This is a genomic window from Corynebacterium felinum, assembly GCF_030408755.1.
In the GTDB taxonomy this organism is placed as follows: Bacteria; Actinomycetota; Actinomycetes; order Mycobacteriales; family Mycobacteriaceae; genus Corynebacterium; species Corynebacterium felinum.
In genome coordinates this window covers 1,268,232-1,325,902 of record NZ_CP047209.1, presented here as the reverse complement: position 1 = coordinate 1,325,902, position 57,671 = coordinate 1,268,232, and the positions used below count along the sequence as shown (strand labels likewise).

The window sequence follows — 57,671 nt, the reverse complement described above, 5'->3', positions numbered from 1 at the left end:
AGCACACAGTCGGGCCGCGATGGGTCCGCTGTGCTCGCCCGCAGCCCGGAAGCCAGCTTCCCGGATGAAAATAGCTTCGAATTTTTCACGGGTTCTGGCTGGTCGGATGACCCCGCGGATGCCTCAATTGTGATTGATGGTCATGTATCTGAGCTATCAGTGGCGTTCCATGCTGGGCTCAACCAGTGGGTGGCGCTTTACCTGGATGATAAGGGCATGGTGATGCGCACCGCGGATTCCTTGGAAGGCCCGTGGAGTGACAAGCGCATGTTGGTCAGCCGCGCAACGATCCCTGATATTTATGGCGGTTTTATTTTGCCGAATCAGCGGACGAATACGCTCGAATGGGTTGCGACAACGTGGAGTGCGTATAACGTGATGGTGATGCGGACCGATCTGTCCCAGGTTCCTGGCGTGACACCTCGTTCGCCACTGGCAACGCGCAACAGTGCGGTTGAAGACAACCTTGAGGTGGAGAAGGTGATCGACTTCACCCCTGGCGCGGTTGCCGCTGTGGCGGATAGCAACAACCCTGTTGCGCCTGAAGGTGTGGAGATTGTTCCTGCCCCACCAGTAGAGCGTGAAGAAGATGCGTTGGTGATGGAGAAAGACTACGAGTAACTAGTACCCACAGTGTTTCTTTGCGCGTAGCACCGGTGACATTTGGGTGTCACCGGTGCTTTTTAAGCGTGCACACCTGTGATTTTTTCCAGAATTGTTGCTACTTGTGGGGCGAGTTTCTCAGGCGTTGAGTTGTTGTCGATGATGTAGTCGGCGGCGGCGCGTCGTTGATCGTCATCGATTTGTGCGTTAATGCGGGCACGTGCGTCTGTTTCATCCAGCCCACGGTGGGTAACGAGGCGTTGAACGCGGGTTTCGCTCTCAACGTCGACGACGATGACCACGTCCATTGCGGTGTGATGTCCTTTATCCACGAGCAGTGGCATATCCCAGACCGCCCATTGGTGACCTTCACTGGCTGCTTGGGTGAATAGTTCGTGGGTGCGTTGTTCGATCGCGGGGTGGGTGATGGTGTTGAGTTTCTCCGTTGCTTCGGGGGTTGCGAAGGCGCGTTGAGCCAGTAGTGCTCGGTTGAGTGTCCCGTCGGGGTTAAGTATGTCTTCCCCGAATGTGTCGGCGAGTTGACGTAGTACTGGTTGGCCTGGTTCGACGATTTCGCGTGCGATCTTGTCGGCATCAATGATGGGAAGCCCAGCGTGGGCAAGCAGTTGTGCAACCGTTGATTTTCCTGATCCGATTCCGCCAGTGAGCCCGATTTTTTTCATGTCCTCTAGCTTAGTTCGCCAAGGCTTGTGTGGTTGTTTCACTCCGCATGCCGAATGTCTGTGAGTTTGATGTAACCAGCTTAAGTAGCGCATGGAAAAACCCTGCCAAAAGGTGGTGGTTCTTCTTTGTGTAAGAACTCACTGCACTTTTCGGCAGGGTTTTAAGTCAAGCATGGTTGGGGTGTCGGTGACTCCCCTCTTCATGCTTAGGCGGTGGTCTTAATTACCTCGGTGCTGGTGGTTGCTACACCCTCAGCAACGCCTTCGACCTCGGCGAACTTCGTGGTGTTGGTAACAAGCACTGGGGTGATCAGGTTATACCCCTTCGATTCGATGAACTTTGGTTCGAAGGTGATCAATACGTCACCGGCTTCGACACGCTGCTTGCGTGCCACGTGTACCTCGAAGCCTTCACCGCCCAACTGAACGGTGTCGATACCGACGTGAACCAACAGTTCGATGCCGTTGTCGAGACGCAAGCCTACAGCGTGACCAGACTTCTGTACCGCAATCACGGTACCAGCGGCAGGCGCAACAACTTGGGTGCCGGTTGGCTTAATGGCAACACCCTTGCCCAGCTTTGCGGTGGCAAAAATTGGGTCAGGAACCTCACTTAAAGGCACAATTTCACCGTCCAGCGGTGCAGACACGAAGCTAACAGCGCCGGGTTGAAGTGCAGTCTTGACTGTTTCTTCAGCTACTGCCACTGCATTTTCTTTCGCTGCAGTTTCAGCAGTTGGGGTTGCAGCAGCTGCAACCAGCGGGGTCTTTGCTTCCTCTTCCTGCTCGCGCGCTGCAGCAAGCTGAGCAAGAACCTCAGCTTTTTCGTCCTTGGTACGGTAGTCGAACAGAATCACCAGAGTCATGGAGGTGAAGAAGGCTACTGCAATACCGATGGCGTAGCCGTAGTAAGGGCTCATAGCTGGAATGGTGAGCAAGGAGGTGAAGACGAAAGCATGAGCCTTGACGTCGAAAATACCCATCACGATACCGCCGGCCACACAGCCTGCGAGAAGGCGAATGTAAGACTTACGGAAGCGCAGAAGCACACCGTAGAGCGAAGGCTCGGAAATACCGCCGAGCAAACCGGCCATCATGCCACCGAAGGACACCTGGCGCATAGCGGTGTTGCGTTCCATCAGGGAGGTGATGAACACACCGGTGACAACGCCGAAGCAGGCAAAGTTCCAGGCACCCATGGGGCCTTGGATGAAGTCGTAGCCCAACACTGCAATGTTCTGAATCATGATTGCGTTCAGTGGCCAGTGTAGACCCAATGGAACCAAGAATGGGTAGAGGCAAGGAATGATGATCGCAAGAATGAATGGGCTAAAACCGTTGACTGCAGTAAGCAGAGAGGTGATGCCATTACCAACGCCAATGCCGAAGGGGCCGAGAACAAAAGCGGTGGCTGGGATCATGACGAGCAGGGAGAAGAATGGAACGAAAACCATCTGAATTGAAGAAGGAATGATCTTCTTCAGACCCTTTTCAACCCAGAACAAACCAATAGCCGCGATCAGCGGTGGGAAGACCTGTCCACCGTAATCGTTGAGAACCAAAGATGCACCGAAAACCTGAACGACGTCACCCTTGTTACCAATAGCAAGGAAGTCTGGGGTGAGGAAGGCCGCAGGGATAGCTGCACCCACCCATTCATTGGCGCCCAGCTTACGAGCAGCAGTAGCACCAACCATGATTGGCAGGAAGTAGAACACCGATTTCCACATGGCGTGCATCAACTGGAATCCGGCAGGAAGCGCTGCGAACTGATCGCCAGCCTCAGGGCCTGTTGGGAACTTGGCCAAGCCAAAAGTATCGAACAGCACGAGGAGGGTGATAATCAGCGATGCACCCAACAATGCCCACAGAATTGGGCGGAAGGTATCAGAGAGGAACTCGAAGCAGTAATCCACCTTGGAGTACTTACCGCGAACACCGGAGTACTGCTTCTTGGAGGAAGCGGAATTCTCGTCCTTCTCCCCCATGCCCGGCATACGAACCAATTCTTGGTAGTAGTTGGCAACAGCGCCACCCATGACTACCTGCAAACCAGTAGTTCCCTGAGGAACCACCCCTAAAACTTCAGGGTTTGCATCCAGTGCCGCCTGATCCGCCTTGGATTGATCAAACAACTGGAACCGAAGACGCGTCGCACAGTGCGACAGCGAAGCAACATTCTCTGCGCCGCCAACCTTCTCGAGAATAAACTCGGAGGTTTGCTTGAGAGACGTAGCCTGTGCAGCCATTTCAAGCCTTTCCGTAGTTAGTAACAAAAACACAAACGGGACTAGTGGGGCTCTGGTTTTGTTCGGAACTAAAACCAGAACATTAACCACAACATTAGGCCATAATCATGGCTGTATCCAAGCGAAAGTCACAAAATTCACAACAATGCGGAAAACTTCACACTTACACCCTTTGTAAAAACCAATAAACCCTTGAAAATTCCCACAGAAACACAGAATATTGTTAACCAAAACCACATGACACATCACTTAAACATCATTCAATTCATGGTGGGAACTGCTAAAATGCAGACCTATGGTTTGGTATTCAGTCCGCATGCGCTCAAGTCAGTCCACCCAGCACATTTCCGGGGCGGAAACACTCATCCACACCACGGACGAATCCCACCAAGAACCCACCATCGCGAAACTCAATGCCACCGTCTCCTCTTATCTTCAACGCGCACTCACCCACCCCAAAGGACAAGCAGACACCATCACCATCACCGTTGAACAGTGCGCCGAAGACGAACTACTCCATCTACCCATGCTTCCCAGCATCGAATGCGCAGCCGGTACCGACGTCGTCACGCTCCTGCGCCACCACCTGCCACCACAATTTCGCGCACTTGCAGAACCCGCCGAAAGCCTCCTGCGAAACATCGCGCATATGCGCGGGGCAGCACTGCTCGGCGCGGATGGACACAGAGTTGAAGAAAGCGTCAACCTCGATCCCATGCGCGGCGTGCGAGTGAGCCGTTTCGGGCACAACGGCGACAATGCATCCTGCAAAGACGCGCACTATGAGGCGCGGCGACTGGCCACCAAAGTACTCGCCGCACCCCACGTCTTAGCTGAACTATGCATCAGCGACGACCCCAACTACCACACCGGGTACGTAGCTATCAACGGCACATACTTCCGCATTCCAGAACTTAAACAAGCAAGCCTCGGCGGCAGAGTAATACTCCTTGATACCACTAATCCAGCCCTGATACTTGACACTGTGAACTTTCTCCAACACACACCCACCCTCATCCTCGACCCCAAACACTAACCCCCACCTCTCATCCACCTCTCACCCACCCCTCGCCCCAGCACCCGCACAGCATCCCGCACCATCCCCGCGCACACCAGGAGACCTCACACGTGGACATCAATACTTTCACCCAATCCCGCTCCGACGAGTGGGCGCAACGCGGACTTAGCCGCCAGATCCGCCACTTCACTTCCGCCCAAACGCCCACCGCAAACATCGACGGGCGCACCCTCCTGCAATTCGCAACCTCCGACTACCTCGGACTCTCCACACACCCCGCGCTACTGCGCGCCGCCTGCGAACAGGGCACAGCACTCGGGGTAGGCTCCGGCGGATCACGCCTGACCACCGGAACAAGCATTCATGCCGCGCTCGAACGCGAACTCGCAACATTTTTCGGCTACCCCGACGCAGTATTTTTCGCCAGCGGGTACCAGTGCAACGTCGCAGTCATTTCTGCCCTCGCCGACCCCGATGTCACCTTCTTCTCCGATGAGCACAACCACGCCTCGCTTATCGACGGCATGCGGATGCAGCGACACGCGCGCACCGTTGTGTACCCGCACCGCAACTACGAAGTACTCGACCTCCTCCTGCGTTCCCGCACCACGCCCCACGCACTGATTATCAGCGATGGCGTCTTCTCCATGTCGGGCGCTACCGCCGACCTTGCAGCACTACGCGCCCTTGCCGATACACACGATGCCTGGCTCCTCATTGATGATGCCCACGGCACCGGCACCGTGGGGGAAACTGGGCGCGGTGTAATCGAAGCAACTCAGATAAAACCAGACATTCTCATCAGCACCGCATCCAAAGCCCTCGGAGTGGAAGGAGGAATGGCCCTGTGCAGCGCCAACGTTGCCCACTTTCTCAAAAGTCAAGCCCGTGGCTTTGTCTTTTCCACATCTCCCAGCCCACTGATTGTGGGCGCAGTACGCGAAGCACTGGCCATCATCGACCGTGAACCGGAAAGAATCGACACGCTTCGCGCCCATATTTACCAACTACATCGCGGACTCGGACTTACCCCACCAGCAATCCCCACACCAATTGTGCGCATACCCATTGGGGATGAACAACGCTGCATGACCATCTCCCAACACCTCATGGATAACGGCATTTTTGTACCCGCCATTCGCTACCCCACCGTTGCCCGTAACCAGGCGATCCTGCGCATCACGATAACCGCACACCACACTCTCGACCAGATCAATCAGCTCTGCGCCACACTCACCTTAGCCTGCGATAAGTTCTCGTTGCCTACTTCTTAAACCACCAACCCCAGTTCTTTTCCCACTTTTTAACTCCCGTCATCCCATTGGTGGAATACGCCACTGAGCATGTCCACCTCCACCCCATCCCTCACCCACCATGTGAGCCATACCTCATACTGATGACATATTGGTCACATTTCACAACCTTATTGAAAATAGTAATACTCCCCCATTTCTGGGGAAACCCACCAAACCCACGCAGATTCACTTATCTCAACATTGCAACCATGGTGCAATTCATAGCCCCAATCAGGGGCAAGAGCCATACGCAATCTGCCCCTGACCAGTCTTTTGTGCGAAGAAACCAGTTCGCACCACATCACGCACTTTGTGCCCGTTCGGAAAAGATGACCGGTTGAATGTTGTTTTCGCGCATGGGATTATGAAAATGTGCATCTCCTCGTTGAAAACCAGCTTCTCGCTCTCACCGTCATCATGTCTCTCGGCCTGCTCGTGGGCAGGATCAAGATTGGCGGATTTCGACTCGGCGTGGCAGCAGTCCTTTTCGTCGGGCTCGGCTTTGCCACACTCGAACCAGGAATCACTCTCCCACCAATCCTGTTCATTGTTGGCCTCTCACTATTCGTCTACACCATCGGCCTTGAAGCCGCCCCTGGTTTTTTCGCATCGCTCAAAACTACTGGGCTGAAACACAACGCCTTCGGTTTCGCCATGATCCTCGGGGCAACCGCTATCGCCTTCGGCCTGATCAAAGGATTTGGCATTGATGTGCCCACCGGTGCAGGCCTGTTCACCGGCGCTGTTACCAACACCCCCGCCATGGCTGCCGTAGTAGACACCCTGCCATCACTACTGAACTCGGATCAGCAGAACCTGCTGGAGCTTCCAGTTGTGGCCTATTCCCTGACATACCCCATGGGTGTGCTTGGTGTGATTCTTTCTGTGGCCATCTTGGCCAAAGTATTCAAAATCGACCACGACAAAGAAGCACAAGACGCCGGCGTTGCCGTCCAAGCCCTCGAAACCCGCCGCATCAAGGTCATTCACCCCAATCTCCCATCGGTGACCACCATGCCCCACAAGTTCGACCTCGAAATCATCGTGTCTCGTATCGAACACCGCGGGCAATTGTTCCTCCCCGAACCCGGCGACCGCGTTGATCCCGGCGACATCATCTCCGTTGTAGGTACATCCGAAGAGCTCGACCGCGCCGTTGAATTCATTGGCGAAGCACTGCCCGGCGACCCCACCCACGACGAACGCCTCGACTTCCGACGCATCTTCGTCTCCTCCACCAGCCTCGTGGGAATTCCACTGCGTAAGCTCCGTCCACGCCTTCAAGGCATGCTCGTCACCCGCGTACGCCGCGGCGATATGGACCTCGTGGCCACCCCCGATACCGTCTTGCAGCTCGGCGACCGCGTACGCGTCGTCGCAACCCAAGACCGCATCGACTCCGCCACCCGACTCTTCGGTGACTCCTACAAGCGCATCTCCGACTTCAACCTGCTGCCAATGCTCATTGGATTAACCTTGGGCATCCTCATCGGCATGATCCCCGTGCCCCTACCAGGTGGGGCTGAACTGAAGCTTGGATCTGCTGGTGGCCCATTAATCGTTGCCCTGATCCTGGGCTACATTGGGCGCTCAGGGCCAGTGGTGTGGCAGATTCCCTATGGCGCAAATCTTGCGCTGCGCCAACTCGGTATCACCCTGTTCCTCGCAGGTATCGGCACTACCGCCGGTGCAGGCTTTGGTAAAGCACTCCAAGATCCACAATCGCTGACCATCATCGCCATCGGCGCTATAGTGACCGTCACCTTCAGCATGGCTACCTTGATTATTGGCTATAAGGTATTAAAAATCCCCTTCGGCCAAACCGCCGGCATCATTTCCGGTTTGCAAACCCACCCAGCTGTGCTGTCCTATGTATCAGATCAAACCAAAAATGAGCTCCCATCCATGGGCTACACTACCGTGTACCCCATGGCCATGGTAGCCAAAATTCTGTGCGCACAAATTCTGCTATTCCTGCTGTATTTCACCTAAAAACTACAGCCTGAACATAACGCAACTGCACAGATCACAAACAACAATGTGGAGGTAGTATCCATCGTCGCTTCGGTGGATACCCCCACGTTGATGCCCCCGCCAATGGCTCACACAAGGCTTCCACCCTCACGATGCCGAAGCGTCGCCTATACCTTCGACGAACCTACATGCCAGCCAACTCGCCGATAAGATCCGCATGGCAATTATTCACTATGGGGTTCACATAACTAATACTGAGCGCCGGCACCATCCCCTCTTCCCGCTCGAATTCCATCACCCTGATCATCAACACACGATGAGCCAAAAAACCAATTTCCTCGTCCCAACACAAGCGATACGTCAAATTATTTAACTGTGGGTTGCGATAAGGATTCTTCTGCGGCGGCATCTTTTCATAACGCATCCCGTCGATTATTGTGCTTTGATAATCATCACCCAATAAGGCATGGACTTCCGCGATCACTTCGTCCATAGTCTTCCCCGGATATTCTCCGATCCAATACACGTGCTTCTGCTCATAGTTGTTCAAATGCTCATACCCCTCAAGCAAGTACGGGGGAATTTGATCATCCTCGAAGACGCGCACATATTGCGCACCCGCAGGCACTTTCAAACCAAACATACCCACTGCCAGCCCCTCTGAAACAGGCACGTTACGTGCAGTAGTAGTGGTAGTGGTGGTCGTAACAGTGGTGGTGAACGGCGTAGCGGTCACACTTTTTTCAACGCGAGCACTCTGTGCGATAGAACATCCCGCGAGCAACAGCGAAAGCGCTGTGAGCATCACAATCTTTTTCATGGTTGTATCCAATCCCTTGAAATAAACAACAATATTCACTGAAGGAATATGAGTTCATATTAACTTTCACAAGGGAAGGAACAACGGCTGTAATAATAGTTTTTCAATAAGAATATTCGAACCAAATAAATAGCACTACTATAGGATTTTCCAAGCGAAACGTGTTAAACGCGCACCAACCACCCCGCAGCACCCGAACAAGCTCACATACACCTGCGAAGCAGCAGGTTAATGCATCAGCCGAGAATCACTCCACACGAAAGCGCCTGTCACTTTCCTCCCCGCGGCAATAGCAGCGGAAAACGAGGCCTTATTACGCGGATCAATATGGCCAAAATACTCGGTTGATTCGGAATAACCAGCACCAAGAATTTTCCGAACCATTTCCCTATGCACCTCTGGGGCAAAACCCCGACCGCGGAAAGTTGAATTCAGACACAATTCTATGACCACAAACCCCTCCCCTTCCCGCTCCTGACGGTATTCGCAGGCGATAACCCCCGCCTTCTGTCCATCAATCACCACCTGAAAGCCCATACAGGAGGCTAATTCTTCCGCACTCACAGGGGCTGCAAAAGAAGCATGTTCCGGACGAGAGCGGAAAATCTCCGCATAGATTTCTGCACTATCGCACGCTAACTGCGCACTATCAGCTGATACTAGCTCCACCTTGTTCACAGCAGGCACCTGCGCCATATCCTTCAGAGTGCCCGAAACAATCAGCCGATCCACACACCAGGAGGCTTCCGGCTGGCCGGAAACAAAGATACGCATACCCAGAGGTTGAAAAGCTGCGTATTCCGCAAGTACCGGTGCACAAACAGCGAAGTGATCTGCGCCGTCGATAAGCGAATGCGCAATGATATCCACAAAAGGCTTAGCCACATCCCCACCCCTAAACCGGATACCGCACAATGCCCAATGCCCATTTTCGAGCTCCACCATACGATTAGCCCACAAAAGCGGATCATCTACCGCCACCCCCATGATCTCACGTCCCATCGCACCCCACTGCGCGTCACCAACGCGTGCAATTTCCGCATCCAACCACGGCTGCGACTTCGTACGATTCAACAGTGCATATGCTTGCGAAAAATCCATGCACCTACACTAATCCACACCCCCAAAATGCCACCAACCACAGCCACCCCCTACTTGTCCCCCATGGGAAAACTCCCCCTGATATCGGAGGCGAAAACTAAAGATGAAGGGCACAAGGAAAAAATTAAGGCGTGAACCGCAACCCCCCACACATTATGTGGGGGCGGGTTCACGCCTTAACGTGTGGCTAGGGCTTAGTTGCCAGCCAGCTTCTCGCGCAGAGCAGCGAGCTGCTCGTCGGAAGCCAGGGAGCCACCCTCAACTGCTGCCTCTTCAGCTGCGGCCGGAGCTGCCTCAGCGGATTCGGAAGAGTAGTTGGTAGCCTCGCCGGCAGCTGCAGCCTCAGCAGCAGCAACGCGGTTGCGCTCGATCTGAGCGGTGTGCAGCTGGAAGCGACGCTCGGACTCAGCGTAACGTGCCTCCCACTCCTGACGCTGAGCGTCGAAGCCTTCGAGCCATTCGTTGGTCTCAGGATCGAAGCCCTCAGGGAAGATGTAGTTGCCCTGCTCGTCGTAGGAGTCAGCCATACCGTACTTGGATGGATCGAACTCTTCGGTGTAGTCCTCGTCAGCCTGCTTCAGGGACAGGGAGATGCGGCGACGCTCAAGGTCAATGTCAATGACCTTCACCATTGCCTCTTCGCCAACGTTCACAACCTGGTCTGGAACCTCAACGTGGCGCTGAGCCAGCTCGGAGATGTGAACGAGGCCCTCGATGCCCTCTTCGACGCGAACGAACGCACCGAATGGAACCAGCTTGGTGACCTTACCTGGGACGATCTGACCAACAGCGTGAGTGCGGGCGAAGACGCGCCATGGATCTTCCTGAGTAGCCTTCAGGGACAGGGAAACGCGCTCGCGGTCCAGATCAACGTCCAGAACCTCAACGGTTACCTCGTCACCAACGGTGACAACCTCAGATGGGTGATCGATGTGCTTCCAAGACAGCTCGGAAACGTGAACCAGGCCGTCGACACCGCCGAGATCGACGAATGCGCCGAAGTTGACGATGGAGGACACGTGACCCTTGCGGACCTGGCCCTTCTGCAGCTGGTGCAGGAACTCGGAGCGAACCTCAGACTGGGTCTGCTCAAGCCATGCACGACGGGACAGAACAACGTTGTTGCGCTGCTTGTCCAGCTCGATGATCTTAGCCTCGATCTGCTGACCGATGTATGGGTCAAGCTCACGGACGCGACGCATCTCAACGAGGGACGCTGGCAGGAAGCCACGCAGACCGATGTCCAGAATCAAGCCGCCCTTGACAACCTCGATAACGGTACCGGTAACAGCCTCGTCCTTCTCCTTGAGCTCCTCGATGGCGCCCCATGCACGCTCGTACTGAGCACGCTTCTTGGACAGGATCAGGCGACCTTCCTTGTCCTCCTTGGTGAGAACAAGAGCGTCAATCTGATCGCCGACCTCGACGACCTCATCTGGGTCGACGTCGTGCTTAATGGAAAGCTCGCGAACCGGAATGACACCTTCGGTCTTGTATCCGATGTCGAGCAGAACCTCGTCGTGGTCAACCTTCACCACGGTACCCTCAACGATGTCACCATCGTTAAAGTACTTGATGGTGGCGTCGACTGCTGCGAGGAAATCCTCAGCGGTGCCAATGTCGTTAATGGCAACCTGAGGTACGTTCTTGGAGGTCATATTGTAAAAGTGCTCCGAAATACGTAGGAATCGTTGATGGACATTACACACATCTCTCAAAATTACTGCTCAGCGGTAGTTTTGATCCCACCCACTCCACCACCGCACTCTCCTACATAAATACAGTTGTGAAGCAGATATAGACATGCACCGTCGAGCGTACATCATTTCCGCAGCTAGATCAAATAGTATGGGTGATTGTGTCTACCAAAAATTTCGCGCCTGATCGCAGCCGCCCACCAGAGCAATCCCACACCACCCAACCAACAGATCCCCAACCCTGTATACGCACCGAAACACGCACCGAAAGCGCACGCAATGTTGCTACACATGCAGACTTTGCTGCTTCGCAAGCCAACAGATCCTATTGGGATGAGGATGCCGACAACTATCATAAGCAGCACCCAGACTATCTCTCATCCTTTTATTGGTGCCCTGAGATGCTTCACGAATCCTCAGCCCAACTTTTAGGTGACGTCACCAATCTGAACGTACTGGAGATCGGTGCCGGCTCTGCACCCTGTTCTACATGGTTGCAGGAGCAATATCCTACTGCCACTGTGGTGGCCTTTGACATTTCAGCAGGGATGCTGTCGAAAGCGAAACGCGCATGTGCACTGGTTCAAGCCGACGCTTTAGCCCTTCCTTTCGCCCCACACTCTTTTGATTGCGTGTTCTCTGCTTTCGGCGCTATTCCTTTTATCGAGGACCTACCGCGACTATTTGCCACGATCGCCGACGTATTGCACCCTGGGGGCCGTTTTGTGTATGCGGTGAATCACCCGATGCGTTGGGTTTTTCTGGACGATCCCGGTGAGTTGGGTTTGCAGGCTGCTGTTTCCTATTTTGAGCGTCGCTATATCGAACATGATGAGGATGGGAAGATCAGCTATGCAGAGTTTCAACACACGATGGGTGACCACATCGAAGCACTGCACAGTGCAGGTTTTCACCTTGAGCGCTTAATTGAACCAGAGTGGCCGGAAACTCTTACTCAAACGTGGGGCCAGTGGTCACCGTTGCGAGGCAAAATTTTCCCCGGCACCGCTATTTTCTGCGCCACGCTCACCTAAGGTTCCACCGTTGTAGGCACGAGCCTATCGAAGCCACCGTTCCCTTACGCTGAGTCGAAACGACTTCACATGTTCCACAACAACTGTGAGCACAGCCCCGCTGACTCTTGCCCCTTTAAGTGGAAAACGGCCACGACACACCCTAAGAAAAGGAGTGTGCCGTGATCGTTTTTCTACCTTCTTCATGCGTGCAGGATATACAGCTGAAAGATCGCTTATCCCGCGCCGGTGTTAGTGGGCTGCTTCGTCCCAGTTCTTTCCAGCTCCTGCAGAAATTTCGAGTGGGACGCGCAGGGTAATCGCGGAGTCCATTTCTTTTTCCACGATGGCTCGGACGTGCTCAAGTTCGCCGGGGGCGATTTCAACAACAAGTTCGTCATGCACCTGAAGCAAGACCCTGGACTTGACTTTTGCTTTTTTCAGTTCGCGATCAACACGCAACATGGCCACTTTAATAATGTCGGCGGCAGTGCCTTGGATAGGCGCATTGAGTGCTGCGCGTTCGGCATTCTCACGGGCAACTCGGTTAGTGGATGCCAACTCTGGCAGGTAACGGCGACGCCCGAAAAGCGTCTGCGTGTAGCCGTCTTGACGAGCTTGGTTCACAACTTCATCGAGGTAGCGTTTCACACCGCCGAAGCGTTCGAAATAGTTTTCCATAATGTGCTTTGCTTCGCCTGGTGCGATGCTCAGTTGCTGTGAGAGACCGAATGCTGACAGGCCGTAGACCAGACCATAAGACATGGCTTTGACGCGGCGGCGCAGTTCTGGGGTGACTTCATCAACGGGCACATCGAAGACTTTGGAACCGACATAGTTGTGGAGGTCCTCGCCGAGCTTATAGGCCTCGATCAACCCAGCGTCTTGGGACAGGTGCGCCATCACACGCATTTCGATCTGGGAGTAGTCGGCTGTCAGGAGTTGGTCGTAGCCTTCGCCAACGACGAATGCGGAACGAATCTTCCTGCCTGCTGGGGTGCGTACCGGGATGTTTTGGAGGTTGGGGTCGGTTGATGACAAACGCCCCGTGGAGGCGACAGTTTGGTTGAAGGTGGTGTGGATCCGACCATCAGGTTGAACTGCTTTGATCAGCCCTTCGAGGGTGGTTTTCATCTTTTGGTATTCGCGATGCGCCAAAAGGTGGTCAAGGAAGGGGTGCGGATGGTTCACCGCGAGAGCTTCGATTTCTTTAGCTGCGGTGGAATATCCTGTTTTCGTTTTCTTGGTTTTGGGCAGCCCAAGGGTGTCGAAGAGAACAACTTGCAGCTGCTTTGGTGAGGTGAGCAGCAGGGTTTCGTCGCCGGCGAGTGCGCGGGCTGCTTCTTCTTCGGCTGCTACTTGCGCTTTGAATGTTTCAAGCTGATCTTCGAGGGTGTCAACATCGATAGCGATGCCTGCGTTTTCCATTTGCGCAAGCACTGTGACGAGCGGAATTTCAAGGTCGCGGTAGAGCTCGAAGGAGTCGATTGCTTGAAGCTGGCTTGTGAGCTCTTCACTGAGTTCGCGGATCGCTGCGGCGGCGTTGACGAGTTCGTGGCTGGTGGCGGCGTCGAGAAGCGAGAGTTGCCCGGTTTCTTCGGTGCTGAGTTGTCGCTGCAGGTGTCGCTGGTAGACGTCTTTGAGTTCGTAGGTGCGCTGCCCTGGTCGTAGCAGGTAGGCGGCGATGGCGGTGTCGTGCGCGATGCCGTTGAGGGTGATGCCGCGGCCTTGGAGCATGTGGTAGGCGGCTTTGGCTTCATGCATGAATTTTGGCGCGTCGGATTCGAGGTAGTCAATCAGGGCACGTTCTTCGTCGGGCGTGAGGTCGGCGAAATAGGCTGTTGTTGCTTGGTAGTCCGCGTCGATCAGTGCGATGGCTTGCGCGTCGCCGCCCGCTGGGGTTGGGGTGCCGGTGAGGTAGATGGCGATGCCGTTGTCTAGGGTGTCGCGGCGGGCGCCAAGCCATGCGTCGAGCGAGTCGAGGCTAACTACGATTTCTGGGCGTGAGTCTGTTGCTTGCTTGACGACGCCGTTAGCATCAGCCTTGACTGCTGCGAGTACGCGTTCGCGCAGGTTGACTCCAAATTCGAGCGCATCGAATTTTTCTGCCACAGCGTTGACGTCTGCGCTTTTGAGCTCAAGTTGGTCTGGGGAGTATGGCAAGGCGAGGTCGCGCACCATTTCGGTGAGCGTGCGGTTCATGCGAACCTGTTCGATGCGTTCGCGCAGGTTCTGCCCGACGACACCTTTGATTTCTTCGGCATTATTGAGCAGGTTCTCAAGGTTGCCGTACTGCACGATCCATTTGGTGGCGGTTTTTTCGCCCACCTTGGGAACGGATGGCAGGTTATCGGAAGGGTCGCCGCGTAGCGCCGCGAAGTCTGGGTATTGGTTGGGGGCGAGGCCGTATTTTTCTTGGACGGCTTCTGGGGTGAAGCGGTGGAGAACACTCACGCCTTTCATTGGGTACAGCACGGTGGTGGTGTCGTTGACGAGTTGGAAGGAGTCTCGGTCGCCGGTGACGATGAGTGTTTCAAAGCCGAGGGGTTGTGCTGCGGTGGCGAGGGTGGCGATGATGTCGTCGGCTTCGTAGTTTTCTTTTTCGAGCGTGGTGATGCCGAGTGTTTCGAGCACTTCTTTAATGAGGGGTACTTGGCCTTTGAATTCTTCGGGTGTTGCGGCGCGTTGTGCTTTGTAGTCGGGGAACATTTCGCTGCGGAAGGTTGTTCGTCCGACGTCGAAGGCGACGGCGATGTGGGTGGGTTGCTCGTCATTGAGCAAAGTCGACAGCATGGAGAGGAAGCCGTAGACAGCGTTGGTTGCTTGCCCACCTGAGGTGGAGAAGTTTTCGGCGGGGAGGGCGAAAAAGGCACGGAAGGCCATGGAATGGCCGTCGATGAGCATGAGTCGGTTCTTTGCTTCAGTCACGGTGTCTAAGTTTAGCCGACGGCAGTGTTCTTCTTACTCACCCATAGCGAGTTCTTTCACCCTTTCCCACAAGCAATACCTAGCCTGAACTGGGTTTTTGTGCCCGATTTTTTAGTCTGACCCCCTATCAGCTATAGTTTCCTAGTGCGCCCCTGTAGCCCAATTGGCAGAGGCAACGGATTCAAAACCCGTCCAGTGTGAGTTCGAGTCTCACCAGGGGCACCATTAGATCAACCCCTTCCTACCTGTAATTCCACAGGCAGGAAGGGGTTTTGCCATTCCTGTAACGCAATCTTAAGACAGTCAAAAACATCCGTTTACTGTCGTGCATGTCGTGAAATTGCCGTAAGGAAAAGCCCACACACCATTGAAGTGCTTGGCATTGATCGCATCCACGCAGAGGTCGCGTGTTCATAGGTAGCTCTTTTCTCAGTAGTGGAAGGGGGCTTTGTAATATATAAGTGAAATATTGATTCGACATAGAGCACGTGCTACACATAAAACGGCAGGTCAGATTTGAGCACGAGCACTGAAAGTCGAATCAGTATTTTTGAATCAATCGCCACGTATTAATAGGCATATTTTCACCAGGGTCTATAGAGCCTTCCCACCTCAAAACCTCACCCCTTCCCTAGTGCCACCAAGCGATCATCTTGAATAGATCCATTCATCTAAGGAGAAAGCCTCAATGATCAGGGCTGACACGAGGTGCCCAAGAAGTGTCCACATCAGGGACGTTTATGCTGTTTCTTATTGTTCCGCGCCTGAGTGCTTAGGTGTTGCTTTTAGGGTGTCAGGATTAATTCTTGGCCAAATAGTGCGGCGAGATCTTCACGGCTGCCACGAAAAGCGTTTGCATCAATAATATGTCCTGCTGTCTGGGCGCTTGACGTAAACTGCCACAACAAGACAGGCAATCCCCCGTACCCCTCCCACCCGGCAGTGCCAGAACGTTGAAAAATTACGCTGGCATAGCCGAGGTGGTGGTCAGGATACAGGCTGCTCCATAGCGGGGCGAATCCTTCGAGATCAGGTTTTCCGCACTGGCGCCAATACCATCGTGGCAGGTAGGTGAGAAAAACACGGTAGCCGCGGCTTTCAATTTCTGCGTGAACATCGCGCCAATGCTGCACATGTGTCCCCGATCCCTGTTCGATATCGAGCGCGATTGGGATGGACCGGTCGGGGCAGACTGCTTCAAGCGCATCCGCATGATCGCGCGGCGTCGCTATTGCCAACACATAGACATAAGCGCCGGTATACATTCCGGCAGCGGTAGCGGCGTTGAGGTGGCGTCGGAAATAGGCGTCGCGGAAGCCCCCGCCTTCTGTTGCTTTAATAATTGCAAATTCGAAGCCTTCGCGTTTCAGCTTCATCAGATCAATCGACGGCTGGTGGTTACTGATATCGACTCCGTAGATTACAGCATTCATTATCTATCGCTCCTTCTTCCCCCTCCCACCCCACCTATACCCTTAAAGTGCCGTGGGCTTCAATCAATTACAGTTTCGTAATTTATTCCTGCACCAGTGCATTTTTGCTTATCGACGTCGCCCACAACCGCCCCATTCTTATGTCTTGTTTCCCTTCTTTCGCCTGCACATCATGTTTGCGGCAGCAGTGATCGTGACATGTGTGGGGTAGTCGTGGTGTCTACAGTGGGCGTGAACAGTGACACGACGGGGCACTACAACAGTGCGACTCGTGGCATGAGCGAGTAAAGTCATACGAGGTTTTTAACAAGTGAAAGTAAAGGCACATTCATGACTGAATCTTCCGCCCCCACGCGGGCAGCGAAGACCAATCCCTTAATCCACGTAGTCCACGTTATTGTTGGTGCGTTGATTGGTTTGGCAGAAATGGTTCCCGGCGTCTCCGGCGGCACCGTTGCATTAGTAACAGGCATCTACGAACGCGCAATTAAAAATGGTGACGCGCTTTTACATGCTTTACGGTGCCTTTTCGGCAACCGGGCCGAATTCAAACAAGCGATCCAGCGCATCGAATGGGTTTTCCTCATCACCATCGGTTTCGGCATGATCGCCACCGTGCTTTCACTATCCAAAGTGATGCACAGCTTTGTTGAAGATTCACCACACACCGCCCGTGCGTTATTCCTCGGCATGGTAGCTGTTTCACTCATTGTCCCCTTGAGAATGATTGATAAAGCAGACTTTGCCGCCAAGAAAATCCCCGCTATTGCACTGTTTATTCTCGCAGCGGTCAGTATCTTTATCCTTACTGGTTTCACTTCAGCAGAGAAGCAGAACCCTTCGTTGATCATCATCTTCTTCGCCGCAGCAATTGCCGTGTGTGCACTGGTTTTGCCTGGTGTCTCCGGCTCCTTCATGCTGCTGGCTATGGGCTTATACCAGCCGGTCATTGGCGCTGTGGGTGATCGCGATCTGAGTATCATTGCAGTATTTGCCCTTGGTGCTGTGTGCGGCTTGGCGTTTTTTATTAAGACTTTGAAGTTCCTCATTACTGAGCACCACACCTTAACAATGGCAACTATGGCTGGGTTCATGCTTGGGTCTTTGCGCGCGCTGTGGCCATGGCAAACCGATACCGCTCAGCTACTAGCCCCTGAAGGAAATGTTGGTTGGCTAGTGTTCATGATGGTCCTTGGCGGTGTTATCGCCGGTGGAATTATGGTGTTGGAGCGCTTTACCGAATCAGAACCCCAAACCGTTTAATCTCTTCACTTCTCACCCCCCTCTTTTTGATGTACTGTTGGTGCGCTTGTTCAGCTCACTCAATAGGAACAAGAAAAAGGGGGGGTTGTGCTTTCTTGTCCTCTGCTCACCCCACCGCATTTTTCTTCAGCATTGCTGAGAACACCCCTGATAACTTTTTCTTTGCATTTTCCACCACCTGCCAGTTCACCACAGGATGAAACCTGAAAAGTTCAACACCGAGTAATTGCATAATATTTATACAACGCTCGATGGAAACTTTCGTTATCTAGCACACGTTCACAGCCGATGGTGCACGGATCTCACACTGACCTTTGCCCCAAGGATTTTACCTTTGTCCTGCATAGAACCGAAGCGTACCGAGTGTGGCTAGGCCGCGGGAGACTGAGAAATAGGCAGGAAGAAAAGCTAGCGAAAAATTCAGGAATATGTTACGTTTATGCGCATGACTCTTCTCAAGAAATTAACCGCGCCAAGGTGCGCCGCTCTCACCCTAGTGGCGGCTGCCACCTTGATGACCGGTTGTGTCACCAACACTGAGGGAGGCCCCGCAAACACCAACGCAGCTGGGGCAAGTAACCTTCCCGTTTCCGACGGGGGCCAACCCAGCGATTGGGTAGAAATCAAACCGGAAAAAGTTGAAAAAATTGCAGCGCTCGTCCCCGCCGAAGTAGCTGCTGATGGCAAGCTCACAATTGGCACCAACCCACCTTTTGCGCCCGCTGAATTCAAAGATTCCGAAGGTAATATTATTGGCTTCGATATTGACCTTGCTCGCGCAGTCGCCTCAATCATGGGTTTGGAGCTAGAGATCAAGGAGCTTGATTTTGCCTTGATCCTGCCGCAGATTTTTGGTGGCACCGTGGAGCTTGGCGCTTCCGGCTTCACCGATAATGAGGAGCGCCGCCAAAGCTTCGACTTTGTCAACTACTTTAATGCGGGTATTCAGTGGGGTTCGATCCCTGGCACTAAAGTGAACCCTGATGATGCTTGTGGTCTAACTATTGCTGTGCAGCGCACCACTGTGTCTGATGTTGAAGACGTAACCGTGCGCTCCAAGAAGTGCGAGGAAGCTGGGAAGAAGCCTATTAATAAGCTTGCTTTCGATACGTCTGACGCGGCGGCAAATGCTGTGATTTTGGGTCGCGCGGATGCGTTTTCTGCTGACTCCCCTGTGACCGCGTGGGCTATTGCCCGAAGCGAGGGTCGCCTGACTACTGTTGGTGAGGTTTTCGATTCCGCCCACTACGGTTGGCCAGTGAAGAAGGATTCCCCTCTCGCCCCTGCCTTAGCTGCAGCGCTGCAGCACCTGGTTGAAACTGGTGATTATGCAAAGATTATGGACCAGTGGGGTTTGGGTGACGGCCGTATCACTGAGGCATTGATTAATGGGAAACCAGTGAAGTAGTGGATTGTACTGGCTCCTAGGATTTTCGGCCTTCCTTCTCCCCTTCTCCTTTTCGAAGAGCTTTCCTTAATTTTCAGGGAAAGCTCTTTCAAATTCTGAAAGATTCTAACTTTTTATGAGTACCTCCCCCACCCCGAAACCTATTGAGGCAAAGTCACTGCCACATCCTGGTCGTTGGGCTGCCGCCATTATTTTGTCAATCCTTGTTGCTTTGTTCTTGTATTCTTCAAGCCAGAACGAAGCTTTCGAATGGGCTGTTTACCGCCAGTATTTGTTGGATACCCGTATTGCTAACGCGGCGATGCACACTATTGCATTGACTGTGCTGGCGATGCTCATTGGTGTGGTTTTAGGTTCCACGATGGCGATTTTGCGCATGTCACCGAATCCTGTGCTGCGGGCTTTGGCGTGGGCATATTTGTGGATTTTCCGTGGTACTCCTGTGTATGTTCAGCTCGTTTTTTGGGGCTTGGCTGGCAACATTTTCAAGGTGCTCAATCTTGGTATCGCTGAGATCAATCTGCAAGACGCATTGAAGAACACGTTCTTCCTTGCAGTCATCGGCCTTGGTTTGAATGAAGCTGCCTACATGGCTGAGATTGTGCGTTCGGGTATTCAGGCTGTTCCGGAGGGGCAGGCCGAAGCATCGAAGGCGTTGGGCATGAGCTGGTGGATGACGATTCGTCGCACAATTTTGCCACAGGCGATGCGTATTATTATTCCGCCGACGGGCAATGAGTTTATTTCCTTGCTGAAGACGACGTCGTTGGTTGTTGCAATTCCTTATTCGCTTGAGCTGTATGGCCGTTCGATGGATATTGCGAATGCGCTGTTTAAGCCAATTCCGTTGTTGCTGGTTGCTGCTACCTGGTATTTGGTGATCACCTCAGTGTTGATGGTGGGCCAGTACTATTTGGAGAAGTATTTTGAGCGTGGTGCAACACGTGAGTTGACTGCCCGCCAGCTTGCTGCTTTGGCGGATGCTGAGGGCACGTTGCCGAAGAATATCAATATTGTTCCTGAGGCGCCGAAGCGCCCTGCTACTGATTAATGAAGGAAGATCATCATGTCGAGTGATAAGAGTAAGTTGATGATCCATGCCCAGCAGGTGTGTAAGTCTTTTTCTGGACTTGAGGTGCTCAAGGGTATTGATTTGGAGGTGCCGAAGGGTTCGGTGACCTGTTTGATTGGCCCTTCGGGTTCGGGTAAGTCGACATTGTTGCGGTGTGTGAATCACTTGGAGAAGATCACTGCTGGCCGGTTGTATGTTGATGGCGAGCTGATTGGTTACCGTGAGAAGAACGGTGTGCTGTATGAGATTTCGGAGAAGGCTGCAGCCCGGCAGCGCTCTGATATTGGTATGGTTTTCCAGAATTTTAATCTATTCCCGCACCGTACCGCCCTTGAGAATGTGATGGAGGCTCCCGTTCACGTGAAGGGGATCCCTGTAGCACAGGCTCGTGAGAAGGCGCTTGATTTGTTGGCGCAGGTGGGGTTGGCGCACAAGGCTGATGCGTACCCTTCGCAGTTGTCGGGTGGTCAGCAGCAGCGTGTGGCGATTGCCCGTGCTGTTGCGATGGAGCCGAAGTTGATGCTTTTCGACGAGCCCACCTCGGCGTTGGACCCAGAATTGGTCGGTGAGGTTCTTCGGGTAATGCGCGAATTGGCAGCCCAAGGCATGACGATGCTGGTGGTGACTCATGAAATGGGCTTTGCTCGTGAGGTCTCTGACCAGGTTGTGTTCATGGATGGCGGTGTTGTTGTGGAGTCTGGTTCACCTGATCAGGTGATTAATAATCCACAGCATGAGCGCACGCAGGCATTCTTGTCGAGCATTCTGTAGCACTTCAATTTTTTAAGGCCGTGGGGAGTGTGTCTTAACCTCCCCACGGCTTGTGTCAGTGCACTGTCGGCACTAGTTCCCCACTGTGAAGTTCTTTGCACACTATCAGTTAGAGATAGAGCGAATGCTACCAGTAAAACCGCAGGTCAATTTTTACCTTCTTCGCTGAAACTCTAAGTGTTATTTTTAATCAATTGAACCCTATTGATAGTTCGCCTTTGTCAGGGGGTTCTTAGAGCAGCGCTGCCCAATATTCGCAAGCCAGCGCGGGAATAACGGCGATTCCTCCCGATAGCCAATACCTCACTAGACCGACCTGGAGTGGTACCCCTATCCCTACCTCCATCGAGGAAAAATCACTAGTGGTACGTGGTTTTCCCCGAACAAGGGCGCAATAAACAATCGCACCTATTGAACACAGCACAGAACATACTGGGTGGTGAGGAACCCCTGGAAGAAACTGCACTGCGGCCCCGAGCATCGCAACACCTGCTAACAAAGCTATTCGCCAGGGTAAAGCACCGGGTATGTCAAGGCGGGTTGTTCGCCAAACAGCGGATGCGAGAATCGACCAGCTCAGCGTGATCAACGTTCGCCCACCTGATCCCATAAATGGCACTACTGCAAACGCTATCAAGGCAACAACCACGAAAAGTATGGGAATATATCCGCGTCTGAAAATTCTTGTGACCATCACGAGCGGTACCGAGGTGTATACATGTGGGTGAGCTTTTATCCGAGTGTTTCTCAACCAAGCCGCAGCATACATGTGGGAATTAATCTCTGAGTCAAAAATCATTGGTGTCACGCGAGTCATCGACTGTGTGATTCCACAGCCAAGAACGACTGGTAAACGGCGAGGACGAATGATTCCCACGAGTAGGCGGAACACCCCACCTATTCCGAAGCCACAGATCGCAAAAATGAGGACTTGAAGCCAACCATCCCGATTGATACGTGGAAATCGCTGCGCCGGACGCAATTCCCATTCCCAGCGATCACGATAGACAGATCGCAAGGGCATCAACCGCTCGGCCACCACGGCGAGAAGGAAGAGGGCGACTATCCCACAGATAATTCGGGCCATGCCTAGCGCCGTGAGTAGATCCGCTGTACAAGTCACAGTTGAAGCTCCCAATCAGCTACCGTGACTACATCGGGAGAATGGGTGGCTACGATAATTGTGCTTCCCGACTGTGCTTTCTGCCTGAGTTGCTGGCATAAAACCTTAACCCACTGGGAATCCACATGCCGTTCGGGTTCGTCTAAAACAATGATCGGTGAGGCAACAGCCAGCTGCATACCAAGGTGAGCGCGCTGCCTTTGTCCACTTGAAAGACGGCTTGGAAAAGTATTGGGTAGTTCATCCAACTGCCATGCTTGTGTTCGTGCGAGCAGTTCAGCTTCTGAGATCCCTGTTTTCCGAGAAAGCAAAAAGATGTGCTCACCAATAGTGAGATCGGGGAAAAACTGAGGCTCAGCAATCCTCGTCACACAGCCTGCCGCTGATGGGGTCGCTGGATCGACTAGCACGTTGTGCTCCCCGTGCACTACTCGCACGATTCCCTCCCGTGGCTCACATTCACCGGCGATCGTGCTGATCAACGTTGATTTGCCCGAACCATTCGCGCCAGTTACTGCAATGAATTCACCCGCGTGAACCTCCATGGTCACTTCCCCGATGACACTCTCATAACCGAAGCTACAGTCGATGGTGATCGAAACGTCATCATGCTCAGCCATGGCATCAGGATAGCAACTTTAAGATCCGCGGTGGTGCTCCGCAGGATGCCACCAATGGTGTCGTTGCACTCACCCACAGGTGAGTACGATGATCGTTTTTATAATGCTGCGACACCACGAATCAGCGCACTGATACCGCCAAGCGTGGCTATTACCAGCGTGAACGAGCGTGCCTTATCGCGAGGAATCTTGCCCGCAAGGCGCGTGCCTATCCAAGTGCCGACAAACATCCCCACGGTGCCCAACACCCACACAGAAACAGCGGTCTGCTGAACCGGTGCGAAACCCAACACCACCAATTTGATCGAAACTGAGATCGTCGCTGCCAACAACAAAATAGGCTGCAGCGTTGAGCTAAAGCTTCGGTGATCCCACTTCGACGCCTGCGCATAGACCGTGATCGCGGGCCCACCCGCACCAATAATCATGCTCGTAAACCCCGCAACAGCACCTGCCACCGCTGCTGGAGCCATCCTACGAATAGGCGGCAAAAACTTCTTGCCCACCACAACCAACGCGAGAGAAAACAACAGCACGCTACCCACAATGATCTGCAAAAGACCAGTACCCGTGCGGGCAATCAGATACATGCCGGGGATTGAACCAACAAGCAAAAATGGGGCAATGAACTTCAGTCGCTGAAAGTCAATATGCGCGCGCATGCTGTAGGTGGTCACAATCGAGGTGGCAAGCGCAAAAATATTCACAATCAACACACCTTCAATCGGCCCCAACATGATACTCAACACGGAGCCGACAAGCAGGCCAAATCCCATCCCTGAGACGCGCTGCAAAACCGAACCGCACAGCACCACGCCAGCGATACCCAGCGCCTGCGCGAAACCCGCAGTTAAAGCATCCACAGCATCACCTTCTTCAACTCACGCAGCGCATTCCCCGATGTACTGCGCACTTTTCGTACGCGAGCACGCACGCATGCGTCACGACGTCGACACGCTCACACAGCCGAGGAATCAGACTGCACTCGCTCACGCTCATCCAGCTTCTTATTGCGGCGCACGACAGCAAACAAACCACCCACGACCACAGCAGGAATCCCAATTACACCAAAAATAACAACAACATCAACCAAACCCATACCCACACACCTCACAAATCAACTACAACGCCAACAAACCGCGCACCAACGCAGTCACACCGCCAGCTGACGCCAAGAACAACGCCAACGCACGCGCCTTCTCACGGGGAAAGACCGCCGACACCCGAGTACCAGCCTTAATGCCCACCACCATCGCGGCAACACCACAAACCCACACCACAGGCTCAATCGCCGTTAACGTACCTGTGCCAATAAAAACTACCTTCGTAAGAATCGACACAAGACCCGAGACAATAAAAATTGGCTGCAACGTGGCCGCATAGGAACGCTGCTCCCACTTTGCCGCCTGCGCATACACCGTAATCGCAGGCCCCGCCACACCCGCAAGAGTATTCATAAACCCGCCGACGATACCGGAAGTCACCGCAGGAACATTACCCCGCACTTCGGGCATAAACTTCGCCCCCATGGTGACCAGCGCCAACGCAAACAACAACAGCGCGCCAACAATAACCTGCAACAAACCAGGACCTGTCACAGTAATCAGCCACGCACCTGGGATAGCACCCACTAACAACACAGGCGCAATCAGCTTAAAACGATGCCAATCCACCCACTGGCGCACGCTCGCAGTAGTCATTGCGGCATTCACCACGGCAAGAACATTTACCACCAAAATGCCCGTAATCGGATCCAACAACACACTCAACACAGGACCGGCCACAAGCCCTAAACCCATGCCCGACACGCGTTGGAGAAACGAGCCAGTGAAAACAATAAGAAAAACAATCAAGCCGAGGCCGATGCCCGCACTAAGCATGAAGAAAATTACTCACTTTCCAATTCATCAGGCGCATACTTGCGCTTAATAGCCTGCTCAACCACCGCAGGCAACACATCTTTGATATCCCCACCAAAGCGAATAACTTCTTTGCACAAAGTAGAAGACACATGACCATACTTCGGATCGGTCATAAGAAACATGGTGTCCACACCACTCAAATTACGATTCATCTGCGCCATGGGAACCTCATACTCGTAATCCAAAGAGGAACGAAGCCCCTTCACAATCACCGAAATCCCATGCTCCTTGGCGTAATCCACCAACAGGCCAGACCACCAATCGACACGCAGATTCGCAATCCCCGCACAGCTTTCGCGCAGCAACTCCAAACGCTCATCAACAGTAAACAAGCCAGATGTTTTATTCGGATTCCCCGTCACCAACACAGTAACTTCATCAAACTGGCGGGCAGCACGCCGAAAAATATCCACATGCCCCATGGTCACCGGATCAAAGGACCCCGGGCACACCGCACGGTGAATACTAGAACTCATCTTCATAACCTCTCACTCAAAGCACACCACAAGGACACAATCGACCACACCACCCCGCAGCGATGACTACTGCTGATCGGACACGCTATCCTCAACCAACTCGCGGTGGAAAACAGCCATATCCATCCGGGCAATACCAAACGTGCGCTTCTTGAGCTTCTGCGTTGTTGGGACAAAGCACTTCGGCCACGCCGTCTCCGGGGATTCGCGATGACGCTCAACCACCACAGCGGCGCCGTCGACAAGCGCAGGAATGAGCGCATGCACCATCTCCACCACAGCAGCATCATCCAGCTCATACGGTGGATCCGCCAACACCATATCGAAGTGCTCCTTCGGTGCTGAAGCAAGATATGTCGACGCCTTCATCTCAGCAATCTGCACATTCTTATGGCCCACAACCGACGAATTGAAGCGGATAATATCGCAGGCCTTCGGATTGGACTCCACCAGCACAACCTCAGCCGCACCACGCGACGCAGCCTCCAACCCCAACGCACCCGAGCCGGCAAAAAGATCCAGCACCACAGCATCCTGGAAACCAAAACGCACCTGCAGTGAAGAAAATAGCCCCTCACGTGCACGATCAGAAGTTGGGCGCGTCCCCTCCGGCGGAACCTTAATCTTGCGACCGCGAGCCTCGCCAGAAATAATCCGTGTCATACCCATAGAATTTCTACGCCTCCACGACAGTCAGCAGCACATCCCCACCAAGGACATCCTCAAAATTTCCCTTATGCAGCTGCGCAACCTTACCAGGGCCCGGAGCCACCACAGCAGTTTCGAGCTTCACAGCTTCCACGCTTGCCAGCTCCTGCCCGGTGGAGACAACATCACCAACCGAGACTTTAAAATGAACGATGCCTGCAAAAGGCGCACAGATTTTCATGGAACTAACCTTATCATTTATGACTTTTCCAAATAATCTTGGCTGCGATCGTCATAGCGACGAATCAATCTCTTAGCCAACTCAAGATCCTCCGCCACAATCACCTGAGCATCCTCATTGGCCCGCTCAATCAACGGCGCATGCTCCAACAAATCCAAAAACCGCACCGTACGTTCCCGCCCCGACTGATTCTTGCCCAACACATCGCCCTCGCGACGCATCTCCAAATCCAAGGCAGCCACATCAAAACCATCCGTAGTTTCAGCCAACAACGCCACCCTGGCAAAACTTGGCGTACCCTGCTGCGCTTCAGTACAGAAGAAACAAAAAGACTCATTGCCACCGCGGCCCACACGCCCACGCAACTGGTGTAACTGCGAGGCACCGAAACGCTCCGCTTCCATCACCACCATCACCGTGGCATTCGGCACATCAATACCCACCTCAATCACCGTGGTGGCCACCAACACCGACGTCGCCCCGCTGGCAAAATCTTCCATCACCGCATCTTTATCTTCCGGCGCCATCTTGCCATGCAGCATCGCCACCTTATGACCTTGGAATACAGAAGTGCGTAGAACCTCAAACATCTCCTCCACACCAGATTCCGACTCGATGCGCGGATAGACCACATACACCTGATGGCCTAAAGCAATCTGCTCCACACATACTTCCCACATGCGCTGCACCCACCGCGGAAACTCCGCCGGAACACAAAAACACTGAATAGGCTTACGCCCACCAGGAAGCTCCGTAAGCAAAGACTGCGACAAATCACCAAAATGCGTAATCGCCACGGTGCGCGGAATAGGAGTGGCTGTCATCACCAACACATGCGGAGTCTTGCCCTCTCGTCCTTTGGTCCGCAACACATCACGCTGCTCCACCCCGAAACGGTGCTGCTCATCAATCACACACAATCCAAGATCGAAAAACTCCACCGAATCCTGGATCAACGAATGCGTCCCCACCACAATATCTGCATCACCCGACACAATCTTTAACAGCGCATCACGTTTCTCTTTCACCCCCATGCTGCCAGTGAGCACAGTGACAGTCACAGACTGCAAGCCGGCGGCGTCGAGAAGCGACCGCAAACTCACCCCATGCTGATGCGCCAACACCTCAGTCGGAGCCAACAAAGCACACTGCTGATGATTATCAACAGCCTGCAACATCGCCACCAAACTCACCACAGTCTTGCCAGAACCCACCTCGCCTTGAAGCAAACGCTGCATAGGATGCGTGCGATCCAAATCCACCGTGATTTCCTTCATCACCCGACGCTGCCCACAAGTCAGCTCATAAGGCAAAGACTCAATCAACGCCTGCTGCGCACCCTGCTCACAACGCGGCAGCGCAGTAGCCACACGCGCCGTCGCCTCCGTACGACGAACCGCCATCACCAGCGACAACGCAAGCGCCTCGTCATAGACCAAACGAGTAAGATACGGCGAGAGCGGATCAATGCTGCGATTATGCAGACCACGAAGCGTCTCATCAAAACTAGGAAGATCACTCGGCGCAAAACGCCCGAGCGGATCAGCAACCTTCGGCGTAGAAGCAAGCACCTGCGCAATAGCCGCCATAATACGCCAGGTCGGCAGCGACTTTTTCGCAGGATAAATCGGAATCTGATCCATACTCGACACAAGCGCAGCAAAATCATAATCCTGCTCCGAATCCATCGACGCACCACCAGGAACAGGCGACTGCGCACCACACCCCCGGCCTGCTGCCTGCGACGAAGGCTCGTGCGGGAACAGCAAATAATCAGGGTGCTGCAGCTGCGGTTTGCCCTGAAAATACTTCAGCTTGCCCGTAAACATGCCAAACACCCCAACGCGCAGCACCTTCAGCAACCACCGCGCCCGAAAAAACGCCGCATCAATATAATGATCGCCATCAAAAATCGTGACCGTCACAATAAACGTCGAACCCGTATCACGCTGCGCAATATGAGTAATCTGCCCAATACAGGTGACAATATCGCCCTCATTCAGGCTATCCATCCGATGCGTTGAACGATGCTGCGCAAACGTCCGCGGATAATGCTGCAGCAACTCCTCCGCAGTCTCATACCCTAAGTGGCGCTTGATCGCACGCGCTTCCTTCGCCGGAAGAATCGTCGACAGCCGACGATCATCACTCCACCCAAGAAACATACGGCTCTACTCCACTCCGATTTCCGCCAGCACACCAAGACCAGTAGCAGGGTACATCACAACATCAACATGCTTGGGCAAACCAGCACGCACCCACTGGCAATCAACATCATCGGCACAACTTTCATCCACCACAATAGTGACCTGCTCGCCCCCACTCGCCAACAAACTACGACACGCAGCAACCACAGCATCTCCGACTGACTCTGCAACAGCAAGCGTTTCCGACTCAGTCACCGCCAACACATCATCCTTCCCGCATGGACCAGCCTGCGTCAGCTTCGCCTTACCCGCCGGAACCACACGAGCCGTACGCATCGCAGCCGCCACCTCAAGCATCGCATACGCATCCACAGCCAACGGCTGCTGCGGATCATGCACACTCAACGACGCCAAACCCTTCACCAAACTACCAGTAGCAAGAATCGTCATCGACTGCTCAAAAGCCTGACTGGAACGCTCCACACTCGTCAGCTGGAACTTCGTCAATATCCCATTCGGCAGGAAAATAATCTCCGCCCGACCAGTCGCCCGCGCAGTGGCCACCACTTCGCGCACAATATCACGCTCATCCGAACCCGAAAACTCCACCACATGCGCACCCGCATCCCGATACAACTGGGCCAAAAACCCCGGCGGAGTAACCGCAACAACACAACGGCCCTGAAAAACCTCAGCCTCAACGCGATCCGGCAACACCTCAAGATTGAGATTCGACACCTGGCCCAAACTAAAAGCCTTCTCAATCACCTTCCCCGCCATACGGGTATGAATATGCACCGTCGCCGCCGTCGGATGCCCCGTGCCCGCATTCAACTCAGCAACAATGAAACTATCCCCCAAATGCTGCAATTCGCTACGCACCCTAGCCAAATCCGCATGCTCAATAAAGAACATCACTTCCAAATAATCGCGGCCACTACCAGCAGCAGGCTTCTCCGCCTGCGGAAGCGAAGCCGAATGACTCACAATCTCAGCCAACTTCTCCGGCTGCCCAAACGACCGATCCACCCGAGCAACAGACACCTCCTGGCCCACAACACGCGCACCAGTGATCGAACCAAACATATCCACACTGCCAGCCACAGGAGGCGGCGTAAAATCACGCGCACGCCCCTCCACCTCAGCCACAAGCGCATCCAGCAAAATCACCAAACCACGACCGCCCGCATCCACAACACCCGCATCCCGCAAGGCCTGCAACTGTGAGGGAGTCTTCGCCAATGCCACCCTCGCGGCATCAGCAGCCTGGCTGACGACGTCGATAAGCAAGCTCGTCTCCGCCTGATCCGCCGCAATCGACGCAGCCCGCAACACAGTAATAACCGTGCCCTCAACCGGCTCCGTAATCGCCTTAACCACAAAATTGTAGCCCGCAGCAAGCGACTGGCGAATGCTTTCACCATCAATCCGACCCGACATGGCACAGTGCGCCAAACCACGCAACACCTGGCTTAACACCACACCCGAATTGCCGCGCGCGCCCCGAACAGAACCCGATGCCAACGCCGCCGCAACCGCGCTCACATCGGAAGTTTCACCCAGCTTATCCACCTCACGTAACGCCGCTGCCATGGTATACGCCATGTTCGAGCCGGTGTCGGAATCAGGTACGGGGAAAACGTTGAGCGCATTAATTTCTGTACGCCTAGCCTCAAGCTCGGCGACGACGCGACGCGCCCACCCAGTGAGATCGTGTGCATCCAAGTATTGTTTCGGCATAGAACTTATCATCTTAGCCTGCCTTATTTGCCTGCGCCCACGAAATCGGCTCCACACCATAACCACGCAGGAAAGCATTGGCCTGACTAAACGGCCTCGACCCAAAGAAACCACGACGAGCCGACAACGGCGAGGGGTGCGCGGAACATAAAACCAACGACTGCGGGTTCGCCTCGATCAACGGCGCCACTTTATGTGCATCCTTGCCCCATAAAATCGCCACAATAGGTTGGTTGCGCTGTGCCAACACGTTGATCACATGCTCTGTAATCGACTCCCAACCACACCCGCGGTGGCTGCCAGCTTGCCCTGCTCCGCCACGTACACTCAGCACTCGGTTCAACAGCATCACACCTTGATCCGCCCAGCCACGCAAATCCCCAGTTTTGGGTCGGTCACACCCAATATCTTCAGTCAGCTCAGTGAAAATATTGACTACACTACGCGCCAGCGGGCTCACCGACGGATGCAGGCTAAACGATAGCCCCATGGCATGACCTGGGGTGGGATAAGGGTCTTGGCCAACAATAAGCACCTTCGTGTGCGATACAGGCTGAGAAAAGGCGCGCCACCGATCTTCTTCTGGGGGTAGGACGAGCCCAGTTTCACGCTCGAGGAATTCACCAACCTGGTTGATGGTATCGGCAACAGGTGTCAGCGCTTCTTTCCACGTGGGGTGGATGGGAAGTTGATCGAAGTAGCTCATCAGAAACTAGTCCATCCTTCTCGATAATGAGGGTGTGCGGAATCAACGGTGACTTCACCCATGGAATTGTGGCGAACAACGGTGCCAATTTGACGAAAACCCGTCGGCGGGGGACCAAAAGTAGTGCCTACAAGCGTGTGATCCTCTCCCCCGCTGAGGACGAATTTCCACGGGTCTTCTCCCACAAGCTCAGCGGCTTCGCGCACCAGTGGGCTTGGCGCGATAGTTTCGGAGAGCACATTGACACTGACCCCCGAGCGGCGCGCAAGGGTGCCTAGATCAGCAATGAGCCCGTCAGAGTTGTCGGTCATGGCGGTCACTCCTGCGGCGCGTGCAACAAAGCCGCGCCCAGGTGGCATCTCAGTCGAGCAGTGCGCACGGATAAGCGGTGCGAATTTTTCGGGCACTCCTTCACGCCCGAAGCGCGAGATCAGCGCATATCCGGCTGCCGAATCCCCAATTCCACCGGAGGCGACCAGTATTTGGCCCGGCCGCGCGTTTTCCAGCCTGAGTGCAGGCAGTGATCCCCCGAGTTGGCCCACTGCGGTCACTGAGATCACGATATTTTCGCCATCCGTAATATCGCCGCCAACAAGCTCTGCCCCGTAGTCCAACACGCGTTCGCCAATGCCGCGTGCTAGATCGGCAACAAATTGCAGTCGGGTGTAATTCGGTGCAGACAGTGCCAAAAGCGCGGCAACGGGACGGGCTCCCATAGCTTCGACGTCGGCAAAGTTTTGGGTGATTGCTTTGCGCCCGATCTCAGCGGGATTAGACCAGTCGAGGTTGAAGTGACGACCTTCAACGAGCATATCGGTGGTAATGACGGTGCGGGAGTTGGGCGCACCGTGGTCGAGGACTGCGGCGTCGTCACCGTTGCGTGTTGAGGGGGCGTGGCGCATAATGGTGTCGATAACTGCGTGCTCCCCCACTTCGGCAAGGGTGGGGTTTTTTACTTTGTTGCGGCGGGCCATGATCTCTTTTCTCACACCCCCATTCACTACTTCGTGCCCAGAGTGTGGGACTGAGAATCTCGCGCAGCCGCATTGCACTCAACGTGGGTACGCAGGCTGTGCTGGCAGGTGTGTTGTGTGTTCGTGTCTTTTAACATTATTTCAATGGGTGTTTATGCGCAGCAAACAACGCGCGATTAGTCTCCCCCTTCTCGTGTCTGTTGTCCCCGCAACTGGGCTTGAGCAGCACAGCTGATCGCGGAGTCGCACATTGTATCGTCGATGTTCTTAAGTTGCGTGCCGTATCCCGTTGTGTGGTTTTTAAGGGTGAATGGGCGTGGGTCGTTGTCACGTCGATCTGTGTGCCTTTTCACGCTGTGTTGGGGGTGGGCGGGGTGTGGGGTGGACGGTTGTGGTGAAGGTACTAGACTTGTGCCTTATGCGTGATTCTGTGAGTGGTGAGCTGAGCTTTAACAAAACTCCCATTGTGATTGCTTTGGTGTTGGGGGTGTTGCTGGTGATCGGCACGTTGGTTGGCGCCAAGGTTGCTTATAATCGGGCGGCGTTGCAGCCGGTGTCGATGGCAACGTTGGATACCCCGGATGCTCAGTCGGTGGAGTGCAAGGAGTTTATTGCGGCGTTGCCGAATAAAGTGTTGGGGCATCCGCGTGCCGAGTTGGTTGATCCTGCCCCCGCTGGTGCTGCGGCTTGGCGTTCGTCGTCAACGCAGCAGGTCACGCTGCGATGCGGTGTGCAGTTGCCGTTGCAGTTTTCCGCGTTGAGCACGTTGCGTGACGACGCCGGAACAGCGTGGCTGACCATCAAGGACGTGACCCCTTCCTCCACGATGCAAACGTGGTATGCAGTGCATAAGGAAAAAGTGGTGGCCGTGACCACGGATGCGGAAGGTCTAGCAGGTGCGGACTCTCCAGTGACGGATTTGGGATCAGCCCTTATGGTGCTCAAGGAAACTGAGCATCAGCCGCATCCGGTGCCGTTGACAGAGTTGGTGGCGGACAAATCTGAGCGCTGCGATGCTTTGGTGAAGCATCTACCGGAGCAGATTTCTGAGTATCAGCGTTCCTTGATCTCTTTGGATAAGGGGATGGCTGCGTGGGTTGCCGAAGGGCTGGAGCCGATTGTGCTGCGCTGTGGTGTTGCTTTCCCTGAGTCTTATACCCCTGGGGTGAAGGTGACACAGGTGGATGATGTGGTGTGGTTTGAAGATACGATTGTGGGCAATGGGACCACGGCGAGTTATTGGTATGCGCTCGGTCGCGATGCAGGCGTGGTTGTGTCCATGCCTCAGGCTGTCGGTAATTCGGCTCTGGTGGTTTTGGGCGAAGTGATGAGCGCGCATACTGCCGCCAGCGACTCGCAATAACACCAGTTCACAGCGCTTAGACTGCAGAATGAGAGCCCTTGCGCTCTTCGGTTAGGACTGAAGAGAACAAGGGCTTAATGCAACTGGCTCACGGTGTGAGCTTTTAGTGTGCGAGAGCCTGCTCGATGAGCGTGTTGAGCAGTTCTTCATAGCCGATGCCACTGGCGGCGAAAACCTGAGGGTACATGGAGATAGGGGTAAAGCCTGGCATGGTGTTGACTTCGTTAAGCACGGGGCCGTGGGTGGTTACGAAGAAATCGACGCGTGCAAGACCGCTGCAGTTTAATGCTTGGAAGGCTTCTAAGGACAGCGACTGGATCAGTGCGGTTGTTTCTTCCGGCAGCGGCGCTGGGATGTGCGCGGTGACAACATCGTCGAGGTATTTGGTTTCGAAGCCGTAGAAGCCTTCGTCACCAGAATTGGTGTCGACGAGCTGGGCTGGCACGCTGGCAACCAGGCTGCCGTCAGGACGCTGCAGGACACCGCATTCCACTTCCGAACCGACAATTTCAGCTTCCACGATCACCTTGGAATCGTATTCCCGCGCCATTGCCAGTGCGGCGTCGAGCTCATCCCAGCTGGTGACGCGCGAAATGCCGATGGAGGAACCGCCACGGGCAGGTTTAACAAAGACGGGCAGGCCTAACAGGGCGCGGTCTGCATCGCTGAGCGATTCCTCACCCCGCACAATTACTTCTTTGCCCACGGGTAGCCCTTCGGCGGCGAGGAGTTTCTTGGTGTATTCCTTGTCCATGCCGCAGGCGGACGATAACACACCGGTGCCAACATACTTCACGCCGGAAAGCTCGAAGAGTCCCTGAATGGTGCCGTCTTCGCCATACAGGCCGTGTAGTACTGGGAAAATAACATCCACATGGGCATAGAGTGTGCCGTCGGCGTAGCGGAATTCGCCCTTGTGGGCAGGGTCGACGCTTAGGTGTACTTCTTTTTTAAATTCCACTTCCGGCATGACGCGATCGATGGTGCGCAGCTTGTCGACGTCGGATTCGCCGACAGTCCAGGTGCCGGAGTGGGTAATTCCGATGGGGAATACTTCGTAGCGCTCAGGATCGAGGTGTGCCATAACCGCGCCTGCGGATACGCAGGAGACGGAGTGTTCGGAGCTACGGCCACCATAGACGACGGCGATTTTAATGCGGGAATCAGTAGAAGTCACGAATAGATACTCTACCCTTTTTCCGAATCATTCCCACGAAAGCACGGCTTGTGTTTCTCAATCAGCACCATTAGCTACACGGCTTTAAACCACGGCATGATTGCACCACGGGTACCGATTGTGCTTAGTGGCGTTGTTCTTGTTCGCTTTTTTTCGAACGCCCCATCAGCGCTGAAACCATATCATCTACGGCCATGCCTTCATGGCAGACTGCATACACTGCTTGAGTAATGGGCATTTCGACACCCATTTTCGTCGCCAGTTCGAATACTGCGGCTGAAGAGCTTACACCTTCTGCCACTTGCCCATGGGTGGCTGCTTTTGCTTCTTCTAGCGTTCCACCTTGACCAAGGCGCGCACCAAAGGAGCGGTTGCGCGACAGTGGTGATGAACAGGTTGCAACTAAATCACCTAAGCCGGCAAGCCCGGCGAAGGATTGCTGTTGGGCACCCATGGCCATGCCCAGTCTTGTGGTTTCGGCAAGCCCCCTGGTGATCAAGGTGGCGAGGGTATTTTCGCCTAAGCCTCGGCCTGCCGCCATGCCGCAGGCAAGGGCGATCACGTTTTTGCAGGCGCCGGAAATTTCACAACCAATCACATCGGTATTGGTGTAGGGGCGGAAATAGGGTGCAGCTAATGCGTGTTGGACTACTTGGGCGCGCTGTTCATCTTCGCATGCAATAACGGTGGCGGCAGGTTGTTCAAGGGCCACTTCCCTGGCTAAGTTTGGCCCGGTGAGCACCGCAATGGAGGATTTCGGCAGCCCTGTCACTTCGGCGATGACTTCACTCATGCGCAAGAAGGTGCCTTTTTCCACGCCTTTAGCCAGCGACACAACTATAGCGTCCGCGGGAATCAGGGGGGTCCAGTGTTTAAGGTTGGCCCGCAAGGTTTGGCTCGGGACGGCTAAGACCACAATAGATGCCCCCGATAGTGCTTCTTGGGCATTGTCGGTGGCATATAGATTATGGGGCAGTTCGATATCGGAGAGGTAGTCGGGGTTGCGGTGGAAGGTGTTGATATGCTCAGCTACCTGTGTGCGCCGCGCCCATAGTGTGACGTTGTTTCCGGCGTCGGCAAAGACTTTCGCCACTGTGGTTCCCCAGCTTCCGGCACCCATTACCGCGATCTTGAGCACTGCCACTCCTTGTCATTTATGAATCGTTGTCTTAATCTTCAGTTCTTTCCTACAATACCGAAGTGCTAAGCGCGCCTAATTCGCCTACATTTAGTTTTGAGGAATGAATACTGCGCACTCTCTTCACTCTAGTTCGTTCACCGAAACCCGTGTGGCGGTTTCCTCCCCCTCACCGAGCAAACATACTTCTGCAGTGCTGTGTGTTTTCCTCCTTTGTCCTTTGTTGTATCTTTCCCGAGTATGAAAGCCGTGTTTTCGTGACTAACTTTCCTCCTGCCCACCAGTCGAATGTCACTGGTGCTCTTGTGGCTACTTTCGAGAAAATTCCGGCTGCTCCCGCTGAGGACTTCACCCGCCCTGTCTTTGCTGCTGGGGCGGTTCTGTGGCGGCGAAATCAGCACGGTGACGTGGAGTATGCCTGTATTCATCGCCCGCATTATGACGACTGGTCGCTGGCAAAAGGCAAGGTGGATCCCGGTGAGTCTTTGCCCGCGACTGCTGCGCGGGAGATTTTGGAAGAAACCGGCTTTCATGTGCGTTTAACCAAGCTATTGCCGAAAGTGACCTATCCGATGGGTGGGAAAACGAAAGTGGTGTATTACTGGCTTGCTGAGGTTATTGGGGGTAGCTTTATCGCTAATAGTGAGGTAGATACTATTTCCTGGCTGGGCTTTGATGCGGCTGTGGCTACTCTTTCCTACACGCTTGATCACACCACGCTGCGGGCTGCTGATGCGCAGATTCAGCGGGGCGAAACTAGCCGGATCGTCCTTGTGCGGCAGACAGGCAAGGAAAGTCAGGCGACGTTGACGAAGGCTACGCAGCTGGCGCGTATGCTTGCACCGTTTCATCCACAAAGTGTTCATTCACTTTCTGAACATGCCTGTGTGGCGACTGCTACCCCTTTGGCCCAATGGTTGGGGATTAAGGTGGCAACTTTCGGCATTGCTGTTGAGGATTTACCCCAGGCTGATTTTGCACAGCTGATCCGTTCACTTACCGATGTTCCGGGAACACATGTGGTGGTAGCGCGCGGAAAGTTGATCCGAACATTTCTGCAGCAGTTGTGCCCAGCGCTTGCCGACGCCGGGGTCATCGAAGTATTCAAAGGCAGCTGCTGGTTGTTGGGCTTTAACAACCGCCAGCTTGTTGGCATTGATTATGTGGCATCCGCTGCTGCTGTCCTTGCGGCCAAAAACACAGTCAGCCAGTAATCTACCCACACGGCTTCACCCAACTTCCAGCTATAAGAGGGCTTTCCACCTATCACCACATAGCTCTGCATTGCTTGGCTAGTGAATCTGAATCCAAGCTGTTGCCTTTAAAGTGGTTTACAGCCACCGGGAATCGAACGCGTGCACAAGCTTTGGCGTCTTCTCGTTTCCCAGCATCAATGGCGCAGCTTCTTCGCCACAGTGTTTTCCACGAGACTGGACATGCTGGCCACCCCGAAAATGCCTGAAATGAGAAGGAAAAAATCTTAAGCAAACTATCAGTTAGAGATAGAGCACCTGCTACCTAGAAAACCGCTGGTCAATTCTGACCCCTTGCGCTGAAACTCTAACCGTTGTTTATCAGGAGAGTGCACCCGCAAAAAACGACCGCTTGGGAGTGGACGAGGCGACTGGCGTTGGGCGAAGACATTCGATACACACCCCAACACGATGAACCTATAAATGCGCAAGGATTAATTCAAAAATACTGATTCGACTTTCAGCAAACGTGCGAAAAATTGACCTGCGGTTTTACAGATAGCACTTGCTCTATGTCGAATCATTATTTTACTTATCAATGTAATGCCCTCTCAACACCCCAGGAAAAGCGCTACCAATGCAGAAGTGGCAACTAAAGAGATATCTCTGGTGGCAGAAGCTCAAGTACACAGGCAGTTATGATCACAAACCATGACATATCCCGCACACTTTGTACCACGCTTCCACCCACCACACCCCATTCCCTTTTCGTAGAAGAGAAAACCTCCCTCGAGTCAACGGCTTGAGGAAGACTTCCCAGCGGCCCCCAATCAGTCGCCCGCACCTTGATTCACAGCAACACCCTGCACGCTACACAAAGAGGAAATATCGACCGCGATAGTAATCTCGAACGCTTTAGCGGGGAAGGAACTGCTTCATGTTCAGCGCCGCAGCAATTACTCCACCAATACCCGCCAGTGCCGCAATCACCATGGCAAAAATAGCTCCAAAGCCCAGTGACGAACCTTGTGCGGGTGCAACCTGGACACTTGGTGGGTTCTGTTCTGGCGTCGATACGCTTGGGACTTGCTGCATCGTTGCCGTTGAAGAATCAGGCACCACAGCATAGGAATCAAACAGCTTTTTCATATCAACCGTGCTGTGCTGATTTTTCACACACGCTTCGCGCAGATCTTCCAACACCAGATCATGGGCCAGACGACGATCAGTTTGCTCCTGTTTAATGCGAAAAGCTGCAAGTGCAGCATTCGCTACCCCTTCCTTCGCCAACAACTCCGAAGGGGAAAGCAGTGCATCTGCACGTATCTGGTCAAGCTTGCGTAGAGCAACTTCCTTCGGGCCGGACTGGCTGGCAGGCACGCTCACACCAGCATCGCGGTACTTTTTCGCCTGGTTGCGTAGCTGCTCATGGCTAGGCGCATCCTCAACCGCTGCCGCACCGCCATAAAGCACGGGGAAATAGAAAGCGGCAAGCAGCTGCTCATCACTAGCTGCCCGTACCTGTTCAGACTGTGCGGAGTCACGCATCAAACGCAGTACTTGCGTGTCATCAAAGTTGGCAATATGTGCCTTATACGCCGCGATAAAGGACTTCAAGGAAGGGGCTTTGGCAAAATCAGCAGGAGTTGCTCCCCCATTAAGATCACGCAGCTCTTTTTCGATCTGCACTAAAATCGCCCCGGCTCCCCAGCTACGCCCCATGAAAAACTCTTGCTCAGCAACTAAAGAATCCACCACTAGTGCCTTTTCCGATTCTTCCAGCGAAACGTGGCAGGCCGAATCAACAACCGGATGAACCGTAGCCGCCTGCGCAACCTGAACCCCTGCGTGCACGCACACGAGGCTCAACGCACCAGCAAGAACCGACGTGGTGACTTTTTTCATGACACTTTCGACCTTTCCCCAACACTTTCAGCACAAGAAACAAAAACAATCAGACGTTTTCCAACAGAGGTAGCTTAAAGCAATTGGTCTCCGTTGTCACCACCACACAGCCACCCATCACCCCCGATCACCCCACATAACCACGCATTTTCAGTACATACATACGTGCCCAAAAGCCACAAACACCAGAATTGTTAAACAATGTTTGATTGTGTTTGGCCGCAACATGAAGTGCCCAACGAGATCATTCTCCCTATTTCCTGCACGCTTTACTCCCTCACCATGCCCCTTTCTCGTAGGCTTCCTACACGCACAGCACAGTGAACCCCACTGTTGTTTCAGAAAACTGCATCGTTTAAACAAAGTTAGTCCAGACCAGGCTCTTCACAGGTGCACATGTCCACGACGTCGACAAGCCCCGCATAGAAAGCTGCGGGGCTTGCCAATACTTACACTCTATGTGCTTTAAAAAGTCTTCGGCTTGAAGCTGGGGCGCTGTGATTCAAAAGCTGCAATCTCTTCTTCTTTGCGCAACGTAAGGCCGATATCATCCAAGCCCTCCATCAAACGCCAGCGAGTGTAATCATCAACCTCAAACGGGTACACATTGCCTTGGCACGTCGCAATGCGTTGCTCAAGATCGACAGTAACCTCCACACCCGGGTTTTGCTCCAGCTGCTTCCACAAAAGCTCAATATTCTCCTGCGACATCAACGCAGCCAACAACCCTGCCTTACCAGAATTGCCGCGGAAAATATCCGCGAAGCGGGACGAGAACACAACCTTGAAACCGTAGTCCATCAGCGCCCACACGGCATGCTCACGCGAAGAACCAGTACCAAAATCAGGACCGGCCACCAACACCGAACAACCTTGGTACACATCACGGTTGAGCACGAAGTCAGGCTCGTTGGTGCGCCAGTTGTTAAACAGGCCATCCTCAAAACCAGTGCGAGTCACACGCTTGAGATAGACAGCTGGGATGATTTGGTCGGTATCCACGTTAGAACGAGTGAGCGGGACAGCGATGCCGGTGTGCTTAACAAATTTTTCCATGGTTTTTCTTTCGCTTTCCTACACTGCGGGCAAATCGGCGGGAGAGGCAAAACGCCCAACCACAGCGGTGGCGGCGGCAACCTCCGGGGAGACGAGGTGCGTGCGACCACCCGGCCCCTGACGACCTTCAAAGTTGCGGTTTGAGGTTGAGGCGGAGCGCTCCCCTGGTGCGAGCTGGTCGGGGTTCATGCCCAAGCACATGGAGCAGCCAGCTGAACGCCAGTCGGCACCGGCGTCGATAAAGATCTTGTCCAGCCCTTCTTCCTCCGCCATCTTCTTAACCAAAGCGGTGGAAGGCACCACCATCATGCGCACGCCCTCTTTCACCTTGCGCCCCTTGAGCACACCGGCGGCGGCGCGCAGATCCTCCATACGGGCATTCGTGCAGGAACCCAAGAAGACTGTATCCACAGGGATTTCACGGATTGGGGTGCCTGGTACCAGATCCATGTATTTCAGCGCTTTTTCGGCAGCTGCCTTGTCGTTGTCGTTGGTGAAGTCCTCTGGGTCTGGGATCACAGCGTCTAATGGCAAGCCTTGACCAGGGTTTGTACCCCAGGTAACAAATGGGCGCAGCGCAGAGCCGTCAATCTCAACAACGGTATCGAACTCTGCACCCTCGTCGGTGGGCAGGGTCTTCCAGTATTCAACAGCAGCATCCCAATCCTGCCCCTGAGGCGCAAGCTCACGACCCTTGATGTACTCAAAGGTGGTTTGATCCGGTGCGATCATGCCCGCGCGGGCACCTGCTTCGATCGACATGTTACAAATAGTCATGCGAGCTTCCATGGAGAGCTTTTCAATAGCCTCACCACGGTATTCAATCACATGACCCTGGCCGCCGCCGGTACCAATTTTCGCGATGATAGCCAAGATCAAATCTTTAGCTGTCACACCTTCTTGCAATTCGCCGCTGACGTTAATCGCCATGGTTTTAAAAGGTTTCAGCGAAAGGGTTTGAGTAGCCATCACATGCTCAACCTCAGAGGTGCCAATACCAAAGGCCATGGCACCAAATGCCCCGTGGGTGGAGGTGTGGGAATCGCCGCAGACAATGGTCATGCCGGGCTGAGTGGCACCGAGCTGGGGTCCTACTTGGTGCACAATACCTTGGTTGATATCACCCATGGAGTGGATGCGCACACCGAATTCTTCACAGTTTTTGCGCAAAGTGCCTACCTGGGTGCGAGAAATCATGTCGTTAATTTCAAGCAGGTTGCCGCTTTTAATGCCTGCGGTAGGCACGTTGTGATCTTCGGTGGCGAGGTGCAGTTCGGGGTGGCGCATCCTGCGGCCAGCCAAGCGGAGTCCGTCGAAGGCTTGCGGGCTGGTAACCTCGTGCAGGAGCTGTAAGTCGATGAAAATGAGGTCGGGCTCGTCCCCATTTCCTTTGGTTACTACGTGGTCACGCCATACTTTTTCGGCCAGTGTTAACTTCTTGCCGGAATCCACGGGGCTGGTCATGGATGAAGGTCACCTACTTACTGTCAAAGTCGCTCATTAGAATCTCACTAATTGAGATGTTAGTATCATAGCATGGGACAGAATAATTCAGAATCGGCACCAACAAGTGGCATTAAGGTCCTCGACCGGGCTGTGCTGATCATGCTCACCGTTGCAGAACACCCCCGCTCACTCGCGGAACTATGCGAGGCCACCCAACTCCCCCGCGCCACCGCACATCGACTTGCCACCGCGCTTGAAACGCATCATATTTTGACGCGAACCTCCGAGGGCAAGTGGACGATTGGCGCCGTACTCACCAGCCTTGGCGCAGGCAGTTCCACAAAACTTATCGACGCCGCCACCCCCATCATGGCTGAACTCATGGACACCACGGGGGAATCTGTGCAGCTCTACCAGCTCGCTGGTGCTACACGCGTATGCATCGCGGCACAAGAACCAGCCTCGGGTTTGCAAAATACTGTCCCCGTGGGCACCCGACTTCCACTTTCCGCCGGCAGTGCCGCCAAAATTTTTCTCGCCTACTCCTCCCCCGCGCTGCGCGATAGCATCTTGAGTGATAATCCGCAGTTTACGCAGGAAGACCTGGATCGGGCGCGCGAAAACGGGTGGGCTGAATCAGTATCGGAACGCGAAGTAGGATTGGCATCAATTACTGCCCCCATTTTCGATGCTGAGGGACTTTTTGTCGCCGCTTTATCCATTTCTGGCCCAGCTGAGCGTTTCCGCCCCTCCCCAGCAAAGTGGTCGAAAGAGCTTATCGACGCCGCACTCACGCTGTCAGCCTTGCTCTAAAAGCCTAGGCCACGGCGCTTTCGCGACTTTTCTTGCGCATGTTCACAGCACCACCACCTGCTTGACCAAGCCCGCAAATTCCGCCACAAGTGGATGCGCGGGCATTTTTCGCGCCACAAGCTCACCCATCTTCGTATACCACCACTGTTGCGCTTGTTTTCCGGCATTAAAGCGCTCCCACAGCTTGTCACCGTGTTCATCAAAATCGGCAAGAATGCTCTGAAGGTTGTGGTACTTATCAGCAAGCGCAAGAAGCACCGCCTCATCACTGGCCTGTTCAAGTCTTGCAAGATAATCATCGGCACGCTTCTGCCAAGTATCCAAAGAGCTATCTTTGGTCACCTCAAGAACAATGCGTGCAACGTTGGGGCCGAATTCTGCTTCAACATCAACCGTTCCCGGCCGGTCTTCGATGACGTCGTGAAGCAGTGCAGCGATCAGAAGATCTTCATGTACATCAAACTGGGCGAGAATATGCATCACCGCAAAAAGATGACTTATATAAGGAATTTTTGTTGCTTTTCTATAGTGCCCATCATGACCCACACTGGCTACGTTAATTGCCCGCATCAGACGCGGGGATAAAACACTCACCTTCGTATCCTTTCACGCAGTGGTTAAGGCACGCCCTCTCAACAAAAATATGAAAAATTCTGCTGAAAAGCACACCTTCTGTAAGCACCGCTGCACAAACCAGCCCCTCCATTGTGACCATGTGTACAAAAAGGGCTCACCATAAATACTTCACAAGGGTGTTGAGCCCCGGCACACAACAAACGGTGCGCACACACAGTCACCATTGAGAATACGCTGTACTGTGCTACCTGACCACACCGTCGCATCCCACCTTATCCCCCCTCAAACACAGATTATGAGCACATACTGAGGCCAATTGCGGTGTACGCATTACCCACATTTACCCCTGAACCCTCGAATAAAATTAAAAAATCGATGTAATTTTGCTTAAAAATATTTCTTCGCGCTACACCTCCTGCAAAAAATGGCTGAAAAACAGCAAATATCTTCAGTCAACATCTTTGTGAATACCTTAAAGCTTGAGGAGGAACAGTGAATACCCACACACGCCCCTGGCATAGCACCGTGGCCTTTCTCGCTGCACTAGCACTGATGCTCAGCTTGATCACAACCAGCGCCCGCGCTGACGATTCCGAACCAGAAACGTTGTGGATCAACGGCGTTCAGGCCACAACTTCCAACTATTCAAACATCTTGGGCAATGGGACTGCCAGATTCGATCCAGCCACCACAACGCTGTATTTAACAAACGCAGAGGTCACAACTCCCGTAGTTCTCACCCCCGAAGCAGGAACGGTTGAGGTCGCAGGAATCTACTCGACCTACAAAAACCTCACCGTTTACCTCACCGGGAAAAATACTGTGACCATCAATGAGAGTTCGCACGGTATTAATGCAGCGTATTTCCGCGGGCACCAATCAGGCACTATCACTTTTAGCGGTACGGGTGTCCTCGAAGTAACAACCAGCGATACCCAGCAATGGAATTCCGCGATCCATGCCCTTCCAAGCATCGTCGTTGATGGGCCAACATTAGTGCTCTCAGCAGGAAAATCAACAAAGTTCTGGAGTGCGGGCTTAAGTTCAAGCTACGCCATCACAATCAATTCTGGAACAGTGAAGTCCTACACCAAGAATGCGGCAGCAGGCAGCCGAGCGATCTACGCCCAAGAACACGAACTCACTATTAACGGCGGCACCGTCAATGCGAGCTCAACTAGCCCCACAGACAGTTACGCCCTATCGGGAATTTTCATCCATATCAACGGTGGCGATATCACCGCTACCGCTGGCACCAATAGTGTCCAAACCGGTGAACTCAGAGTTGCCAACACCATGCACACCCAGGTCAATCACAATCCCACCGCGTCGGGTGCGCAGACATGGACGGGTCAGCCCCCACTGCACGAAGCTCAACCAGCCTATAAGTACCTGCACATTTCACAACGTCCCGTTGCACCCACCCCCACACCAACGGTCACGCCGACAGTCACACCACCACTCGCCCCAACCGTCACGCCAACACCAACTGTGGTACCCACATCTAGCCCGACACCAACCCCCACGCCAGCACCAAGCACGACTCATTCGCCGAGCTCTACTCCAGTACCGACGGCAACAGTCGAACCTTCTTCTACCAGCAGCTCAACAACTCCTCCCCCACCGAAGCCGACTTTCCCCACACGGGCTCTGTCGGCCGTTCTTGCCACCCTCGGGGTTGTTGCCATCGCATTATTAGGCGCAATCGGTGCTTACCTTGCAGGACTTATCCCCACCCAACTCATCCCCTTCAGCCTGCGCGGAATGCTCAGCCGCTAAACCTCAAAAAAACCTCCTTCCCTAAGAAGGGAAGGAGGTTTTTTGAATTGTACCCCGTACGGGATTTGAACCCGTGTTACCGGCGTGAGAGGCCGACGTCCTAGGCCGCTAGACGAACGGGGCATTGCGTTCCTTGCGGTACGAATCAAAACAATATACGAACATAAAAAACTTAACAAATCCGCAGATCAGACTAGGATTGTGCCATGCGCTGGGAAAACATACTACTGACCCTCATCGGAATACTCACACTCACCCTCACAGGCTGCGCCAGTGAAGAAAAAGCTGTCACCTTCAGCAACCTCGTCGATACCCAATCCCACAGTCTTGTGCGCGAAGCCTTAAGCGACGCTGGTGTATCAGAAGAAAACATCTCCCGTTTCCTAAGCAACGTCGAAGAATTCAACACCACAGTGCCCACCGGCTCACTCGTTGCCCAGGGCTTTGTCAACTACAACGACACAGCCACTCATTACGATCTCGAAGCAATCTCTGAAGCGTGGCTGGAAAAGTACCCTGAATACCCCGGCACAAATTGCCGCATCAATTCCTTTGTCCTTGGAGCCAATAGCTTCACCATCGCCTCGAACGCCGAGGTTGACCCAAGCCTGCTCTTTATTGATTCCGATTCCCTTCGGCAATCACCGATCCTCAACGAAGAAGAACGGCATAACTTCGACGTCCTTTATGGCCGAATTCCTACCACTGCCGAAAAGGACCCCGACCAGCATGCCGCAGATATTGAGAAATACTTTGCAAGGCACAACATCGTCTTCAATAACCCCAACGTTCATTTCGTTGCAGTGTTCCTCCACGACATCCTCGACGAACCCGCGCACATGTTCATCGGACACGTCGGAATCGCCGTTGAACACGAAGGAAAAATGTTGTTCATCGAGAAGCTGGCTTTCGACAAACCCTACCAAGCCCTACTCTTCCCCGACCGTGAGCACCTGCAGCGCTATCTGATGGATGCCTACGACGATAGTGCTGGCCAAGACTATTCTCATCCGTTGATCGTGGATAACGGAAAAGTACTCCCCTGGAAAGTAAAAACGCAGTAGCATAGGTGATAAATGTGAAAGGGGTAACACAACAGTGAGCACTCATCTCAATCTCAGCCGCTGGGAAGCTGATGTCATTTTAAACGATGGTGGCATCGCCACCTTACGCCCGGCGCGCCAATCAGACCGTGAGGCGATTATTGAGTTTTATTCGCGGGTTTCGCCGAAGTCGAAGTATTTGCGTTTTTTCTCTACTCATCCGACGTTGAGTGATGATGATTTGCGCCAGTGGTTGGATATTGATTATTTCGACACTGTGACCTTGGTGTTGGTGGAGCGGGAGCGGATTGTTGCCACGGCGCGCTATCAGATTGTGGAGCAGTTTTTGCCGGCGCGTGTGGCTGATGTGTCGTTTTTGGTTCAAGATGATCATCATGGTCGTGGGGCGGGGAATATTTTATTGGAGCATTTGGCGCAGATTGGGCGGGAGTGTTTGGTTGAGCGCTTTTTTGCGGAGGTGTTGGTTGAAAATCGGAGTATGATTCAGGTTTTTATCCGCGCGGGTTATGAGGTGAAGCCTGAGTTGGAGGATGGGTTTATTGTTGTTGATTTTCCCATTGATGCCACACAGAGTTCGCGTGAGGTGATGGAGCGGCGGGAGTTGCGGGCGGAGGCGAATTCGATTCGTCGGTTGTTGGAGCCGAAGTCGGTGGCGGTTGTTGGTAGTGTTGCTGATTTGCAGCGGGTTGCGCCGGAGTTGTTGTCGGCACGTTTTGCGGGTCAGTTGCATATTGTCACTCATGAGGGGGAGGATGCTGTGCATTTGCGCAGCATTGTGGGGGATGTTGATGTGGTGATTGTGACGTATTCTTCGGAGTCGATGGAGGGGGTTTTGGCGGCGGCGGCTGAGAAGAATGCTGCTGGGGTGATTTTTATGGCGCAGGGGCCGAATCCGGCGGTGTCGGAGTCGGATGCTGTGCGTTTTGTGCACAAGGCGCGTTCGTTTGGGTTGCGGGCGCTTGGTCCTGCGGCGTTGGGGGTTATTAATACTGATCCTGCTGTGCGGTTGAATGCTTCGCCAGCGCCGATGCCGAAGGCTGGTTCGGTGGGTTTGTTTACGCAGACTGCGGGTATTGCGACGTTGGCGTTGTCGCATGCGTTGGATCGGGATTGTGGGTTGAGTTCGTTTATTTCGACTGGGTCGTTTGCGGATGTCACTGCTAATGATGTGATTCAGTTTTGGGCGGATGATCCGCGTACGAGTGTGGCGTTGTTGTCGATTGATCAGATTGGTAATCCGCGGAAGTTTTTCCGGGTGTTGCGGCGTTTGGCTTTAGCGAAGCATGCGGTGGTGTTTGTGCCGTCGCGGGCGTTGAAGTCGGCGCGGCATCATCATGTGACTGGTTTGGCGAGTGCTTCCGCGCATGCGTTGGATAGTGTGATCCGTCAGACTGGTGCGATGGTGGTGAGTCGTCGGGACACGATGTATGACATTGCGAAGTATTTGAGTATGCAGCCGGTGCCGAGGGGGAGGCGGGTGACGTTGATTTCGAATTCGGCTGGGTTGAATGAGCAGATGCGCCAGTCGGCGATTCGTTTTGGTTTGGTTCCTACCCCGATTACGGTTGCGGGCGATCCTGTTCAGGAGATTAGTGCGGCTACGCAGCGTGCTGTTGAGTCGGGGGATGCGGATGTTGTGCTGAGTGGGATTGTGGAGATTAATGCCAGGGTGTTGGAGGATTTTGCGGTAGCAATGTCTGGTATTAACACCCAGATTCCGCTTGTGGCAACAATGGTGGGCTTCAGGCGTCCTGAGTTGCCGGAGTCGGTGGAGTTTAAGGTTCCGTTTTTCCCGAATTATGCCGATGCGTTGGAGACTGTGTCGTTGGTGGTGGAGAATGCGCAGTTGCGTGCGGCAGCAAGGCCTCATCCGGATGATGAGGTTGCTTGTGGTGATAGTGCTGCGGTGCAGGCTGTGGTTGCATCTGTGTTGGATGAGTCACCGGAGGGTAGGTGGACTACGGATGAAGAGACTGCGCAGATTTTGGCTGCTTATGGCGTTTCTTTAGTGCCGTGGATTGCGGTGGATAGTTTTGAGCAGGCTGTTGAAGCTGCTGAGGAGTTTGGTTGGGATGTGGTGTTGAAGTCGGTGCATCCTGTGGTTCGGGGTCGGCCGGAGCTTAATGCTGTGATTCGTAATATTGCGGATGCGGATATGCTTAAGATTGCGTGGTCATCGTTGGAGAATCTCGCCACGATTTTTGATCTTGATTCGATGCTTCCGGTGGTGCAGCCGACGGTGTCGCCTGGGGCAAGTTTGGTTGTGCGGGCTATTGAAGACCCAGCCTTGGGGCCTATGGTCAGTGTGGGGCCTTCAGGTATTGCTTCGTCGTTGCTCAATGATGTCAGTTGGCGGGTTCCTCCGCTGCGTCGGGTGGATGCGCGCAGTATGTTGGAGGGTTTGCAGTCGGCTGAGTTGTTGCATGGGCCTACTCGTTTGGATTCTGTCGAGGATGTGTTGATGCGCATTGCGGCACTCAGTGATGATATTGCTTCCATTGTGGAGGTGGAATTGACACCTGTGATTGCCGGTAGTCGTGAGACATCTGTGGTGGGGGCACGAATTCGTATTGCGGCATTGGCTGGTGAGCGTGATCCTTTAGCGAGGTCGCTATGAAACCTTTGCTTCTTCATACGGCTGAGCTGTTGGAGTATTCCTTTGGCGAGGATCACCCCATGGGTCCTGATCGGGTGCGCGTGGCCATGGAGTTGGCGCAACATTTTGGGGTGCTGGAGCTCTTTGATATTGCTGAGCCGCCACTTGATTGTGCGGCTTATGTCGCTTCAGTGCACTGCCCTGACTATATTCAGGCGACCATTGATCAGACCCCGGATCTTGATTTTGGGATTGGTGATCATGAGCACCCGCTAACACCTGGTTTAGCCCCGATTGCCGCCAGGGTGGTGGGTGCGACTGTCGCTGCTGTTCAAGCGGTGTGGAATGGTACGCATGCCCGCGCGGTGAATTTGTCCGGCGGGTTGCACCATGCGACGTTTAATCGCCAGAGTGGTTTTTGTATGTACAACGATGCTGCGGCCGCTATCCGCTGGTTGTTGGATCAAGGCGCAACACGGGTGTGTTATCTCGATCTTGATGCTCATCATGGGGATGGGGTTGAGGCGATGTTTTGGAATGATCCGCGGGTGCTGACTATTTCGGCGCACGAATCGGGGTTGTATCTGTTTCCTTACACCGGGTTTTCGCACGATATTGGGGGTCCGGATGCGGCTGGGACTGCGGTGAATATTGCTTTCCCGCGCCATACGCGAGATGTGGAGTGGCTGCAGGCTGTGCATGGGATTGTCCCGCAAATCTTGTCCCGCTTCCGCCCTGAGATCATCATTTCGCAGCATGGTGCTGATCCGCATCGCAATGATCCGTTGGCGGATCTGGAATTAAGTATTGATGCGATGGCGCTTGCGTATCGCTCTGTTGCTGGTTGGGCGCAGAAATATGCGAAGGGTAAGTGGGTGGCAATTGGCGGTGGCGGTTACAATCGCGACTCCGTGGGGCGTGCCTGGACACAGCTGTTGTGTGCTGTGGCAGGCGTGGAACTACCGGCAGATGCGACGCTTCCTGCAGGCTGGGAGCAGCGGGTGCGCTGTGATAGTGGGCTGATGCTTGGCGACGCCGGCGCAGCGCACGCACTTGCCGATTTCTCCCCCGAGCGCAGGCTCACAGTCCAACCCTGTGCCCCGATGGTGGCAACCAGCCGCTCAATTTTCCCGTACTGGGGTTTAAATCCTTATCCTGGGCATTAGCACAAGGCCCAATCCCCTTCAGTGCGCCCCCTTTACTGCACCGAAGGGGAATAAAGGGTGTTGGGTCAGGGGCGAACCTTCCCAGCGCAGCGTGATACCCCACCGAGAAAAACTGTGGGAATACTGACCATGGATCTATGAGAATTATCAGTTAGAGATAGAGCACATGCTACCACTAAAACCGCAGGTCAATTTTTCACCTGCGCGCTGAAACTCTAACTCATAGGGCTAGAGCACAGAGAAAATCCTCCCCAAAGCATTAAAAAGCGTCAGTTCCGTCGTCATCATGACGGAACCGACGCTTATGTGTCCTGTACGTTAGCGCGGTGGCATACGAAGCGCACCGTCGAGGCGAATTGTCTCCCCATTAAGATACGGATTGGAAACAATCGACAAAGCCAACTGAGCATACTCCTCCGGCTTTGCCATGCGCGCCGGGAACTGCACCAGCTTTTCCAGCTCTTCGCGGTATTCAGGCGAAATACCTGCCATCATGGGTGTTGCCACAATGCCTGGGGCAATCGCATTCACTCGAATCCCCACTCCTGCCAAATCCCTCGCTGCACAAATACTCAGCGCATGAACCGCTCCTTTAGAAGCCGCGTAGGCAGCTTGTCCGATCTGGCCTTCAAAGGCAGCCACGGAGGCGGTGTTAATGATCACCCCACGCTGCTTATCAGCATCCATGGGTTCTTGACCAGCCATTTTCTCAGCAGCATAGGTGAGCACATGGAACGTACCCAAAAGGTTCACATTGATCGTTGTGGCAAACAACCCTGGATCATGCGGGCCTTTACGCCCTACGATCCGCATCGACGGACAAATGCCCGCGCAGTTAATAGCCACCCGCAGTGGATCCTCGATCCCAGCAATTGCGTTGCGAACCTGCTCAGGATCAGTCACATCCACCTGAAGGTAGGTAATACGTGGATCTTTCTCACACTCAGCAGCCAGATCGAAACCATAAACCTGATATCCGGCGTCGGCAAGCGCACGAGACGTCGCCGCACCCAAACCCGACGCGGCACCGGTAACAACAGCAGAAGCATGCATTATCAACACTCTCCTTCTAAACAAAGGCCGACTGGCCAGTAATCGCACGGCCAACAATCAACGAATTAATCTCATACGTGCCCTCATAGGTGTACAAAATCTCGGCATCGCACAGCATCTTCGACAGCTCATATTCCGTCAAAATACCGTTACCGCCACCAATCGCACGCCCACAGGCCGCCGATTCCCGCGCCAAACGCGTGGTCGTCGCCTTCGCTAGAGCCGCGTAATGCATCTGTAAATTGCCCTGCTCTTGCACCCACGCCAACTGGGACATCATGGACAAACTCGCTGTCGCATTACCCAAAATCCGCGCCAGATTTTCCTGAATCAACTGGAACTTCGCAATCGGCTTGCCAAACTGCTCACGGGAGAGCGCATAGTCGCGGGCAGCATCAAAAATACCCAGCTGCAAACCAGCACCCTGCCAACCAACCCACGCACGGGAATTCTTCAAATAAGTATTCACATTTTTAAAACTCGCCGCGCCAGGGATTAGATTCTCAGCCGGAATCTCTACATGATCAAAGCCAAGGTCCGCGTTTTGCATGATCCTCAGCCCCATCTTGCGCGAAATCTTCGACTTCGTCACCCCGTCACGATCAAGCTCAACAATGAATCCCTTAATCTCATTATCAGCAGTATCGCGGGCAAAGACGATGGCAAAATCGGCGAAAGTACCGCCACCAATCCAGCGCTTCGCTCCCGTAATCACCCAGCCCGACTCCGTCCGAGTCGCGGTGGTAGCTAGACCACCTGCAATATCCGAACCATGATCCGGCTCCGTGAGCGCAAAGCAACCCACCTTTTCAAACATGCGCAAGCCTGGAAGCCACGTCTTCTTTTGCTCCTCCGAGCCCAAATCAGCAATCAGCTCCAGCACCAGCTCATTATGGATACCCACGAGCGCAGAAATCGACACATCAGCGCGGGTAACCTCCGCATAGACCAAGCCCTTCAGCAGGCGGGATGCGCCCGTGAGCTGCAATTCACCCAAGCCCTGTGCGGCCAGTTTCGGCAGCACATCAAAAGGGAACTCCTCTTTATCCCAGTATTGGCCAGAAATTGGGCGAATTTCGGACTGAAGAAACTCATGGATCTGCTGATATTTGTGACGTTCTTCCGATGAGAGTCGGTGGGTTACGTGGAAAAAATCTGCCTCGGGCAGCGACGTGGTGGTCAAGGCTCCTCCTAAGAAACAGTACGATTTATCCTAAGATCGTACGGCTAGTTGGCAGACTTCGCAACGACTTTGAGAAAAAATCTCATGAGACAATAGAGATCATGACCCCATTAACAAAGCGGCAACGCGAACTTTTCAGCGCCCTTCTGCGCAGCTTCCTCGAAGAAGGCTTCGCCAACTTCACTATCGACGCGGCCACAAAACGCTACAAATGCTCCAAAAGCACCGTCTATGCCTTAGGCGATACGCGCGATGCGATTATCAAGCGCATCCTCATCTCCTTCTTCAACGAAGCAGCCCGCATTACTCAGCAACAGTTAGCAACCCACAAAAACCCCCACACAGCCCTGACCGCCTACTTTGAGGCGATCGCCACCTCCTTAAAATCCGCCTCCCCCGCCTTTATGCGAGACCTCACAGAGGTAAAAGTTGCCCAAGAAATTTATGGCCGCAACACCAAAGCGGCACTAGAAAGCATCATCCAGCTGATTGAAGCCGGTATCGCCAGTGGCGATTTTCATGCCCCCAACCCACGTTTCCTCGCCGCCATGATTACCGACACGATGCAAAACATCCAATGCGGCGCCTATGCCGAGCATATTAGTGCCCACGATGCCTACCTCGAACTGGGAAGAATAGTCATCGCAAGTGTACGAAAGTCGAGCTAAACGTTCTCTTAACCCTTCAGAAGGGGGCAAATTCGGCAGAAATTACGGGAATTTTTCGATATTTTTCAGCCAAAACCCTTACTTTTATTTCAATCTCGAACTACTATGTAGTGAGACGCAGGCCACAAGTTGTGGTTTGACTGTGAACATAAAAGGAGGGGCTTTTCGCCATGACTGTCACCGAAGAGTTCAAAAAAGCACGAGACTTCCTGGTCACCCACCGCGAGGATTATCTGACTGCCCGCGCGGGCTTCGAGTGGCCACGTTTTTCCCACTTCAACTTCGCCATCGACTGGTTTGACCACCTCGATCCCGAGCGCGAAGCATTGGTGATCTGCGAAATGGACGGCACGGAAACCCGACGGACTTTCGCCCAGCTTTCGGCTCGCTCATCCCAGTTGGCGAACTGGTTGGAGGAGCAAGGTGTTAAGCGCGGCGATCGTGTGATGTTGATGCTCAACAACCAGGTCGAACTGTGGGAATCCATGCTGGCCTGTATCCGTGCTGGTTTCGTTCTCAACCCAGCAACCGCTATGTTGGGCGAGGCTGATCTGCAGGATCGTACCGAGCGCGCTGAGATTAGTTGGGTCATTGCCAACGGCGAAGATGCAGCAAAGTTTGAGCATGTCCAGGGCGATTTCACGGTGATTCAGGTCGGCGACGAGGAAGACGCGCAGTCTGCGCACCCCACCCTGCGCTACAGCGATTCCTATTCCGCGAGCCAAACCTATACCCCTACCCAACTCACCGCAGCTGATGAGACTTTGCTGCTGTACTTCACCTCCGGCACCACCTCAAAGGCGAAGCTGGTGGAGCACACCCACACTTCTTATCCGGTTGGGCATTTGTCCACCATGTATTGGATTGGGCTTAGCCCAGGAGATGTGCATCTGAATGTGGCAGCCCCAGGTTGGGCGAAGCACGCGTGGAGTAACTTCTTTGCCCCGTGGATCGCAGGTGCCACCGTATTTTTGTACAACTATGCGCGTTTCGACGCCGCCGCACTGATGGATGTGATGGATCGCGAGGGCGTGACCAGCTTCTGCGCTCCCCCTACTGTGTGGCGCATGCTGGCGCAGGCCGATCTGACTCGTTTGAAGAAGCCCCCAACAAAACTCGTTGCCGCGGGCGAGCCACTGAATCCGGAGATGATTTCTCAGGTGGAAAAGGCCTGGGGCACGACTATCCGCGATGGTTTTGGCCAAACGGAAACCACCGTGCAGATCGCTAATACCCCAGGCCAGTTGGTCAAGCCCGGTTCGATGGGCAGGCCGCTTCCTGGCATGGATGTGGTCTTGGTTGACCCAGTTACAGGGGAAGAAAGCAACCATGGTGAGATTTGCTTGCGCATCGATCCTCGCCCCGTGGGCTTGACCCCTGGCTATTTCGGAGATCCAGAGAAGAATGCCGAAACCTTCCGCGATGGGTTCTACCACACCGGCGATATCGCCGATAAGGACGAGGATGGTTACATCACCTACGTTGGCCGGGGTGACGATGTGTTCAAAGCCTCCGACTATCGCCTCTCCCCCTTCGAGCTGGAATCGGCAGTAATTGAGCACCCAGCGGTTGCTGAAGTTGCGGTGGTTCCTTCCCCTGATCCGATCCGTTTGGCTGTGCCGAAAGCCTATGTGGTCTTGGCCAATGGCTTTGCGCCGGATGCGGAGACTGCGGAGTCGATTTTGAAGCATTGCCGTGAGGCTTTGGCCCCCTATAAGCGTATTCGACGCCTCGAATTCCATGATCTTCCTAAGACAGTCTCAGGTAAGATTCGTCGTGTGGATCTCCGCAAGCGTGAAGTGGAAATCCATGCTCAAGACCCAGATGCGGCGAAGGTAGGCGCGGAGTTCTGCGACAGCGACTTCCCCTCCTTGCGCGGATAACCTTACAATAACCCTCGGTGACAATAACACCGAGGGTTTTCCCTTTTTGATACCCACACCGGAAAGCGACGCACTGAATGAAAACCACCAAAGATCATATCGCTGAAGCTAAACGCAATTGGCAGGCACACGGCTGGCCTGATGCTGCCGAAGGCATGGCCACGGTGGTATCGGTGATTCGCGCAGCGCAACTTCTCAGCGCGGAGGCAGAACGCATCTTGAGCCCATTCGGTATCAGCTTTTCACGCTACGAACTGCTCGCCTTACTCATGTTTTCTCGCTCCGGTGCATTACCAATGACGAAAGCTTCCACGCGTTTACAGGTTCCCCCAGCCTCAGTCACTCATATGGTGTCGCGTTTAGAAAAAGATGGGTTAGTCAAACGTACCCCTGATCCACATGATGGCCGGGGTACGTTGGTGGGTATTACAGATCAAGGCATCGCGCTGGTGAATGCGGCAACCCCAGAGCTTAACGAATTTTTCGAAAACTTTGGGCTTGACGCCACCAATCGCGATGCCTTGTTCCGTTTATGCTCCCAGGTTCGCCACACGTATGGCGATCCTGTGGAGGATTAAGCTTTTAAGAGTTGGTGAAGTCAGGCTTTCGCTTATTCACGAAAGCATCCATTCCTTCCTTTTGATCATTGGAGGCAAAAACGGAGTGGAAGACTCGCCGTTCAAAGTCAACGCCCTGTGCAAGAGTGGTTTCAAATGCCGCGTTGACAACTTCCTTCACCATCATGGATGCAACCAGCGACTTGGATGCGATTGTTTCCGCGGCCTCGGTGGCGACGTCGATAAGCTCATCAACACCAACAACCCGCGAAACCAGACCCGAACGCTCAGCTTCGTGCGCATCCATCATGCGCCCGGTTAAGCACATATCCATAGCTTTCGCTTTGCCCACCGCGCGGGTCAGACGCTGCGAGCCACCCATGCCCGGCAGAACACCAAGGTTAATTTCAGGCTGCCCGAACTTTGCATTATCGGCGGCGATAATGAAATCGCACATCATGGCAAGCTCACAACCCCCGCCGAGGGCATAACCTGCGACCGCAGCGATGATGGGAGTGCGCACGCGGGTGAACTCTTCCCACCCATAAAACCAGTTCGACATGTACATGTCGGTGGCGGATTGTTCGCTCATTTCCTTAATATCAGCACCTGCGGCAAACGCCTTGGTGCTGCCGGTGAGCACAATGCAGCCAATACCACGGTCGCGGTCGAAGTCTTGAGCCGCCGCAACAACCTCACGCATGGTGTGATCGTTCAGCGCATTCAAAGCCTTCGGGCGGTTTAAGGTGATAAAACCGACGCGACCAGAACGAGAAACCTCAATATTGTCGTACATTCCTACACCTTACCTTGGCGAATGCTCTCAATAATGCCGGAGAAATCCTTGCCTGCGCCTTCACCTTCAGCAAATGCACGGTACACCTCAACTGCTAGTGACCCCATCTTCGCATCCGTACCTGTTTGGGCGATCGCATTCGCGGCCAAGCCTAAATCCTTCGACATCAACGCGCCTGCGAAACCAGGCTGGAAATCGCGGTTTGCCGGGCTGGTCGGTACTGGGCCTGGGACTGGGCAGTTAGTATTCAGCGCCCAACAGGAGGCAGTTGCGGTCGACGCCACGTTGAAGAAGACCTGTGGGTCGACACCTAAGTTTTCTGCCAACACAAAAGCTTCCGATACTGCAATCATCGACACTGCCAGCACCATGTTGTTGCACATCTTCACTGCTTGGCCGGTGCCACTCTCCCCACAGTGCACGATGGTTTTACCCATCGCTTCAAGCACGGGGCGGGCAGCTGCAAACGCCTCGTCGCTGCCACCGACCATGAACGTGAGGGTGGCGTTGTGTGCACCCACGATGCCACCTGAGACCGGTGCGTCCACTGCCCGATGCCCCTTGTCGTGCACCATGTGTGCAACATCGCGGGCATCGGCGACATCGATGGTGGAGCTATCGATAAACAGTGCGCCTGGTTTTACACTGTCGAGCACACCGTCGCCATACACTGCTTTCACAATCGCCCCATTGGGCAGCATGGTGATCACCACATCAGCATCGCGTGCCGCCTCGACAGCGCTTGCACAGTTTGCCACACCGTGTGTTTCGGCTGCTTGACGGGCTGCTTCTTGCGGGTCGAAGCCGCGCACCTGAAAACCGGCTGTGACTAGGTTTGCTGCCATCGGCCCGCCCATGTTTCCCAGGCCGATAAATGCTACAGTTTTCATCAAAAATCACTCCTTAAACATGGTCTCGACCACGGTGGGATCAAAGGGTTGCCACTGGGGGTTACGATCTTTGTCGATGATCATCGCACGCACCCCTTCGACAAAGTCTGGGAAGGCGTGCATGTTGCAGCTGACCACAAGCTCTCGCGCGAGCGCGTGTTCGAGATCAAGCCCCTTCGCCCCCTGAATGGAGGCGCAGGTGACTGCGACTGCAACTGGGCTATTGGTGCCCCAGTGCTGGTCAATGGTGTCTAAGTTCACACCTTCATAGGTGGCTTCAATCTCGGCGATCTTACCGTCGAATGCTTCGCCGGGATCGGCGCTGAACTCGGCGAGCACGTTCACATCCCCTGTCTGACAGAGCGTGTCGACGGCGGCCTCAAGCGAGTCTTTCGGGATAAAGATATCCGCCAACTGCGCCGCAATGGCTTCTGCCGCACCTACATGCTTGCCGCTAAGCCCAAGGTAGAGGCCTAAGTTGTGGGGTGCGCGGCTCAGAAGGTAGCTACCACCCACATCGGGAACGAAACCAATGCTGACCTCCGGCATACCAATGCGGGTGTCGTCGGTGACGATGCGGTGAGATCCGTGAGCAGAAATACCCACGCCCCCACCCAGCACGATCCCATTCATGATGGCAACATAGGGTTTAGGAAAACGGGAGATTCTTAAGTTAAGCGCATACTCACGCTCCCAGAATCCCCGCGCTTCCTCGTTGGTGGCACGCATCAATTCGGCGATATCCCCACCAGCGCACAAGCCTCGTTCGCCTGCGCCACGGATGAGCACAAGCTTGACGTTCTCATCAGATTCTGCCTGATCCAAAGCAGCATCAAGCGCAACAACCATGGCGTGAGTCAAAGCATTGAGAGCCTTGGGGCGATCAAGAGTAATCACCCCTGCCGATCCGACAACTTCGTAGCGAATATCTGTCACGACTGATCACCCAGCGGCATGATGAACTTCGCGCCGGTGGATGGCTCGGAAGGCCAGCGTTCCGTCACCGTCTTGGTCTTGGTGTAGAAACGGAAAGCATCGGGGCCGTGCTGGTTCAGATCGCCAAAGCTCGATGCTTTCCAGCCACCGAAGGTGTAGTAACCAATAGGCACTGGGATAGGCACGTTGATACCAACCATGCCCACCTGGACGCGGTGCGCGAAGTCGCGGGCAGCACCACCATTGTTCGTCATGATCGCCACACCGTTGCCGTACTCATGATCGTTGACCAGTGCAAGTGCTTCTTCGTAATCAGCGCAGCGGACGATACACAGCACTGGGCCGAAAATTTCGTCGGTGTAGATCGACATGTCCTTGGTCACGTTGTCGAAAAGGGAGGGGCCGATGAAGAAGCCCGACTCGTAGCCTTCAACGACGAGGTCGCGGCCGTCGACAAGCAAATCCGCGCCAGCTTCCACGCCCTGGTCAATGTAGCTGCGCACCCGCT

General features: G+C 54.0%; 49 protein-coding genes and 2 tRNA genes (2 of these 51 cut by a window edge). 20 read left to right on the top strand and 31 right to left on the bottom strand.

The genetic code is table 11. The features are described from left to right. Nucleotides 1-621, top strand: partial view of a glycoside hydrolase family 183 protein gene (locus CFELI_RS05760; protein ID WP_277104124.1) — the end only. It extends 855 nt beyond the left edge of the window; only the last 621 of its 1,476 coding nucleotides appear in the window; its start codon lies off the left edge, out of view; it ends in the stop codon at nt 619-621. A gap of 62 nt (nt 622-683) precedes the next feature. On the opposite strand, the gene coaE is transcribed toward CFELI_RS05760, so the two are convergent. Both coaE and CFELI_RS05750 read right to left on the bottom strand, forming a co-directional pair. Beyond that, nucleotides 684-1,286: a dephospho-CoA kinase gene (gene coaE, locus CFELI_RS05755; RefSeq protein WP_277104123.1), complete on the bottom strand. Its 603-nt coding sequence runs from the start codon at nt 1,284-1,286 to the stop codon at nt 684-686. A 206-nt stretch (nt 1,287-1,492) separates the two neighbouring features. Further along, nucleotides 1,493-3,535, bottom strand: a complete 2,043-nt coding sequence (locus CFELI_RS05750; RefSeq protein WP_277104122.1) for a glucose PTS transporter subunit IIA — start codon at nt 3,533-3,535, stop codon at nt 1,493-1,495. Nucleotides 3,536-3,830: 295 nt separating this feature from the next. Here CFELI_RS05750 and CFELI_RS05745 point away from each other — a divergent pair, with 295 nt between their 5' ends. The 3 genes from CFELI_RS05745 (at nt 3,831) to CFELI_RS05735 (ending at nt 7,840) form a co-directional block, all read left to right on the top strand. Continuing rightward, on the top strand, nt 3,831-4,571 hold the full coding sequence (locus CFELI_RS05745; RefSeq protein ID WP_277104121.1) for a 6-carboxyhexanoate--CoA ligase: 741 nt from the start codon (nt 3,831-3,833) through the stop codon (nt 4,569-4,571). Nucleotides 4,572-4,663: 92 nt separating this feature from the next. Continuing rightward, nucleotides 4,664-5,827 (top strand): aminotransferase class I/II-fold pyridoxal phosphate-dependent enzyme, encoded by a 1,164-nt coding sequence (locus tag CFELI_RS05740; RefSeq protein ID WP_277104120.1) that lies wholly within the window; start codon nt 4,664-4,666, stop codon nt 5,825-5,827. A 393-nt stretch (nt 5,828-6,220) separates the two neighbouring features. Then, nucleotides 6,221-7,840 (top strand): aspartate:alanine exchanger family transporter, encoded by a 1,620-nt coding sequence (locus tag CFELI_RS05735; protein ID WP_277104119.1) that lies wholly within the window; start codon nt 6,221-6,223, stop codon nt 7,838-7,840. Between the two features lie 166 nt (nt 7,841-8,006). Here CFELI_RS05735 and CFELI_RS05730 read toward each other — a convergent pair whose 3' ends face one another. From CFELI_RS05730 to rpsA, 3 genes are all read right to left on the bottom strand, one after another. Then, nucleotides 8,007-8,681, bottom strand: a complete 675-nt coding sequence (locus CFELI_RS05730; RefSeq protein WP_277104118.1) for a hypothetical protein — start codon at nt 8,679-8,681, stop codon at nt 8,007-8,009. A gap of 189 nt (nt 8,682-8,870) precedes the next feature. Beyond that, nucleotides 8,871-9,743 carry a GNAT family protein gene (locus tag CFELI_RS05725; protein WP_277104117.1) on the bottom strand — a complete coding sequence of 291 codons (873 nt, stop codon included), beginning with the start codon at nt 9,741-9,743 and terminating at the stop codon, nt 8,871-8,873. 194 nt (nt 9,744-9,937) lie between these two features. After that, the gene (gene rpsA / locus CFELI_RS05720) at nt 9,938-11,401 is read right to left on the bottom strand and encodes a 30S ribosomal protein S1 (RefSeq protein WP_277104116.1); all 1,464 of its coding nucleotides are present in this window, start codon (nt 11,399-11,401) and stop codon (nt 9,938-9,940) included. Between the two features lie 284 nt (nt 11,402-11,685). On the opposite strand from rpsA, the gene CFELI_RS05715 reads away from it, so the two are divergent. Continuing rightward, nucleotides 11,686-12,474 (top strand): class I SAM-dependent DNA methyltransferase, encoded by a 789-nt coding sequence (locus CFELI_RS05715; RefSeq protein ID WP_374724770.1) that lies wholly within the window; start codon nt 11,686-11,688, stop codon nt 12,472-12,474. A gap of 231 nt (nt 12,475-12,705) precedes the next feature. Here CFELI_RS05715 and polA read toward each other — a convergent pair whose 3' ends face one another. After that, nucleotides 12,706-15,357, bottom strand: a complete 2,652-nt coding sequence (gene polA, locus CFELI_RS05710; protein ID WP_277104139.1) for a DNA polymerase I — start codon at nt 15,355-15,357, stop codon at nt 12,706-12,708. Nucleotides 15,358-15,529: 172 nt separating this feature from the next. Here polA and CFELI_RS05705 point away from each other — a divergent pair. Then, a tRNA-Leu gene (locus tag CFELI_RS05705) sits at nt 15,530-15,606 on the top strand. Between the two features lie 560 nt (nt 15,607-16,166). Here the strand turns inward: CFELI_RS05705 and CFELI_RS05700 are convergent. Beyond that, nucleotides 16,167-16,814 (bottom strand): glycoside hydrolase family 25 protein, encoded by a 648-nt coding sequence (locus CFELI_RS05700; protein WP_277104114.1) that lies wholly within the window; start codon nt 16,812-16,814, stop codon nt 16,167-16,169. A 330-nt stretch (nt 16,815-17,144) separates the two neighbouring features. On the opposite strand from CFELI_RS05700, the gene CFELI_RS05695 reads away from it, so the two are divergent. The 4 genes from CFELI_RS05695 (at nt 17,145) to CFELI_RS05680 (ending at nt 21,328) form a co-directional block, all read left to right on the top strand. Further along, nucleotides 17,145-18,077, top strand: coding sequence for a DUF368 domain-containing protein (locus CFELI_RS05695; protein ID WP_277104113.1), 933 nt, complete (start codon nt 17,145-17,147; stop codon nt 18,075-18,077). Nucleotides 18,078-18,522: 445 nt separating this feature from the next. Then, entirely contained in the window at nt 18,523-19,485 is a 963-nt protein-coding gene (locus tag CFELI_RS05690) for an ABC transporter substrate-binding protein (RefSeq protein WP_277104111.1), read from the top strand. 115 nt (nt 19,486-19,600) lie between these two features. Further along, nucleotides 19,601-20,536, top strand: coding sequence for an amino acid ABC transporter permease (locus CFELI_RS05685; protein WP_277104110.1), 936 nt, complete (start codon nt 19,601-19,603; stop codon nt 20,534-20,536). 39 nt (nt 20,537-20,575) lie between these two features. Further along, nucleotides 20,576-21,328 (top strand): amino acid ABC transporter ATP-binding protein, encoded by a 753-nt coding sequence (locus CFELI_RS05680; protein WP_277104138.1) that lies wholly within the window; start codon nt 20,576-20,578, stop codon nt 21,326-21,328. A 1,119-nt stretch (nt 21,329-22,447) separates the two neighbouring features. On the opposite strand, the gene CFELI_RS05675 is transcribed toward CFELI_RS05680, so the two are convergent. The 11 genes from CFELI_RS05675 to CFELI_RS05625 all read right to left on the bottom strand — a co-directional run bounded on the left by CFELI_RS05675 (nt 22,448) and on the right by CFELI_RS05625 (nt 31,925). Then, the gene (locus tag CFELI_RS05675) at nt 22,448-23,071 is read right to left on the bottom strand and encodes an ABC transporter ATP-binding protein (RefSeq protein WP_277104109.1); all 624 of its coding nucleotides are present in this window, start codon (nt 23,069-23,071) and stop codon (nt 22,448-22,450) included. Between the two features lie 98 nt (nt 23,072-23,169). Then, nucleotides 23,170-23,934, bottom strand: coding sequence for a sulfite exporter TauE/SafE family protein (locus CFELI_RS05670; RefSeq protein ID WP_277104108.1), 765 nt, complete (start codon nt 23,932-23,934; stop codon nt 23,170-23,172). 95 nt (nt 23,935-24,029) lie between these two features. Beyond that, nucleotides 24,030-24,170 (bottom strand): hypothetical protein, encoded by a 141-nt coding sequence (locus CFELI_RS05665; protein ID WP_277104107.1) that lies wholly within the window; start codon nt 24,168-24,170, stop codon nt 24,030-24,032. Nucleotides 24,171-24,192: 22 nt separating this feature from the next. Beyond that, entirely contained in the window at nt 24,193-24,936 is a 744-nt protein-coding gene (locus CFELI_RS05660; protein WP_277104137.1) for a sulfite exporter TauE/SafE family protein, read from the bottom strand. A 23-nt stretch (nt 24,937-24,959) separates the two neighbouring features. Next, nucleotides 24,960-25,469, bottom strand: coding sequence for a pantetheine-phosphate adenylyltransferase (coaD, locus tag CFELI_RS05655; protein WP_277104106.1), 510 nt, complete (start codon nt 25,467-25,469; stop codon nt 24,960-24,962). A gap of 66 nt (nt 25,470-25,535) precedes the next feature. Further along, nucleotides 25,536-26,132: a 16S rRNA (guanine(966)-N(2))-methyltransferase RsmD gene (rsmD, locus tag CFELI_RS05650; RefSeq protein ID WP_277104105.1), complete on the bottom strand. Its 597-nt coding sequence runs from the start codon at nt 26,130-26,132 to the stop codon at nt 25,536-25,538. 13 nt (nt 26,133-26,145) lie between these two features. After that, a complete protein-coding gene (locus CFELI_RS05645) occupies nt 26,146-26,358 on the bottom strand; it encodes a biotin/lipoyl-containing protein (protein ID WP_277104104.1) in 213 nt (70 codons plus the stop codon). 17 nt (nt 26,359-26,375) lie between these two features. Then, nucleotides 26,376-28,523 (bottom strand): ATP-dependent DNA helicase RecG, encoded by a 2,148-nt coding sequence (locus CFELI_RS05640; protein ID WP_277104103.1) that lies wholly within the window; start codon nt 28,521-28,523, stop codon nt 26,376-26,378. 6 nt (nt 28,524-28,529) lie between these two features. Continuing rightward, nucleotides 28,530-30,245, bottom strand: a complete 1,716-nt coding sequence (locus tag CFELI_RS05635; RefSeq protein WP_277104102.1) for a DAK2 domain-containing protein — start codon at nt 30,243-30,245, stop codon at nt 28,530-28,532. 13 nt (nt 30,246-30,258) lie between these two features. Beyond that, nucleotides 30,259-30,951 (bottom strand): uracil-DNA glycosylase, encoded by a 693-nt coding sequence (locus tag CFELI_RS05630; RefSeq protein WP_277104101.1) that lies wholly within the window; start codon nt 30,949-30,951, stop codon nt 30,259-30,261. Continuing rightward, nucleotides 30,951-31,925, bottom strand: coding sequence for a thiamine-phosphate kinase (locus CFELI_RS05625; RefSeq protein WP_277104100.1), 975 nt, complete (start codon nt 31,923-31,925; stop codon nt 30,951-30,953). The genes CFELI_RS05630 and CFELI_RS05625 overlap by 1 nt, the downstream gene beginning before the upstream one ends. A 418-nt stretch (nt 31,926-32,343) precedes the next feature. On the opposite strand from CFELI_RS05625, the gene CFELI_RS05620 reads away from it, so the two are divergent. Next, nucleotides 32,344-33,288: a DUF3515 domain-containing protein gene (locus CFELI_RS05620; RefSeq protein ID WP_277104099.1), complete on the top strand. Its 945-nt coding sequence runs from the start codon at nt 32,344-32,346 to the stop codon at nt 33,286-33,288. 103 nt (nt 33,289-33,391) lie between these two features. On the opposite strand, the gene CFELI_RS05615 is transcribed toward CFELI_RS05620, so the two are convergent. Together CFELI_RS05615 and CFELI_RS05610 are read right to left on the bottom strand one after the other, a co-directional pair. Then, nucleotides 33,392-34,465 (bottom strand): D-alanine--D-alanine ligase family protein, encoded by a 1,074-nt coding sequence (locus tag CFELI_RS05615; RefSeq protein ID WP_277104098.1) that lies wholly within the window; start codon nt 34,463-34,465, stop codon nt 33,392-33,394. Nucleotides 34,466-34,589: 124 nt separating this feature from the next. Next, complete coding sequence (locus CFELI_RS05610) at nt 34,590-35,585, bottom strand: NAD(P)H-dependent glycerol-3-phosphate dehydrogenase (RefSeq protein ID WP_277104136.1); 996 nt, start codon at nt 35,583-35,585, stop codon at nt 34,590-34,592. Nucleotides 35,586-35,860: 275 nt separating this feature from the next. Between CFELI_RS05610 and CFELI_RS05605 the strand changes: the two genes are divergently transcribed. Next, nucleotides 35,861-36,817, top strand: coding sequence for an NUDIX hydrolase (locus CFELI_RS05605; protein WP_277104097.1), 957 nt, complete (start codon nt 35,861-35,863; stop codon nt 36,815-36,817). 894 nt (nt 36,818-37,711) lie between these two features. On the opposite strand, the gene CFELI_RS05600 is transcribed toward CFELI_RS05605, so the two are convergent. The 3 genes from CFELI_RS05600 to leuC form a co-directional block, all read right to left on the bottom strand. Further along, nucleotides 37,712-38,701 (bottom strand): hypothetical protein, encoded by a 990-nt coding sequence (locus CFELI_RS05600; RefSeq protein ID WP_277104096.1) that lies wholly within the window; start codon nt 38,699-38,701, stop codon nt 37,712-37,714. Nucleotides 38,702-39,166: 465 nt separating this feature from the next. Continuing rightward, nucleotides 39,167-39,757: a 3-isopropylmalate dehydratase small subunit gene (gene leuD / locus CFELI_RS05595; protein WP_277104095.1), complete on the bottom strand. Its 591-nt coding sequence runs from the start codon at nt 39,755-39,757 to the stop codon at nt 39,167-39,169. An 18-nt stretch (nt 39,758-39,775) separates the two neighbouring features. Beyond that, the gene (leuC, locus tag CFELI_RS05590) at nt 39,776-41,221 is read right to left on the bottom strand and encodes a 3-isopropylmalate dehydratase large subunit (RefSeq protein WP_277104094.1); all 1,446 of its coding nucleotides are present in this window, start codon (nt 41,219-41,221) and stop codon (nt 39,776-39,778) included. A 72-nt stretch (nt 41,222-41,293) separates the two neighbouring features. On the opposite strand from leuC, the gene CFELI_RS05585 reads away from it, so the two are divergent. Beyond that, a complete protein-coding gene (locus CFELI_RS05585; protein WP_277104093.1) occupies nt 41,294-42,016 on the top strand; it encodes an IclR family transcriptional regulator in 723 nt (240 codons plus the stop codon). 42 nt (nt 42,017-42,058) lie between these two features. On the opposite strand, the gene CFELI_RS05580 is transcribed toward CFELI_RS05585, so the two are convergent. Further along, nucleotides 42,059-42,610 (bottom strand): HD domain-containing protein, encoded by a 552-nt coding sequence (locus CFELI_RS05580; protein WP_277104092.1) that lies wholly within the window; start codon nt 42,608-42,610, stop codon nt 42,059-42,061. Between the two features lie 474 nt (nt 42,611-43,084). Here CFELI_RS05580 and CFELI_RS05575 point away from each other — a divergent pair, with 474 nt between their 5' ends. Next, nucleotides 43,085-44,371, top strand: coding sequence for a hypothetical protein (locus CFELI_RS05575; RefSeq protein ID WP_277104091.1), 1,287 nt, complete (start codon nt 43,085-43,087; stop codon nt 44,369-44,371). A gap of 50 nt (nt 44,372-44,421) precedes the next feature. On the opposite strand, the gene CFELI_RS05570 is transcribed toward CFELI_RS05575, so the two are convergent. After that, nucleotides 44,422-44,494 (bottom strand) — tRNA-Glu (locus tag CFELI_RS05570). An 83-nt stretch (nt 44,495-44,577) separates the two neighbouring features. Between CFELI_RS05570 and CFELI_RS05565 the strand changes: the two genes are divergently transcribed. From CFELI_RS05565 to CFELI_RS05555, 3 genes are read left to right on the top strand one after another with little or no spacing between them, the layout of a single operon-like run. Further along, a complete protein-coding gene (locus tag CFELI_RS05565; protein ID WP_277104090.1) occupies nt 44,578-45,435 on the top strand; it encodes a DUF4300 family protein in 858 nt (285 codons plus the stop codon). Between the two features lie 34 nt (nt 45,436-45,469). Further along, entirely contained in the window at nt 45,470-48,052 is a 2,583-nt protein-coding gene (locus CFELI_RS05560) for a GNAT family N-acetyltransferase (protein ID WP_277104089.1), read from the top strand. After that, nucleotides 48,049-49,197 carry an acetoin utilization protein AcuC gene (locus CFELI_RS05555; RefSeq protein ID WP_277104088.1) on the top strand — a complete coding sequence of 383 codons (1,149 nt, stop codon included), beginning with the start codon at nt 48,049-48,051 and terminating at the stop codon, nt 49,195-49,197. The genes CFELI_RS05560 and CFELI_RS05555 overlap by 4 nt, the downstream gene beginning before the upstream one ends. Nucleotides 49,198-49,515: 318 nt before the next feature. Here CFELI_RS05555 and CFELI_RS05550 read toward each other — a convergent pair whose 3' ends face one another. Both CFELI_RS05550 and CFELI_RS05545 read right to left on the bottom strand, forming a co-directional pair. Continuing rightward, a complete protein-coding gene (locus CFELI_RS05550; RefSeq protein WP_277104087.1) occupies nt 49,516-50,259 on the bottom strand; it encodes an SDR family NAD(P)-dependent oxidoreductase in 744 nt (247 codons plus the stop codon). Nucleotides 50,260-50,266: 7 nt separating this feature from the next. Continuing rightward, nucleotides 50,267-51,433 (bottom strand): acyl-CoA dehydrogenase family protein, encoded by a 1,167-nt coding sequence (locus tag CFELI_RS05545; protein WP_277104086.1) that lies wholly within the window; start codon nt 51,431-51,433, stop codon nt 50,267-50,269. 101 nt (nt 51,434-51,534) lie between these two features. Between CFELI_RS05545 and CFELI_RS05540 the strand changes: the two genes are divergently transcribed. From CFELI_RS05540 to CFELI_RS05530, 3 genes are all read left to right on the top strand, one after another. Continuing rightward, the gene (locus tag CFELI_RS05540) at nt 51,535-52,101 is read left to right on the top strand and encodes a TetR/AcrR family transcriptional regulator (protein WP_277104085.1); all 567 of its coding nucleotides are present in this window, start codon (nt 51,535-51,537) and stop codon (nt 52,099-52,101) included. A 170-nt stretch (nt 52,102-52,271) separates the two neighbouring features. Then, complete coding sequence (locus CFELI_RS05535; RefSeq protein ID WP_277104084.1) at nt 52,272-53,984, top strand: AMP-binding protein; 1,713 nt, start codon at nt 52,272-52,274, stop codon at nt 53,982-53,984. Between the two features lie 77 nt (nt 53,985-54,061). Continuing rightward, on the top strand, nt 54,062-54,562 hold the full coding sequence (locus CFELI_RS05530) for a MarR family winged helix-turn-helix transcriptional regulator (protein ID WP_277104083.1): 501 nt from the start codon (nt 54,062-54,064) through the stop codon (nt 54,560-54,562). Between the two features lie 4 nt (nt 54,563-54,566). Here CFELI_RS05530 and CFELI_RS05525 read toward each other — a convergent pair whose 3' ends face one another. The 4 genes in view from CFELI_RS05525 to CFELI_RS05510 are tightly spaced (at most 6 nt apart) and all read right to left on the bottom strand, a layout consistent with a single transcriptional unit that may run on beyond the window. Continuing rightward, nucleotides 54,567-55,337: an enoyl-CoA hydratase gene (locus tag CFELI_RS05525; protein ID WP_277104082.1), complete on the bottom strand. Its 771-nt coding sequence runs from the start codon at nt 55,335-55,337 to the stop codon at nt 54,567-54,569. A 2-nt stretch (nt 55,338-55,339) separates the two neighbouring features. Further along, on the bottom strand, nt 55,340-56,227 hold the full coding sequence (gene mmsB, locus CFELI_RS05520; protein WP_277104081.1) for a 3-hydroxyisobutyrate dehydrogenase: 888 nt from the start codon (nt 56,225-56,227) through the stop codon (nt 55,340-55,342). A 6-nt stretch (nt 56,228-56,233) separates the two neighbouring features. Then, nucleotides 56,234-57,163 (bottom strand): 3-hydroxyisobutyryl-CoA hydrolase, encoded by a 930-nt coding sequence (locus CFELI_RS05515; RefSeq protein WP_277104080.1) that lies wholly within the window; start codon nt 57,161-57,163, stop codon nt 56,234-56,236. Next, a protein-coding gene (locus tag CFELI_RS05510; protein ID WP_277104079.1) for a CoA-acylating methylmalonate-semialdehyde dehydrogenase crosses the window boundary here: on the bottom strand, nt 57,160-57,671 show its end. It continues 994 nt past the right edge of the window; the window shows 512 of its 1,506 coding nt (coding positions 995-1,506); its start codon lies off the right edge, out of view; it ends in the stop codon at nt 57,160-57,162. Before CFELI_RS05510 ends, CFELI_RS05515 begins: the two co-directional genes overlap by 4 nt.

Bases quoted from the DNA above. Each gene is read 5' to 3' on its own strand.
- coaE (WP_277104123.1), bottom strand. From the start codon at position 1,286: ATGAAAAAAATCGGGCTCACTGGCGGAATCGGATCAGGAAAATCAACG.
- CFELI_RS05750 (WP_277104122.1), bottom strand. From the start codon at position 3,535: ATGGCTGCACAGGCTACGTCTCTCAAGCAAACCTCCGAGTTTATTCTC.
- CFELI_RS05745 (WP_277104121.1), top strand. From the start codon at position 3,831: ATGGTTTGGTATTCAGTCCGCATGCGCTCAAGTCAGTCCACCCAGCAC.
- CFELI_RS05725 (WP_277104117.1), bottom strand. From the start codon at position 9,743: ATGGATTTTTCGCAAGCATATGCACTGTTGAATCGTACGAAGTCGCAG.
- rpsA (WP_277104116.1), bottom strand. From the start codon at position 11,401: ATGACCTCCAAGAACGTACCTCAGGTTGCCATTAACGACATTGGCACC.
- polA (WP_277104139.1), bottom strand. From the start codon at position 15,357: ATGCTCATCGACGGCCATTCCATGGCCTTCCGTGCCTTTTTCGCCCTC.
- CFELI_RS05700 (WP_277104114.1), bottom strand. From the start codon at position 16,814: ATGAATGCTGTAATCTACGGAGTCGATATCAGTAACCACCAGCCGTCG.
- CFELI_RS05695 (WP_277104113.1), top strand. From the start codon at position 17,145: ATGACTGAATCTTCCGCCCCCACGCGGGCAGCGAAGACCAATCCCTTA.
- CFELI_RS05690 (WP_277104111.1), top strand. From the start codon at position 18,523: ATGACTCTTCTCAAGAAATTAACCGCGCCAAGGTGCGCCGCTCTCACC.
- CFELI_RS05685 (WP_277104110.1), top strand. From the start codon at position 19,601: ATGAGTACCTCCCCCACCCCGAAACCTATTGAGGCAAAGTCACTGCCA.
- CFELI_RS05680 (WP_277104138.1), top strand. From the start codon at position 20,576: ATGATCCATGCCCAGCAGGTGTGTAAGTCTTTTTCTGGACTTGAGGTG.
- CFELI_RS05675 (WP_277104109.1), bottom strand. From the start codon at position 23,071: ATGGCTGAGCATGATGACGTTTCGATCACCATCGACTGTAGCTTCGGT.
- CFELI_RS05665 (WP_277104107.1), bottom strand. From the start codon at position 24,170: ATGGGTTTGGTTGATGTTGTTGTTATTTTTGGTGTAATTGGGATTCCT.
- coaD (WP_277104106.1), bottom strand. From the start codon at position 25,469: ATGAGTTCTAGTATTCACCGTGCGGTGTGCCCGGGGTCCTTTGATCCG.
- rsmD (WP_277104105.1), bottom strand. From the start codon at position 26,132: ATGACACGGATTATTTCTGGCGAGGCTCGCGGTCGCAAGATTAAGGTT.
- CFELI_RS05645 (WP_277104104.1), bottom strand. From the start codon at position 26,358: ATGAAAATCTGTGCGCCTTTTGCAGGCATCGTTCATTTTAAAGTCTCG.
- CFELI_RS05640 (WP_277104103.1), bottom strand. From the start codon at position 28,523: ATGTTTCTTGGGTGGAGTGATGATCGTCGGCTGTCGACGATTCTTCCG.
- CFELI_RS05635 (WP_277104102.1), bottom strand. From the start codon at position 30,245: ATGCCGAAACAATACTTGGATGCACACGATCTCACTGGGTGGGCGCGT.
- CFELI_RS05630 (WP_277104101.1), bottom strand. From the start codon at position 30,951: ATGAGCTACTTCGATCAACTTCCCATCCACCCCACGTGGAAAGAAGCG.
- CFELI_RS05625 (WP_277104100.1), bottom strand. From the start codon at position 31,925: ATGGCCCGCCGCAACAAAGTAAAAAACCCCACCCTTGCCGAAGTGGGG.
- CFELI_RS05620 (WP_277104099.1), top strand. From the start codon at position 32,344: ATGCGTGATTCTGTGAGTGGTGAGCTGAGCTTTAACAAAACTCCCATT.
- CFELI_RS05610 (WP_277104136.1), bottom strand. From the start codon at position 35,585: ATGGGTGCCGGAAGCTGGGGAACCACAGTGGCGAAAGTCTTTGCCGAC.
- CFELI_RS05600 (WP_277104096.1), bottom strand. From the start codon at position 38,701: ATGAAAAAAGTCACCACGTCGGTTCTTGCTGGTGCGTTGAGCCTCGTG.
- leuD (WP_277104095.1), bottom strand. From the start codon at position 39,757: ATGGAAAAATTTGTTAAGCACACCGGCATCGCTGTCCCGCTCACTCGT.
- leuC (WP_277104094.1), bottom strand. From the start codon at position 41,221: ATGACCAGCCCCGTGGATTCCGGCAAGAAGTTAACACTGGCCGAAAAA.
- CFELI_RS05585 (WP_277104093.1), top strand. From the start codon at position 41,294: ATGGGACAGAATAATTCAGAATCGGCACCAACAAGTGGCATTAAGGTC.
- CFELI_RS05565 (WP_277104090.1), top strand. From the start codon at position 44,578: ATGCGCTGGGAAAACATACTACTGACCCTCATCGGAATACTCACACTC.
- CFELI_RS05555 (WP_277104088.1), top strand. From the start codon at position 48,049: ATGAAACCTTTGCTTCTTCATACGGCTGAGCTGTTGGAGTATTCCTTT.
- CFELI_RS05540 (WP_277104085.1), top strand. From the start codon at position 51,535: ATGACCCCATTAACAAAGCGGCAACGCGAACTTTTCAGCGCCCTTCTG.
- CFELI_RS05535 (WP_277104084.1), top strand. From the start codon at position 52,272: ATGACTGTCACCGAAGAGTTCAAAAAAGCACGAGACTTCCTGGTCACC.
- CFELI_RS05530 (WP_277104083.1), top strand. From the start codon at position 54,062: ATGAAAACCACCAAAGATCATATCGCTGAAGCTAAACGCAATTGGCAG.
- CFELI_RS05525 (WP_277104082.1), bottom strand. From the start codon at position 55,337: ATGTACGACAATATTGAGGTTTCTCGTTCTGGTCGCGTCGGTTTTATC.
- mmsB (WP_277104081.1), bottom strand. From the start codon at position 56,227: ATGAAAACTGTAGCATTTATCGGCCTGGGAAACATGGGCGGGCCGATG.